Origin of the sequence: Pedobacter frigidisoli (assembly GCF_032678525.1) — a bacterium.
Taxonomy (GTDB): Bacteria; Bacteroidota; Bacteroidia; order Sphingobacteriales; family Sphingobacteriaceae; genus Pedobacter; species Pedobacter frigidisoli_A.
This window is the reverse complement of sequence record NZ_JAVTSE010000008.1, coordinates 1-57,671: the sequence shown is the minus strand read 5'-3', so window position 1 is coordinate 57,671 and position 57,671 is coordinate 1. Positions and strand designations below refer to the sequence as shown.

Annotated in this window: 41 protein-coding genes (1 of these 41 running past the window's edge); 8 read left to right on the top strand and 33 right to left on the bottom strand. The window is 40.2% G+C overall.

The window, feature by feature from the left end; all coding sequences use genetic code 11:
- The 16 genes from R2Q80_RS19010 to R2Q80_RS18935 form a co-directional block, all read right to left on the bottom strand.
- Positions 1-994 carry the 5' portion of a 2Fe-2S iron-sulfur cluster-binding protein gene (locus R2Q80_RS19010; RefSeq protein ID WP_316801122.1) on the bottom strand. Its footprint begins 17 nt before the window's first position, so only the first 994 of its 1,011 coding nucleotides appear in the window; the start codon lies at positions 992-994; its stop codon lies beyond the left edge, outside the window.
- 13 nt (positions 995-1,007) lie between these two features.
- Positions 1,008-2,375, bottom strand: coding sequence for an NADH-quinone oxidoreductase subunit NuoF (gene nuoF / locus R2Q80_RS19005; RefSeq protein WP_316801121.1), 1,368 nt, complete (start codon positions 2,373-2,375; stop codon positions 1,008-1,010).
- Positions 2,375-2,890 (bottom strand): NAD(P)H-dependent oxidoreductase subunit E, encoded by a 516-nt coding sequence (locus R2Q80_RS19000; RefSeq protein WP_316801120.1) that lies wholly within the window; start codon positions 2,888-2,890, stop codon positions 2,375-2,377. Before R2Q80_RS19000 ends, nuoF begins: the two co-directional genes overlap by 1 nt.
- Positions 2,883-4,097 (bottom strand): NADH-quinone oxidoreductase subunit D, encoded by a 1,215-nt coding sequence (locus tag R2Q80_RS18995; protein ID WP_316801119.1) that lies wholly within the window; start codon positions 4,095-4,097, stop codon positions 2,883-2,885. The genes R2Q80_RS19000 and R2Q80_RS18995 overlap by 8 nt, the downstream gene beginning before the upstream one ends.
- A 5-nt stretch (positions 4,098-4,102) precedes the next feature.
- The gene (locus tag R2Q80_RS18990; protein ID WP_316801118.1) at positions 4,103-4,603 is read right to left on the bottom strand and encodes an NADH-quinone oxidoreductase subunit C; all 501 of its coding nucleotides are present in this window, start codon (positions 4,601-4,603) and stop codon (positions 4,103-4,105) included.
- Complete coding sequence (locus R2Q80_RS18985) at positions 4,603-5,145, bottom strand: NADH-quinone oxidoreductase subunit B (protein WP_047800906.1); 543 nt, start codon at positions 5,143-5,145, stop codon at positions 4,603-4,605. The genes R2Q80_RS18990 and R2Q80_RS18985 overlap by 1 nt, the downstream gene beginning before the upstream one ends.
- A 218-nt stretch (positions 5,146-5,363) precedes the next feature.
- A complete protein-coding gene (locus R2Q80_RS18980) occupies positions 5,364-5,735 on the bottom strand; it encodes an NADH-quinone oxidoreductase subunit A (protein ID WP_316801117.1) in 372 nt (123 codons plus the stop codon).
- Between the two features lie 83 nt (positions 5,736-5,818).
- On the bottom strand, positions 5,819-7,540 hold the full coding sequence (locus R2Q80_RS18975) for a tetratricopeptide repeat protein (RefSeq protein WP_316801116.1): 1,722 nt from the start codon (positions 7,538-7,540) through the stop codon (positions 5,819-5,821).
- Between the two features lie 77 nt (positions 7,541-7,617).
- The gene (locus R2Q80_RS18970; RefSeq protein WP_316801115.1) at positions 7,618-8,514 is read right to left on the bottom strand and encodes a substrate-binding domain-containing protein; all 897 of its coding nucleotides are present in this window, start codon (positions 8,512-8,514) and stop codon (positions 7,618-7,620) included.
- A 240-nt stretch (positions 8,515-8,754) separates the two neighbouring features.
- Positions 8,755-9,573, bottom strand: a complete 819-nt coding sequence (locus R2Q80_RS18965) for a TonB family protein (RefSeq protein WP_316801114.1) — start codon at positions 9,571-9,573, stop codon at positions 8,755-8,757.
- Positions 9,574-9,591: 18 nt separating this feature from the next.
- A complete protein-coding gene (locus R2Q80_RS18960; protein WP_316801113.1) occupies positions 9,592-10,098 on the bottom strand; it encodes a biopolymer transporter ExbD in 507 nt (168 codons plus the stop codon).
- 3 nt (positions 10,099-10,101) lie between these two features.
- A complete protein-coding gene (locus tag R2Q80_RS18955) occupies positions 10,102-10,716 on the bottom strand; it encodes a biopolymer transporter ExbD (protein ID WP_316801112.1) in 615 nt (204 codons plus the stop codon).
- 78 nt (positions 10,717-10,794) lie between these two features.
- Positions 10,795-11,628 carry a MotA/TolQ/ExbB proton channel family protein gene (locus tag R2Q80_RS18950; RefSeq protein ID WP_316801111.1) on the bottom strand — a complete coding sequence of 278 codons (834 nt, stop codon included), beginning with the start codon at positions 11,626-11,628 and terminating at the stop codon, positions 10,795-10,797.
- 299 nt (positions 11,629-11,927) lie between these two features.
- Entirely contained in the window at positions 11,928-13,523 is a 1,596-nt protein-coding gene (gene pckA, locus R2Q80_RS18945; protein ID WP_316801110.1) for a phosphoenolpyruvate carboxykinase (ATP), read from the bottom strand.
- Positions 13,524-13,698: 175 nt separating this feature from the next.
- Positions 13,699-14,049 carry a translation initiation factor gene (locus R2Q80_RS18940; protein ID WP_316801109.1) on the bottom strand — a complete coding sequence of 117 codons (351 nt, stop codon included), beginning with the start codon at positions 14,047-14,049 and terminating at the stop codon, positions 13,699-13,701.
- Between the two features lie 16 nt (positions 14,050-14,065).
- Positions 14,066-14,947 carry a diacylglycerol kinase family lipid kinase gene (locus R2Q80_RS18935; protein ID WP_316801108.1) on the bottom strand — a complete coding sequence of 294 codons (882 nt, stop codon included), beginning with the start codon at positions 14,945-14,947 and terminating at the stop codon, positions 14,066-14,068.
- Between the two features lie 226 nt (positions 14,948-15,173).
- On the opposite strand from R2Q80_RS18935, the gene metK reads away from it, so the two are divergent.
- Positions 15,174-16,424: a methionine adenosyltransferase gene (gene metK / locus R2Q80_RS18930; RefSeq protein ID WP_316801107.1), complete on the top strand. Its 1,251-nt coding sequence runs from the start codon at positions 15,174-15,176 to the stop codon at positions 16,422-16,424.
- A gap of 511 nt (positions 16,425-16,935) precedes the next feature.
- Here metK and R2Q80_RS18925 read toward each other — a convergent pair.
- Complete coding sequence (locus tag R2Q80_RS18925) at positions 16,936-17,457, bottom strand: biopolymer transporter ExbD (protein WP_316801106.1); 522 nt, start codon at positions 17,455-17,457, stop codon at positions 16,936-16,938.
- A 98-nt stretch (positions 17,458-17,555) separates the two neighbouring features.
- A complete protein-coding gene (locus R2Q80_RS18920) occupies positions 17,556-18,086 on the bottom strand; it encodes a superoxide dismutase family protein (protein WP_316801105.1) in 531 nt (176 codons plus the stop codon).
- A gap of 117 nt (positions 18,087-18,203) precedes the next feature.
- Here R2Q80_RS18920 and R2Q80_RS18915 point away from each other — a divergent pair, with 117 nt between their 5' ends.
- The gene (locus R2Q80_RS18915) at positions 18,204-18,551 is read left to right on the top strand and encodes a hypothetical protein (protein WP_316801104.1); all 348 of its coding nucleotides are present in this window, start codon (positions 18,204-18,206) and stop codon (positions 18,549-18,551) included.
- A 101-nt stretch (positions 18,552-18,652) separates the two neighbouring features.
- The gene (locus tag R2Q80_RS18910) at positions 18,653-19,504 is read left to right on the top strand and encodes an EamA family transporter (RefSeq protein ID WP_316801103.1); all 852 of its coding nucleotides are present in this window, start codon (positions 18,653-18,655) and stop codon (positions 19,502-19,504) included.
- A 26-nt stretch (positions 19,505-19,530) separates the two neighbouring features.
- On the opposite strand, the gene R2Q80_RS18905 is transcribed toward R2Q80_RS18910, so the two are convergent.
- The 15 genes from R2Q80_RS18905 to R2Q80_RS18835 all read right to left on the bottom strand — a co-directional run bounded on the left by R2Q80_RS18905 (position 19,531) and on the right by R2Q80_RS18835 (position 50,684).
- A complete protein-coding gene (locus R2Q80_RS18905) occupies positions 19,531-20,385 on the bottom strand; it encodes a glycoside hydrolase family 16 protein (protein WP_316801102.1) in 855 nt (284 codons plus the stop codon).
- Complete coding sequence (locus R2Q80_RS18900; protein WP_316801101.1) at positions 20,375-23,521, bottom strand: glycoside hydrolase family 2 TIM barrel-domain containing protein; 3,147 nt, start codon at positions 23,519-23,521, stop codon at positions 20,375-20,377. Before R2Q80_RS18900 ends, R2Q80_RS18905 begins: the two co-directional genes overlap by 11 nt.
- A 54-nt stretch (positions 23,522-23,575) precedes the next feature.
- Complete coding sequence (locus R2Q80_RS18895) at positions 23,576-25,570, bottom strand: RagB/SusD family nutrient uptake outer membrane protein (RefSeq protein ID WP_316801100.1); 1,995 nt, start codon at positions 25,568-25,570, stop codon at positions 23,576-23,578.
- A gap of 9 nt (positions 25,571-25,579) precedes the next feature.
- On the bottom strand, positions 25,580-28,783 hold the full coding sequence (locus R2Q80_RS18890) for a TonB-dependent receptor (protein WP_316801099.1): 3,204 nt from the start codon (positions 28,781-28,783) through the stop codon (positions 25,580-25,582).
- 663 nt (positions 28,784-29,446) lie between these two features.
- Positions 29,447-30,361 (bottom strand): BT_3044 domain-containing protein, encoded by a 915-nt coding sequence (locus R2Q80_RS18885; protein WP_316801098.1) that lies wholly within the window; start codon positions 30,359-30,361, stop codon positions 29,447-29,449.
- Positions 30,362-30,412: 51 nt separating this feature from the next.
- Complete coding sequence (locus R2Q80_RS18880) at positions 30,413-32,398, bottom strand: RagB/SusD family nutrient uptake outer membrane protein (protein WP_316801097.1); 1,986 nt, start codon at positions 32,396-32,398, stop codon at positions 30,413-30,415.
- Between the two features lie 13 nt (positions 32,399-32,411).
- Positions 32,412-35,519: a TonB-dependent receptor gene (locus tag R2Q80_RS18875; protein WP_316801096.1), complete on the bottom strand. Its 3,108-nt coding sequence runs from the start codon at positions 35,517-35,519 to the stop codon at positions 32,412-32,414.
- Between the two features lie 55 nt (positions 35,520-35,574).
- Positions 35,575-36,900 carry an IPT/TIG domain-containing protein gene (locus R2Q80_RS18870; protein ID WP_316801095.1) on the bottom strand — a complete coding sequence of 442 codons (1,326 nt, stop codon included), beginning with the start codon at positions 36,898-36,900 and terminating at the stop codon, positions 35,575-35,577.
- A gap of 613 nt (positions 36,901-37,513) precedes the next feature.
- A complete protein-coding gene (locus R2Q80_RS18865; RefSeq protein WP_316801094.1) occupies positions 37,514-39,343 on the bottom strand; it encodes a glycoside hydrolase family 35 protein in 1,830 nt (609 codons plus the stop codon).
- A 108-nt stretch (positions 39,344-39,451) separates the two neighbouring features.
- Complete coding sequence (locus tag R2Q80_RS18860) at positions 39,452-40,582, bottom strand: glycoside hydrolase family 43 protein (RefSeq protein ID WP_316801093.1); 1,131 nt, start codon at positions 40,580-40,582, stop codon at positions 39,452-39,454.
- Positions 40,583-40,645: 63 nt separating this feature from the next.
- Complete coding sequence (locus tag R2Q80_RS18855) at positions 40,646-41,899, bottom strand: DUF2264 domain-containing protein (protein WP_316801092.1); 1,254 nt, start codon at positions 41,897-41,899, stop codon at positions 40,646-40,648.
- Complete coding sequence (locus R2Q80_RS18850) at positions 41,899-43,038, bottom strand: glycoside hydrolase family 88 protein (protein ID WP_316801091.1); 1,140 nt, start codon at positions 43,036-43,038, stop codon at positions 41,899-41,901. The genes R2Q80_RS18855 and R2Q80_RS18850 overlap by 1 nt, the downstream gene beginning before the upstream one ends.
- 4 nt (positions 43,039-43,042) lie before the next feature.
- The gene (locus R2Q80_RS18845; RefSeq protein ID WP_316801090.1) at positions 43,043-45,199 is read right to left on the bottom strand and encodes a family 43 glycosylhydrolase; all 2,157 of its coding nucleotides are present in this window, start codon (positions 45,197-45,199) and stop codon (positions 43,043-43,045) included.
- Between the two features lie 5 nt (positions 45,200-45,204).
- Positions 45,205-46,527 (bottom strand): BNR repeat-containing protein, encoded by a 1,323-nt coding sequence (locus R2Q80_RS18840; protein WP_316801089.1) that lies wholly within the window; start codon positions 46,525-46,527, stop codon positions 45,205-45,207.
- Positions 46,528-46,652: 125 nt separating this feature from the next.
- Positions 46,653-50,684, bottom strand: a complete 4,032-nt coding sequence (locus tag R2Q80_RS18835) for a two-component regulator propeller domain-containing protein (protein ID WP_316801088.1) — start codon at positions 50,682-50,684, stop codon at positions 46,653-46,655.
- A 251-nt stretch (positions 50,685-50,935) separates the two neighbouring features.
- Here R2Q80_RS18835 and R2Q80_RS18830 point away from each other — a divergent pair, with 251 nt between their 5' ends.
- The 5 genes from R2Q80_RS18830 to R2Q80_RS18810 all read left to right on the top strand — a co-directional run bounded on the left by R2Q80_RS18830 (position 50,936) and on the right by R2Q80_RS18810 (position 57,423).
- Positions 50,936-51,310 (top strand): hypothetical protein, encoded by a 375-nt coding sequence (locus R2Q80_RS18830; protein ID WP_316801087.1) that lies wholly within the window; start codon positions 50,936-50,938, stop codon positions 51,308-51,310.
- Positions 51,311-51,394: 84 nt separating this feature from the next.
- Positions 51,395-52,090 carry an ATP-binding cassette domain-containing protein gene (locus R2Q80_RS18825; protein ID WP_316801086.1) on the top strand — a complete coding sequence of 232 codons (696 nt, stop codon included), beginning with the start codon at positions 51,395-51,397 and terminating at the stop codon, positions 52,088-52,090.
- 11 nt (positions 52,091-52,101) lie between these two features.
- Positions 52,102-54,609 carry a TonB-dependent siderophore receptor gene (locus tag R2Q80_RS18820; RefSeq protein ID WP_316801085.1) on the top strand — a complete coding sequence of 836 codons (2,508 nt, stop codon included), beginning with the start codon at positions 52,102-52,104 and terminating at the stop codon, positions 54,607-54,609.
- Positions 54,609-56,054 (top strand): ABC transporter permease, encoded by a 1,446-nt coding sequence (locus tag R2Q80_RS18815; RefSeq protein ID WP_316801084.1) that lies wholly within the window; start codon positions 54,609-54,611, stop codon positions 56,052-56,054. Before R2Q80_RS18820 ends, R2Q80_RS18815 begins: the two co-directional genes overlap by 1 nt.
- Before the next feature lie 4 nt (positions 56,055-56,058).
- Positions 56,059-57,423 (top strand): DUF3526 domain-containing protein, encoded by a 1,365-nt coding sequence (locus R2Q80_RS18810; RefSeq protein ID WP_316801083.1) that lies wholly within the window; start codon positions 56,059-56,061, stop codon positions 57,421-57,423.
- The last annotated feature ends 248 nt before the right edge of the window (positions 57,424-57,671 follow it).

Sequence of the window (57,671 nt, the reverse complement as noted above, 5' to 3'; positions counted from 1 at the left end):
TATGAAATTCAACTTCATTCGCAGCCTGCAATGCAGCATTTGGGTTAATTACAGGAAGCGGTTTTAATGTTTCGTAGTGGTTAGATGCAATAACAGAAGTATCATCTATATGTGTTGGATGTTCAATGGTCCAGTCAGCTGTTGCTTTTTTATCAAAACGGCAAGTATTGCAAATGAATTCTTCAACTTCGCCAAACTGATCTTTACGTGCAGTAACACGAATCACATCTGCTCCCTTATACCAAAGCGTTACCTTACCATTGCATTTCTCATGATCACAATTGCGGTGTGCGTCAACTGGCTTTGTAAACCATACACGGTTTTTAAAGCGGAAAGTTTTATCCGTTAATGCACCTACCGGGCATACATCAATTACGTTTCCGGAAAAATCATTATCAACAGCAGTTTGTATATAAGTAGAAATCTCTGAGTGATCTCCACGGTTTAGAATACCGTGAACACGTTTATTCGTTATTTGGTCAGCTGTAAAAACACACCGGTAACACAAAATACAACGATTCATGTGTAACTGAATTTTATCGCCGATGTCGATACGGTCAAAAGTACGGCGCTCAAACTCATAACGGGTTTTCTGCAAACCATGCTCATAACCCAGATTTTGCAAATCGCACTCACCAGCCTGATCGCAAACGGGGCAATCCAATGGGTGGTTAATAAGTAAAATCTCTACAACACCTGCACGGGCTTCCAGCACTTCCGGTGAAGTGATATTCAGCACTTCCATACCATCCATTACTGTGGTACGGCATGATGCTACCAGCTTTGGCATAGGGCGGGGATCTTTTTCCGAACCTTTTGTTACCTTAACAATACAGGTACGGCATTTACCACCACTGCCTTCCAGTTTAGAATAATAGCACATCGCTGGCGGTACAATATCACCACCTATCTGCCTTGCAGCATTCAGGATGGTCGTACCGTTATCAACTTCTACTGTTATCCCGTCTATCGTAACCTTAACTTTTTCACTCATGGTTAATGATAATCTATTTTTCTTCCGTTACCGGAGCTTTCTCGATTGGAGTAGCATAGTTTGCTAAACCATAATTTTGTTGTTGACTCTTTACTGGCTCTTTAATGTGCCACTCAAATTCATCTCTGAAGTGACGAATGGCACTGGCTACTGGCCAGGCAGCTGCATCACCTAGCGGACAAATGGTATTACCTTCTATTTTACGTTGCACATCCCACAGCAAGTCAACGTCATCCATGGTACCATGACCGTGTTCAATCTTATGGAGGATTTTTTCCATCCAGCCAGTACCTTCACGGCATGGCGAACATTGTCCGCAACTTTCATGATGATAAAAACGGGCAAAATTCCACGTATTGCGAACAATACACTGATCTTCATCAAAGGCGATAAAACCACCCGACCCCATCATAGTTCCAGTTGCAAATCCACCTTCAGACAGCGATTCATAACTCATCAAACGAGGCTCGCCATTGGCATATTTTAAAGTTAAATTAGCTGGTAAAACCGGAACAGATGAACCACCGGCAACAGTTGCTTTTAATCGTTTACCATTTGCAATACCACCGCAGTATTCGTCAGAATAGATAAATTCTTCAACTGGTAAACCTAACTCGATTTCATAAACACCTGGTTTAACCAGATTACCAGAAGCTGATATTAATTTAGTACCGGTACTTCTACCAATACCGATTTTAGCATACTCATCACCGCCATCGTTGATAATCGGCACAACAGCAGCAATCGATTCAACATTGTTTACCACAGTTGGACAACCATATAATCCCGCAATAGCAGGAAATGGTGGTTTGATCCGGGGATTTCCCCGCTTACCTTCCAGAGATTCTAACAATGCAGTTTCTTCACCACAGATATATGCTCCACCACCTGGCTGTACATATAATTCAAGATCATATCCCGATCCTAAAATGTTTTTGCCTAACCATCCTGCAGCTTTTGCTTCAGCAATTGCACGTTCCAGTATACGGATTTGCGGCATCATCTCTCCACGAACGTAGATATATGAAACCTTTGCGCCTAAAGCAAAACTCGACACAATCATTCCCTCGATTAATGCATGGGGAATGTAGGTCATCAAATAACGGTCTTTAAAAGTCCCAGGCTCAGATTCATCAGCATTACATACCAGATAGCGTGCAACACCTTCGGGTTTAGCCAAAAAACTCCACTTCATTCCCGTAGGGAAACCTGCACCACCACGACCGCGTAAGCCAGATTTCTTAACCTCCTCAACAATCTCTTCAGGTGTTAAAGTTTTAAGTGCTTTCTCCACGGCACGGTACCCACCTTTCTGGCGATAGACCTCAAGTGTATTGATGCCTGGTACGTTTATATGCTCAAGTAATAATTTGCGACTCATTATTTTTTAGATGTGAGATCTTCAATCAATTTATCCACACTTTCAGTGGTTAAGTTTTCGTAGAAAGTATACTCCGGACTGATTTGCAAAACCGGCCCAAACCCGCATGCAGCTAAACATTCAACTCCTCTAAAGCTGAATAAACCGTCTGGAGTAACTTCACCTTCCTTAACGCCTAACTTACTTTCCAGGTGGCTCAATATTTTTTCAGCACCAACCAGGCAGCAAGGCCCTGTACGGCAAACCTCCAAAGCATATTTACCTTGTGGTTTCAAAAAGTACATGGTATAAAACGTCGCTACTTCATAAACTTCGATCGGCTGAATATCTAAATAGGCAGCAACCTGGTCCATAGCTGATGTTGGAACCCATAAAAACTCTGCCTGTACCAAATGTAGTAAGGGCAGCAAAGCTGATTTTTGTTTCCCCTCAGGGTAACGGCTTTTGATATCATCAAATTTGGCCAGCAATTCCGATGAAAACGTTACAGGGGTTTGTTCTTCTACTTTAAGCATCTAATTCTCCTGCAATAATATTCATACTACTCATGTTGATAATGGCGTCAGACAATAACATACCTTCGCTCATTGGTGCGAACATCTGGTAGTTCACAAAACTTGGTCTGCGAAAGTGTAAACGGTAAGGGGTACGTCCACCATCATTAATCAGGTAAAAACCCAATTCACCATTACCACCCTCTACAGCGTGATAAACTTCTGCCTTTGGTGCATCAATTTCTCCCATTACAATTTTAAAGTGATAAATCAAGGCTTCCATATTATTGTAAACTTCTTGTTTCGGAGGAAGATAAAATTCAGGAACATCAGCATGGAAAACGCCTTTTTCCTCAGTCTTCAATTTTACCATTGCCTGCTCAATAATCCGCACACTTTGCCACATCTCCTCATTACGCACAAGATAGCGATCATAAATATCCCCGCTAGTTCCTACAGGTACTTCAAAATCAAAGTCCTGATACGAAGAATACGGATCACTTACCCGAACATCGTAATCTACACCCGTAGCGCGCAATAAGGGGCCAGTCCAGCTATATTCCAGAGCCGTTTCCTTGGTAACCTCAGCTACACCAGCAGTTCTGTCGATGAAAATCCGGTTGCGTGTCAAAAGATTTTCAAATTCCTTTAAAGCGGCCGGAAACTCTTTTAAAAACTTATTGATTTTAGCAAAGGCTATATCATTGAAATCTCTTTCAAAACCGCCAATACGGCCAATGTTCGTGGTTAATCGAGCACCACATACCTCTTCGAAAATCTCGTAAATATGTTCCCGGAACTGGAACAGATAAAGGAAAGTAGTAGTTGCACCTGTATCCTGCCCAATGATCGTATTACAGATAATATGATCGGCGATACGGGAAAGCTCCATAATGATTACGCGGAGATAATCAACACGTTTAGGCATCTGAATGTTTAGCAACTTTTCAACCGTCATGTGCCAGCCCATATTATTAATAGGCGAAGAGCAATAGTTTAAACGGTCGGTTAAAGGGGTGATTTGATAGAATGGGCGATGTTCAGCAATCTTCTCGAAAGCACGATGAATATACCCTATTGTTGAAACACCACTAACAATACGCTCCCCATCTAATTGCAAGACGTTTTGAAAAACGCCATGTGTAGCCGGGTGCGTAGGACCTAAATTTAAGGTAACCAGTTCGCTTTGCGGGTCGTTATCTGTAAATACCGGATGGTTATGATTCATATAATTTACCTTCCAAAAAATTCGTCTTTTTTATCCACTCTGTTTGGGTCTTCCAATGGATATTGTTTTAACATCGGGTGAACACCTAAATCGTCCATATTTAAAATACGGCGCAAATCAGGATGCCCCTCAAACTTAACCCCAAATAGATCATAAGTCTCGCGCTCCATCCAGTTAGCACCTTTCCAAACGGTTGTGGCGGTTGGAATAGTTGGATTTTGTTCGGAAATAAAAACCTTTACCCTGATCCTTACCCGTTCAACCATATTATTCAAATGGTAAACAACAGCAATACCATGATCTTTACCAGGGTAATGAACTGCAGTAATATCAGTCAGGAAATTAAATTTTAATTCGTCTTTAAGATGTGAAAGCACATTTACGATAACATCTTTATACGTTACAAAAGTCAGTAAACCATAAGGCTCAGAAACAGCCGTAACTTTCTCGCCAAACTTTTCTGTAAGTTTAACATAGATGCCGTTATTTACCGTCGTTTCTTCCATTATTTAATGCCGTATTGACCTAAAAGATCTTTGTAATAATCAGAGTTTCTTCTTCTGCCAGATTCATTTTTAACCAAATCCTGAATGCGCTGAAAACCATCAAGAATAGCTTCGGGTCTTGGAGGGCAACCTGGAACATAAACATCAACAGGAATAACTTCATCAATTCCTTGCAATACAGAGTACGTATCAAAAATACCACCACTACTTGCACAGGCGCCAACAGCCATTACCCAGCGTGGCTCAGCCATCTGAATATAAACCTGTTTCAATACCGGCGCCATCTTCTTAGCAATAGTGCCCATTACCATTAACACATCGGCCTGACGGGGAGAAAAGCTTAAACGTTCAGCACCAAAACGACCTAAATCGTAGTGAGAACCCATTGTTGCCATAAATTCGATACCGCAACACGACGTTGCAAATGGCAGTGGCCATAACGAATTTGAACGTGCCAACCCGATCACCTTATCTAAAGAAGTGGCGAAATAGCCAGGTCCCTCGGTTCCTGGTGGCGCATCAACTATATTTATTTCACTCATGTTTATAAACGAAAAATGCTCATCCCTTTGAAGAATGAGCAACAAATTTACAATATTTAAAAGGCAATTAAAGTAGCTTAACTCGATTTAGAACCTTTCTAAATAATTAAATGACGTATAGCTAAGTGTAAAAATTACACAGCAAGATTATGTTACTTAATATGGAATTTTCTCGGCGAAGACTTTACTATTAAACTCCCAAATTCACGCACAAAAGACTAGTTCCAGTCCAGTACTTTTTTCTTGATTACATAGATAAAACCCAACAAAAGTGTACCCATAAAGATGAACATTTCTATCATACCATCCATTTTGAGGGCCCTGAAGTTAACAGCCCAGGGATACATGAATATCACCTCCACATCAAACAGAACAAATAGAATCGCCACTACGAAATACTTAATGGAGAATGGCTGACGGGCATTACCTACTGATTTGATCCCTGCCTCGAAGGTTTCTAATTTATCTGCAGTTTTACGTTTAGGTCCCAATAGGTGTGTCGCAACTAATGTTGTAACCACAAAGCCTAATGCAACCAATACCTGAAATATAATGGGTAAAAAATCTATCGATGAACTTGTCGCTTGCATAATATGTGTTTTCTGATGCAAAAGTAAAAGAAAAAGGCAGAGTAACCAAACTCTGCCTTTTCTAAATTATTTAAACTTTAAGATTATTTACCTTTTCCTTTTGCTGGTGTTGCAGGAGCAGAAAGTTCTTTCAACTTCGCAGCAGCAAATGTACCAGTTGGGTAAACAGCTACACTTTTATCGAAATACTCTTTCGCTTTTGCTTTATCAGTATTGAAATAAAAACCACCCAGGTTATCATATGCTTCTGATAGTTTTTTAGCATTAGGAGTTACAAGTTCTGGTTTTGCCGTTACTTTCGCAATAAATGCTTCAAAGTGTGGAACCATTAAACCTTTAGGTGCTTTTTCATCATCAAGCAAACTGTTAACACGTGCTCTGTATAGATATGCGTCTGTGGTTTCAGGAGCCAATTGAGCAACTTTTGCAATCGCAGTATCTGCTTTTACCAATAAATCTTTTGAAGGATTTTTCTTTGCAGAATACTGAGTTGCATACTCAAAATAATAAGCTAAGCCATCGTAAAAATAACTATATAAAACGCCTTTTCCATTAGGATTTGCTGCAATTACTTTATCATAAACCTCAGCAGACTTAGCATATTTCTTGGCATCAAAATAAGCTTTTGCAACTTCAGCTAACGCATCAGTATTAGCTGAATCTTTATCAACCGCTTTAGTTATGTTGATCAATGCCAGGCTATCTTGTCCTGATTTTAACTGCGCTTTACCTAAATAAAGGTAATCTAAACCAAGAATTTTATTTTGATCTTTCTCTTTAGCGAAAAACTCTTCTAAGCTCTTAAGTGCCAGTGGATAGTTTTTATTCTCATAAGCAGACCAACCTTTCAACCTCAACACAACAAGCCCTTTCGGATCATTAGCTGGAACCTGTAAACTTGTAGCTACCTGCTCTAAAGTCGGATAATCTTTTGCATAAAATAAGAACTGAGCGTAACGTAACTGAGACTCTAGTGATTTGTCAGTTAGGTCGAGATATTTTTTATAATTTTCAATCCCTTTTGCGGCTCTTTCTTTATTTACACCAAAGCTACTCCACAACAAGTATAACTCACCTAACTCACGATAAGCTGGACCATAATTGGCATCAGCAGCAATTACATCTTCCAACTCTTTTTTACCTTCTTCAAAAGCTTTAGACTCTTTGTACATCCGGCCAATCTGAGTTTTAGCTCTTCTGTTATTAGGATCAATATCGTTAACACGCATGTACGGACCTAGCGCCTCAGAGTTTTTCTTTTGTAACGCATAGGCATCACCTTGAGCTAAAAATACTTCAGCATCTTTATCTTTAGAATCCAGTTCGTCTGCCTTAGTGATGTTAGCCAAAGCTGAAGTGAAGTCAGGTTTAGATACATCATCGCTTGGCTTGTCCTGCGCTAAATAAGCCTTACCGATATATAAATAGGTTTTATAATCTTTCGGAGCAATCGCTACTGCTTTATCAAAATTTGTTTTAGCAGACGTTGGATCATTTGATAACATGTCTGCTTCACCTAAACCGATCAGGTTCAGGTTATTTTTCGGTTCAGCCGCTACCCCTTTGGTAAATATAGCTCTCGCTGAATCAATATAGCCAGTTTTTAGATAAACTAAACCAAGATTGTAATAGTTATCCCCATCACTCGCCTTTGAGCTTACCAATGATTTAAGCATTGATGAAGCTTTCTGGTACTGTTCAGCGTCAATGGCTTTTTTTGCTTCATTTAAATCCTGAGCAAAAACTGCAGTCCCCATCAACACCAAACCTACATTTAAGGTTATTGCTTTCTTTAAAATTTTCATCGGATATTCTGTTTGTTTAAAAAAAATGAAGCATCTCTTCAGATGACTTCGTGGTTCAATTATAATTATTTTAATTTTTACTTAGTGAGATTAATCTCTCTAGGCATCATCTTATGAGGCCCTAGTCCAGATTTAAGTACAATTAACTGACCTCTCTGACTTCTTAACCATGTTGCAAATCCTGTGCCTAAACCACCCCTGCCTTCGCAGTCGATAATATTGATATTCCTTAAGAAAGGATAAACGCCACTAATCAGGTTGTTTTGGGTTGGTTTATAGAATTGATCACCACCAACCAGGCCTTTTAAATTCTTAACCCCTAAAGTTTTGACCTTTGCCAGCGAGGCAGCCATTTTAGTATTCCGTTCCGACAACCAATTAACGCCTAAAATACCAATAAAATTTTTATCCTCAGCAATAAATTTTATCACTTCATTACTCGAATTTTTGGAATATACGCCACTTGCTGGAAACTGGCTGATGTGAGCCAAGTCTTTAAAATATTGAAAGGTACTGGAATAAGCGTTATCAAAAACCAATTTCTTATCTGATTTCTTACCTTGTAAAATATCTATAACCTCTTTAACGGTAATTGTGCTATCAATATTGTCCGCATTCGTAATTAAAGCAATTCCATCAATTGCAAATCGTGAACTATTGATTCTGATGTTTCTCCGATTATAATACTTCTCTTCCTCCTTATTCAAAAGCCTGGGCAGCACAATAACCCGAACGCTGTCATTTAAGAAAGCAGGAAGCAACATCTCTTCAGGCTTAACAGTTGTTTTAAAAGTCGCCTGTGGATAATCTAAGCTAAAAATATCAATTTGCTGTTGTACAATTGGCCCTACGCTCTCATCAACAAGAATTTTTAAAGTTCCGCTGGTGCGGGTCTCTTCAACAACTGTCGTCTTTTCTTTGCGTTTGCAGGATACCAATGCCAATATGCAGCATATAAAAAGAATGTTTCTCATTAATGATTAATCTCGCCTCCCGAGGCTCAAAAGTCTAATAAAAGCGTAAATGATCAAAAATATGCCTATGACAATCCTACCCCAATTTGGAATTGCGGGCAGTCGGAGCGCAATAGGTTCATAAAACATAAATGCGAGACCTAATGCAATGTAAAAAACAAACATGACTAGGCCTAAAATGAGCAAAAACCGCTGTTTAGGCGATTTTTGCTTAAAAATATCAAAATTTAACATTTACGATTAGTTCAATGTAAAGTTAACGTTGATGTTATATTTTACCCTTACCGGCTTACCATTCTGGATACCTGGGTTCCAGCGTGGACTCGCTTTAAGTACGCGGATGGCTTCCTCATCTGTACCACTACCCAAACCACGGGTTACTGTGATGTCAGTTAATTTACCGTCCTTCTCCACAACGAACGATAAGAACACCTTACCTTGAACGTTGTTTTCCTGCGCCATTGGTGGATATTTGATAGCACCACTCAGATACTTGTAAAATTTAGGTAAACCTCCGGGAAATTCTGGTTGCTTCTCGATACTAACAAAGTCATAAACCTGGTTATCATCAACTGCAACCGCAGCTTCCCTTTTTGGTCCTTCACCTACCGGCTCGTTAATTACGATATCCGCAGTAGGATCACCTTTAATATCACGTTGACCTGGATCCGCTTCCTTAAGTTTCTCAACTGTAGGTGGTTCATCACGAACCTCGATATCCGGTTTTACAATCGGAGGTGGCATTTTTACCTGATCCACTTTTGGTGGCGGTGGCTCTACCGGTGGCGGTGGAGGTGTTTCCGGATTTACCGGCGGTGGTGGCGCTAAAATTACTTCCTGTGCTTTCTCCTGAACCTCTTCCTGATCTAATGAACCTTTGATAAGGCCATAAATCTTTGGAGAGAAAAATATCACTAGAAATATTAAAGAGCCAAAAATTAATGCTTTAGTGGTATTTGAAGCATTGGTTTTACGCAACTGGTAAGCACCATAGCTTTTGTTTTTACCGTCAAAAACCACTTCAAGCCATTCTTTTCTTAATATATCTAACTTCGACATAATGATTGGTTTTATTGATTATAAAATTCCCTGGTCTCTCATGGCTTGTTTCTCATTGTCAAGGATATTATCATCGTCAATCTGACGAACCTTAACTTTAAGAATTTCCAACTCATCCATAATATCTACGAAGTTCTGGAAAGTTGATCCCGATGTTGGTTTTACCAACACTACGAAATCTCCGGCAACTCCTGATGCATCGGCAGTTTTTCTATTTTTCACAATAGATTCACCTACCTGTGATGTTGATTCGATATTCGGTGCACTTTCGCCAGCTACTCCCATGTACCATGCTACCTTATTATTTTTACCTAATAAGATGGTCATGGTTTTACTCGCTTTCAGTTCTAATCTGTTCTCAGGTAACTTCTCATTTTTATCTGGCTTTGCAATGTCCATCGCCTGTGGCGTAGAAATTACTGTAGTCAGGATAAAGAACGTTACCAAAAGAAACATTAAATCCACCATCGGGGTCATATCAACCCTTGGCGTGGCTTTCTTCCCGCCCGTGTTTAATTCTGCCATTTCTTATTTTGGTTTTGATTCAGAGTTAGTTACTAACAAGAATTTATTAACACTTTGTTTCTGAAGAATATCAATGATTTTCTTCACAACCGGATACTCTTCTTTTGCATCACCTTTGATGCTGATACGCATATCCTCGTTGTTGATTTCCTTAGTAGCTTTACGTGCATTCAATACCCAATCATTTAATTGATTGTCAGTCGAATCTGCAGGAATACCTGGTTGTACACCCGGCTTCATACGGTCTCCTCCGTTCATATCGATCAGCTGACCTAAGCTTTGTACCGGAACACCAAAACTTCCAATACCTGTAAACCTTTGGACTTGAACCGGACTGAACTTCAATTTGTATTGTTCGCTCATCAGTTCTAATGTTCTCGCTCTTACTTTCGTACCTGCTACTTCAAAGAAAACTTTCCCCTGCCCAATAGTTAACGTCGCATTGTTCTCTACAGGTACCTTAAACTCATACGTAGATGAAGGTGTAGAAACGGCTAATGGTTCTGGTTGCCTCGCTGTAGCAGTTAAGATGAAGAACGTAAGTAACAGTGAAGCCACGTCGCACATGGCGGTCATGTCAGTTACTGTACTTGTTCTTTTAACTTTAATTCTAGGCATAATATTTTTTACTAGTTTTTAATAATGATGATCTTTTTTCCGGTTTTCCATAAAGCCGGTAAAAATTTATTCAAAATATTATTTATGCGAACTAGCGTATGTTTGAACGATGCTGAAACCAGCCTCATCAATTGCGTAAGTTAACTTGTCAATTTTAGAAGTTAACACGTTGTACATGATAATTGAAACGGTAGAAACCAAGATACCAGTCATGGTGTTGATTAATGCCTCAGAGATACCAACCGCTAATGCTGATTGATCCGGAGCACCAGAGTTCGCCAAACCAGCGAAAGCCGTGATCATACCTTTTACTGTACCTAATAAACCGATTAGTGTACCAATTGATACTAATGTAGCAATGATTGTTAAGTTTTGCTCTAACATTGGCATCTCTAAAGCAGTAGCTTCTTCAACTTCTTTTTGGATCGCTACGATTGATTGCTCAACATCCATATTGGCATCAGCTTCAACCTCGCTGTATTTTTTTAAACCTGATTTAATTACCGCAGCAACTGAACCTTGTTGTTTATCACACTCAGCTTTTGCAGCTTCGATGTTTCCAGAGTTTAATAATCCTTTTACTTTAACAATAAAGGTATCCAGACTTGCTTTTCCACTCGCTTTTCCAATTACGATGAAACGCTCAATTGAGAATACAATTACTACTAATAACAATCCAACTAAGATCGCTACAACAAATCCTCCTTTGTAAGCAGTTCCTAAATAGTTTCCTGGTAAAGGTAATTTATCTCTATCTCCATCGATGAAGTTTGTTCCGGCTCCAAATACGAAATACCATACGGCAAATCCAATTAAGATACAGATAGGAATAACCAATGTTGCGAAAACATTTGAAGCACTAGAAGACGAGCTCTCTTTTTTAACAGTTGTTGGTTTTGGTGCGTTTGCCATTTTTTTTTAATTTTTAGTTTTAGTTCTTGTTTTTAATTTTTAGCTGTTTTGTTCTTTTGTACTACACACAACGTTTCTTATCTGATATTGTTGCGAAAAACAAATTTATAAATTGATTTTAAATTACAAATTAATAAATCGATAAACAATCAAATCGTTACTTAAGATTTAGTTTACGGTAATGAACTAGTGTATATAACAAAAAAATTGCCTCAGCCGGAGGCAATTCTTTCACAATAAAAACTAAAAAAAATTCCATTTGCAAATTTTTAGCACAAAAAATGCATTTTAAAGTCCTTTTAACACAATTTTAACGCTTCATCGTATCTTTTTGATACTTTGGCATTCTCAAATTGAGTAAAATTCTCCTCAAAGGCCCGGTGCAACTCATAAGCTTTTAAGAAGTATTCTTCCTCACTATTCCAGGTTTTTGAAGGGTCTAATATTTCTTTCGGCACGTTAGGACAATGTAAAGGAATCATTAAATTAAAAACATGGTGCTTTTTATACTGCAGATGATCAAGTTCGCCATTCAACGCAGCGGCAATCATTGCCCGTGTATAGTCTAGTTTTATACGGGAACCCACTCCATAACCACCGCCGCTCCATCCGGTATTTACCAACCACACATTCACATCATGTTTTTTCATTTTTTCTCCAAATAATTCCGCATACTTCGAAGGGTGAAGTGGCAAAAAGGCCTTACCGAAGCATGCTGAAAAAGTAACCTGGGGCTGCGTAATGCCTGCCTCAGTGCCGGCTACTTTTGCCGTGTAGCCACTCATAAAATGAAACATAGCCTGATCAACATTCAACCTGGAAATAGGCGGCAGTACGCCAAACGCATCAGCGGTAAGAAAGAAAATATTTCTCGGAACTGCTGCTGCAGAGGGTAAAATGGCATTGTCAATAAAATCCAATGGATAGGCCACACGGGTATTCTCCGTTTTCTCCACATTACTGTAATCAACATCTTTTGTTGCAGGAAAAAAATTAATGTTTTCCAGCAATGCCCCAAATTTGATGGCTTTAAATATCTGAGGTTCCTTTTCTGCCGTTAAATCAACACATTTGGCATAGCAGCCACCTTCAAAATTGAAAATCGAATCATCTGCCCACCCATGTTCGTCGTCGCCCACAAGCATTCTGTCCAGGTCAGCTGAAAGGGTGGTTTTACCGGTTCCCGATAAGCCAAAAAATATCGCTGTATCTCCAGCTTTGCCTACATTCGCTGAGCAATGCATCGAAAGCGTATTTTGATACATCGGTAGGATAAAGTTTAATACCGTGAATATTCCTTTCTTAATCTCACCTGTATAACCGCTTCCCCCAATCAGTATCATCTTCTTTGTGAAGTTGATAACCGAAAAATTCTTCTGGCGCGTACCGTCAACTGCAGGGACGGCCTCAAAGGCAGGAGCAGCAATAATGGTCCATTCCGGAACAAAACCAAGGGATTCCTTTTCAGGGCGGATAAAAAGGTTATTTGCAAAAAGATTCTGATAAGCGGTTTCAGTAATTACCCTTACCGAAAGTGAATAATCCGGATGTGCACAGGCAAAACAATCTCTCACGTAAATCTTCTTGTCCTTAAGATAACCGGTTATACTGTCGAACAAGCCATCAAAATGTGCCGGACTAATTTTGAAATTGATGTCGCCCCACCAAACCGAATCTGCAGTAACCGCATCTTCAACAATAAATTTATCTTTAGGAGAACGACCTGTGAACTTACCGGTATCTACCGCCAAAGCTCCGGAAGAAGCCAATGTTCCTTCCTTGTTCAACAAAGCTTCATCAATTAACTCCATAGGTGATAATTGGTACTTTACAGCAATATGTCCACCAAGATTCAGGTAAGCTAAATCCGGCGCTTGCAGTTTCTTTTTGCTCATAACAATAAGTTAGTTAGTGAGGCAAATGTAGTACCTTAAAGCATTATAAAACAAACAAAAATCAACAATAATTTACATATTGTAGCAATTACACTAACATCAAAACAACTGAATATCAGCTACATAAATTGATTTATTAAGAGATTAAAAATCGATAAAAATACACTAAGTAATATTATCCACCCGCCTTTTTAACTTTATAACCGTCTTTGTGAAGAATCCCCATCACCTTATCCCGAACATCACCCTGAATCATGATTTCTCCATCCTTCACCGATCCGCCAACTCCGCATTTCGTTTTAAGTGTTTTCCCCAGCACATCCAGATCTTCTGAACGCCCGCGGAAACCCGTAATAAGTGTCACGGCCTTACCTCCTCTGTTCTTCTTATCCAGCATTACCCTCAAATCCTGTTGATTGTTGGCTAACGTAGTGGTATCATCCACTTCCTCCTGGTATTCAAAATCCGGATTGGTAGAAAACATAATTCCCCCCAAATCACTTAAACTGTTTTTTTTCTGTTTCATAAAGTTAAATGAATGCCTATGGAACTATAATATTTAATGAAAGTGGCTTAATTTGCGCCTCTATAATTTCTCCCATCTCCAATGGTTCTCCATCAACATGCACAGCTCCGGCTTTCTCTCTTTTTATATTAACCTTCTTACCTTTAATAATTTCGATCATATCTGATGTTTCAGCCTTACCACTCAACATTACATAACCTAAAACAGGTAGTTTTATTATCGGAAAAGGCTTGATAATGCATATATCCAGCAAACCATCTTTAATTGAGGCATTAGGTGCTACATAAACATTGTTACCATACTGAGATGAATTGGCAACACTAACGGCAAATGCTTCACGTTTAAATATTACACCATCAATGTGGAGTATATAATTTTCGGCCTTGTAATTAAACACTTCCTGAAACCCAAGTTTTACATAGCCCGATAAGCCTCTTTTTTTATCTTTTGAGAACACAGCACTGAGGTGTGCATCGAAGCCAATACCGGCAAGATTAAAAAAACATTTACCGTTAAATTCGCCTGAATCAATCTGATCAACATGGAAGTTGTTAATAATATTCAGGGCATAACGGATATTGTTCGGAATTTTCAAAAAACGAGCCAATCCATTTCCTGAACCTAATGGCAAAATGCCAAGCGTTTTTTTGTGCTTTAAAACCTGAGTGGCCACCTCATTAATGGTACCGTCACCTCCTGCAGCAACAATAACGTCAAAGTTTTTAGCCGAAGCTTCATCGGCCAGCTCGCCTGCATGCCCGGGGTATTCTGTAAAAACAAAATTCGGACTAAATTTTTCCTTGTCGAGGTATTTGTCAATGAAATCAGGAATAGCCTGCTTTCCCCTTCCACCCGAGATGGGGTTAATGATAAATAGGATATTGATCTTTGTATGCAAAGTGTAAGAATGAACGCACAAAATAATCTATAATTTTTGAAATAAAGAAAATATGCTAATTTTGCACACGTTAAAAGTGGATTGATTTGCTATCCCGAATCATCGGGACCGGATTGCAACCACTTAAAAAAATTGCTAATACCTCCTTTCAACCCGTATACTACCTGTTTAAACAAGGGGTTTGGCAATTACAATAATTTTATTAATCACTAATAATATATAATAAATGTCGTATTTATTTACATCAGAATCTGTTTCTGAGGGGCACCCAGATAAAATAGCCGATCAAATTTCGGATGCGTTAATTGATAACTTTTTAGCATTCGACCCTGAATCAAAGGTAGCATGCGAAACCTTGGTTACTACTGGTCAGGTGATCTTAGCAGGTGAAGTGAAATCTAAAACTTATCTGGACGTTCAGCAAATTGCACGTGATGTAATCAAAAAAATTGGCTACACCAAAAGCGAGTATATGTTTGAGGCAAATTCATGCGGCATTTTATCGGCAATTCACGAGCAGTCGCAAGATATCAATCAGGGGGTAGACAGAAGCAGCAAAGAAGAGCAAGGTGCAGGCGACCAGGGAATGATGTTTGGTTATGCCACCAACGAAACCGAAGACTATATGCCATTGGCGTTAGACCTTTCACATAAACTATTACAGGAACTTGCTGTTTTAAGACGCGAGAATGATGAGATTAAATACTTACGTCCTGATGCAAAGAGCCAGGTAACTTTAGAATACGATAACGATAACAAACCTGTTCGCATCGATGCAATCGTAATTTCTACACAGCATGATGATTTTGATGAGGAAGCAACAATGCTTGCAAAAATCAAATCAGATTTAGTGAATATCTTAATTCCGAGAATTATTAAAAACAATCCGCAGTATGCGCATCTGTTTAACGATAAGATCCAGTATCACATCAACCCTACCGGAAAATTTGTAATTGGTGGCCCACACGGCGATACCGGTTTAACAGGTAGAAAAATTATTGTTGATACTTACGGCGGAAAAGGTGCACACGGTGGCGGTGCTTTCTCAGGTAAGGATCCTAGTAAAGTAGACAGAAGTGCAGCTTATGCTACTCGTCACATTGCCAAAAACCTGGTTGCTGCCGGTGTTGCTGAAGAAATTCTTGTTCAGGTATCTTACGCAATTGGTGTTGCTAAGCCAATGGGTATTTATATCAATACCTACGGAACAGGAAAAGTTGGTAAAACTGATGGTGAAATTGCAAAGATTGTAGAATCTGTTTTTGATATGCGCCCGTATTTTATCGAGCAACGCTTAAAACTCAGAAACCCGATTTATAGCGAAACTGCTGCTTATGGTCACATGGGCCGTACACCTGAAACCGTTAACAAAACCTTCAGAACTCCTAATGGTGAAGAAAAAACGGTAACCGTAGAACTCTTTACCTGGGAGAAATTAGATTATGTAGATCAGGTTAAAACCGCTTTCAGCATTTAATCTTTTAACTTATAATAATTAAGGCCCTTTCGTTAATACCGGAAGGGCCTTTTCATTTGATTGAGGTTTGTTAATTAGCACAAATTATATTTCAACTCCTGATGCCTACCCTGTTCGATCACCGTCCCCTTTTCAATCACAATAATTTTATCAGCATGACTCATTTCCGTAGTGTTCATTTTTTGAACGTTAAGGTTTTTTAAACCTAAACTTTTCAAAATAGGAATTTGGTAATTTTTTAGGTTCTTACTCTGTTGATGGGCTTTTCAAGTTTGTCCCACGCTTGGCCAGCCATTGAAACGAATGTAACCATATCCGTGATAGATTTGTAGTATTAAACCTATCCATATGCTTCAATTGAATTAGAAAAGAAAATAAAAACAGCTTAAAATAACTGCCGGGGCGTATTTTCTCGAAATTAACAAGTCCGGGAACTTGTATTCAAGTTATTCATTGAAATTTCAGCGTTGGTTATTCTTTTTATTCGCATCAAAAAACCATTCAACACCTGTTACAGCGCTTTTTCCTTTAGAAATGCTTCCTCCTGCGGCTGAAGATTTTTATCATCAATCGTATAAGATTTAATGTTGTTAATCTTCATCTCATCAACTAAGTCCACAAAATTTTTAAATACTGAATGTTTAGTCGGCTTGATGATCACAATCAGATGTTTCGAGGCCTGGATACTGGCAACAAGAGTTTTATACTTCCTAATTTCCTGGTCAATTTCCCCTACCCCGCTAATTTTCATATTAGCAGTAGCTGGCAAACCGATGTAAGATACCGCACGGTTATTTTTACCAAGCAAAATAGTCATGGTCCTTGATTCGGGATAAGGTTCATTACAGTCAACGCAATTCACAGGTTTAGCTACGTCAGCAGCATTTAACTGCCCTAATGTAGTAGTGAGCATAAAAAAAGCAGTAAGAAGAAACATCAGATCAACCATTGCCGTCAGGTCTACACGTGGAGATGTTTTTTTTGTTCTTCCTTTAACGGCCTTGCCGCTTTGAGATTCATTTAAAGTTGCCATAATGTTCAGGTTTTTAAAGATGATGACAACACTGAGGAAATTGCATAAAAAAGGGGCAACTAAAAATTTTAATTGCCCCTTTTTATGATTTGTTTAATCTATTTTACGGATTCAATTACTCCACAACCGACACGTGGGCCTGAATTTCCCGTTGGCTGTGTAACATAATCATCTGTTCCACCATGAACAATGATCCCACGGCCAATAATATTTTTGATATCGCCTTCCTTAATGCTCCACCGGTCTGTGGTAACAGAAATTTTTCCTTCACCTTTATTGTCGAGCATAATGTTTCCGATGTCGCCACTATGATAGGCTGCTGAGCCCCATTTACCATGATTCTCTTTTGTTGGATTCCAGTGCCCGTGGGTATTCTCTCCCATATCACCACAATCTCCATGCTCATGAAAGTGAACAGCAACATTGCTGTCTGCCCTGGCCGCAAACTTAAGTTCCAGATCCATTTTTATTTTTCCATCGCTAAGTTCATAAAACTTAACACTACCGATCGGTTTAGACGGATCAGCAGTTTCCGCCAGGCTTGCTGTGGCAACCTCTTTGTCGGTTTTAGTACATGCCCCAAGAAATATAATGCCCGCAGCAGCTAAAATTAGAAGATATTTGTTCATACGATTATAATTAGTTTAATATCAAACACATTGATGTTCATTTGGTTTGATATTTAATCACCCACATTAAAACCATTTAAGAAACCATCTGTTTACTTAGTATAAAATCATATAACTATGGAACAGCCAATTGCAATGAACACTTTGAGCCAGATTTTGGAGAAATTGAGGCTGAAAGGAAATGATAATGAATTAAAATTAACCGATCACGGTAAGATGCAAAGCAAAACGCTCAGCAAGATTTATAAGCCTGAAGATTTAACGATTGTAAAAACCTATCGTTTCGAAGGCGATTCGGACCCTGCCGACAACTCAGTACTGTATCTTGTAGAGGATCAGGATAAAAATATAGGATATATTCTGGATGCCTATGGCATTTACTCTGATAACCTCGGTTCAGGATTTGACGACTTTTTAAAGAAAATTCCAACCGAAAATAGAGACGAACAGGAATTGTTCTGCTAAAATTTTAAAACAGTTTTGAAGCGTGATGGGTGCCCCATTGCGCTTTTTTGTGCGATCTAGGTTTAGATTGTGTAAGTTTGCCGCTCATTTAACGAGCCCAAATGAAAACCAGATTTAATATCTCTCCAATTCCGGCAGTTTTGCTGTCGATTTTGAGTGTACAATGCGGTGCAGCCATTGCCAAAGGCCTGTTTCCAGGCATCGGACCAATTGCTACGGCATCCTTACGAATTGGTTTGTCTGCCATAATTTTATTGATCGCTTTCAGGCCAAACATATCAAAACTGAGCCGAAAACAGTGGAAATATGTAAGCCTTTATGGTCTTTGCCTTGGCGCGATGAACATGGTTTTTTACATGGCAATTGCCCGTATCCCCATCGGGCTGGGCGTTACCCTCGAATTTGTAGGCCCATTGGTAGTCGCAATTTTCGGATCAAAAAAATTAGTTGATTTCTTATGGGTTGCACTCGCTGCAACAGGAATAGTATTAATAACCCCTATAACCAATAATGGACTCGATCCTATCGGTATCCTACTCGCTTTACTAGCGGCGGCATTCTGGGCAGCATATATCGTGCTTGGAGGAAGAATTTCAAAAATCATGAGCGGAGGCCAGGCCGTGTCCATCGGGATGGTATTTGCATCATTGCTTATTATCCCATTTGTATTTTTAGACGGTGGACTGGCGCGCTTAAATGCACATTTACTTACCTTGGGCCTGGCGCTTGCTTTACTATCCAGCGCCATTCCGTTCACTTTAGAAATCAGGGCATTAAAACAACTTCCGGCCCGGACTTTTAGTATTTTAATGAGCCTGGAGCCTGCAGTTGCCTCTATCACAGCCTTCGTATTTTTGCAGGAACGGCTATCACTGAAAGAATGTTTATCCGTTGCATTCGTAGTTATTGCTTCTGCTGGTTCATCCCTAACTGCAAGAAGAGCGAAGCTGTAGCTAGGCTCATGAAAACCACAAATTCCCTATTTTTGATAAACCCTTACATAATCTACTTCAAAACGATTGGGAAAAACTGTTTTTGATGGGTCGCCCCCATTATCACCACCGATGGCCAGATCAAGTAAAATGTAATGCTTCTGTTTAAAGGGATGTAATCCAATCCGGTCGTCATTATCCAGATCACTTTGCAAAACTTTGCTCAATAGCATATCGTCAACAAATAAATTAATCGACTCCTCATCCCAGTCCATTCGCCAGACATGAAATTGTTTTGCCCACCTTTCGCCACCTAACTCCGCTACAGGTTTGGTTTTACTGAACCACTTCTGTTTGCCATCTTTGGCTGTACTTACCATATTAGCCAGGATTTTACCTTTGTAATATTCCATAATGTCAATCTCACCATTGGCTGGCCAGTTCCCCTTCTCTCCCAGCGTCCAGAAAGCAGGCCAAAGGCCATCGCTGATATTGACACGTGCACGCATTTCAAACCGCCCATATTGGAAATGCTGAAGTCCACGGGTAATCAGACAGGCTGATGTGTAATTGATATCCTTTCTGGATTTGCGCCAGTCACGGCTCTCCGCAACAAAGTCCGGATTAGCCTTCTGTTCCTTTCTGGCCTCAATTACAAGAAAACCACCTTTACAAAAAGCATTTTCCGGCTGGTACCATTGATATTCATGGTTTCGCACAAAACCTTTCTCGTAAGTCCAGTTGGCGGGGTTTGGAACTCCATCTTTCTCAAATTCATCAGCCCAAACCAGTTGGTATCCGTCAGCAACAGAACTTACAAGCTGCGCCCTTTTAATGGCGCAGGATTGTAATGCTAAAACTAAACTAATAAAGATGAAATGAAAGCGCGTATTATTTTGCATCAGCCTGTGCATTGCCAAATAATGAAATAGTATAACTGTATGAATATTTTTTATCCGTTAACCGATATTGTGCATGTGGATAGGCTCCCCAGCTGTCATCACCTCCTACTCCTCTTTGTTTCAAATCAATGTTCAAAAACACATTATTTCTTACAGGTAAATCTGTCGGATGTTGTTGTTTTTTCGTTAAACCTGGATCCAAATCTTCAGTAGAGTGATTAATAGCCGTAAACGAAAGCGGTTGAGTACCCTCAATTTTTATCCCATTCCCTTTATCGTCTGATAAGCTTAACCAGCGTACATCCGTTTTATTTCCACTTTCCTGCGGACGGATATATCCTTTATAATACTGATTCTCTACCTTATCCTCATAAACGCCTATAAACGAAGCAAAATTACGGTCACTGTAATTTTCATAAGGGCCTCTTCCATAGTATTTCAAGTGATCATAAACTTTGGGAAGCTCTGTACGCATGCCGAAACGAGGCAGCTCCGGCAAATCTCTTCCTGCCATATCCATCGTAGCAGTTATCTTTACCGATCCGTCATTATTGATCAGGTAAATAACTACGTAAGGAACTGCAACGCTATTCAGCACATAATTTACTTTAATTACCAATCCGCTATCGGATTGTTTTGCCACATCAACTGACACCAGCTTACGGCTTTCATGAGCCGAACGCCAGATCCCTAATCTTTCAGGCATATTATTACCGAAATCATTATCGGTTGGCGCTCTCCAGAAATATGGCTCGGGAAAACGGTTGAAATCCCTCCCTTTATTCATATTGTAATGAACAAATCGTCCGGATTTGGTATCAAACTCACCACTTATACCGCCGGCTGTAAAAGAAAGTTTGTTGCCTTCCGTTTTTACCTTTAAATCTGCAGGAGATCTGGTTTCTTTAGCAAAGAAATTACCGGCGTAGCCGAACTGCTCTTTTGCCATTTCAAATCCGGCAGGCAACATCGCTGTTTCTTTTTTGCTATAGGCAAATACATTCAGAAAGTATTCAGTGCCGGCAACAGATTTAAACATTGGCAGGTTCAGTTGAACATCCTTTTTTGCATGCGGACTTAAACTTACTGCAAAAGTTCCTTCTTTAACTACTTTCCCATTGCTCAGCAGTTCCCACTTGAAACTATACTGGTCTAGATTAGTGAAGTCAAATAAATTTTCTACCGTAATATTCCCCTTTGAGGCATTGGTTGAAGTAAACAGAATATTCTGATAGATTTTCTTGATTTCATAAGCGCCAGGATCGGGAGTTCGGTCGGAGCTGATCATCCCATCGGCAACGCCATTCTCATCGTTCTGCCAGTAAAACCCTCCTAAATCACCACCATAGGCCCAAAAAGTTTTTTCATTGGCATCTTTAGTTTTAATACCCTGATCTACCCAATCCCAGATGAAGCCACCCTGCATGTGTTTACTGCTTCTGATGATATCAAAATATTCCTTAAAATTACCATTGCTGTTTCCCATGGCATGGGCATACTCACACATAATATATGGACGGGTTTTGCTAGCATCGTTGGCATATTTCTTCATGGAACCGATACTTGGATACATCGGGCATACGATATCGGTGTTCCAGTCTTCACCAGCCTGCTCAAATTGTACCGGCCTGCTATTATCACGTTGTTTAATCCATTTGTAGTTATCGTGAAAAACCGGTCCATTACCACACTCATTACCTAAAGACCAGATAATGATGGATGCATGGTTTTTATCACGCTCCACCATGCGAACCGTACGATCCACATGTGCCGCAGCCCATTCAGGCATATATGCCGGATGCTTGGATTTATCGAACCAGCTTTGCCATTCAGCCCCCATTCCGTGTGTTTCAATATTCGCTTCATCCACCAGATATAAACCATATTCATCGCATAATTTATACCATAGCGGATCGTTAGGATAGTGAGATAAGCGCACAGCATTGATGTTGAGCTCCTTCATTAAACGGATATCTTTCAACATCAGTTCTTTAGTAGTGGTGTGTCCTGTTACATCATCGTGTTCATGGCGGTTAACGCCATGTACATAAGTAGCCACGCCATTAATCAAAAGCTGAGCATTTTTAATTTCAACTTTTCTGAAGCCGACTTTTGCACCGGTTATACTTACCTGCTTTCCTTTTGCATCATCTAAAGTGATGATACAATCATATAGGTTTGGCTGCTCAGCATTCCATTTTAAAGGATTTTTGATCGTGCCGCCAACTCTTACGGTTTGGATAGAATCTGTATTACTATTAAATGTTTGCGTTCTGGTGAAAACGGTTTTTCCGGTTTTATCCAGTAAACTAACCGTAATAGCCCCTGTTGAAGGCGCATTTTTGGCGAATTTGCGAATATCAACATCCGCACTGAAGAAGCCATCTGTATAAGTTTTATCTAAGTCGCCCTTTAAAAAGAAATCCCAGATGGTCTGTTTCGGCATTGCATACAGATATACATTACGCTCAATACCACTTAACCGCCAGAAATCCTGATCCTCAAGGTAACTCCCATCCGACCAGCGGAAGACCTGAACAGCCAGCACGTTATTGCCCGGTTTTAAGAAGTTGGTAATATCGAACTCTGCCGGTGTTTTAGAAGCCTTGGTCATGCCTACCTTTTTACCATTTACGTAGATAAAGGCGCAACCCGAAATTGATCCGAAATGAATTATCGTTTCTTTACCCGACCAGTTTTCGGGCACCGTAAATGTTTTCCTGTAAGTTCCAACCGGATTGTTTTCGCCAATAAAGGGTGGATTCTTTGGGTGTGGATAAGTAATATTTGTATAGATTGGAATACCAAAACCATTCAGCTCCCAGTTCGATGGAACAATTAAATTTGCCCAGCCACTATCGTCCAGTTCAGGCTTATAAAAGTCTAATCTTCTATCGGCATATTTATCTACATAAAGGAACTTCCAGTCGCCGTTTAAAGATTTAAAGTACGGTGATTTTGTATAGTCATCGTCAAGTACATCTTTTTGCTTATCAAAAAGCATAAAGGCAACATGCGGTTTTTCCTTTCCCTGGTCAACTAAAGCAGGATTTTCCCAGTCGTTCTTCTGCGCCATGAGAGGCTGCATAAACAAAATGGAGAGTAGTGATAGTGAAATAAAATTTTTAAGATTCATTTGTTTGTCTTGAGTTTTGGTTACAGGTATAGGAGTACCTGTAACCAAATAATATTAAAGTCCTGTAGGTATTGAGCCACCTGCGGTAGACCAGCCTGGGTTTTGATAAATCGGTGAGGTCGCAAAATTGCCTCCTGTTGAGGTAATATTAAAGTGCTGCGTGGCAATAGGACTAAGGTAATGAGCCATCGTCCATCTTGCCCCTTTATACGAGTCAGCATTTGAACGAATTTCCTGTGGCCTCAAATACAGACTCAATGCCGGATCCGAAACAATTGCTTTGGTATCGGTCGCGCCATAAATGATCTGAGCAGCGGTATACCATGATCTCATCGGGCCCCACAATTTGAAACCTTCAAAATGATAAGGAGTAGTGATCATTTGATCCATAGCTCTCCAGCGTTTTAAATCCATGAAACGAAGTCCTTCAGCCATTAACTCACTCCTTCTTTCCCGGCGAATGTTATAGAGCGTTGGAGATACCAGTGCATTAGCTGAATAAGCACCCCAATCCTGGGTTTCTCTCGACATCACAGTTGCAGATATCGTTTGCTGGAAATCAATGTTCACCTTTGCTCTCGCCCTTAACTGCTGCCAGTATCTGGTTGCATCAGCATCAATCAATCCATTTTTTTCGTAACTCGCTTCAATATAATTCAGGTAAGCTTCTGAGGCCCTAAAGGTGATGCTGCCAGTATACCCCTGTCCATTATTCGCCTGAGCAGCATCGTAACTTAAGCCTTTTCTAATGGTATAACCTGTGGTATACTTCTGCTCATAACCAGGTTCATAAATCCTTGGGGTAGGTTCAATTGCCGTTGCATGTGTACCTTGACCGGCATTTAATAATACGTTCTTTTGACCAGGTTCCTTTAAAAATAAAGTTAACCTTCCATCTCTGTTTTTTCTTACATCCGCAATGTAATCGTCACCCTGGTAATTACTTCCTGTAGCATAAATGGGTAGGCCATTATCCATCAGAAAACTCTCCACCATACTTCGTGATAATCCAACGGCATAATTACCCGCTTGTGCATACACTGGTACATTGTGCGTAACTAACCCCGCAGCATATTGCCTCCATAATAAAACCTCACTATAACCTGACATGTTAGTAGCACTGAACATGTTGAAATAAGGGTTCTCATTATTTGGCGATTCAATGGTACCAGTATTTGACACCAGTGCTATAGCGTCCGCAACAACCTTCGCAGATGCCATGGCCTGAGTTAAAAAGTAGTCGATTTCTGATTCAATAGTTCCCGATGGAAATTGATAATTAGAATTATAATCCTTGGCTTTACCAGGCCAGTTCTGTCCATTAGGCACGAAAGCTGTTCCTTTGAAATATTTTAGCCATGTACCTTCAAACAGGGCAACACGCGACTTCAATAGTTGAGCACACTCCTTTGAGATTCTGTTTTTTGATGATACCGGAGAAGCTTTTAAAAGCAAAGCTGCAGAATCAAGATCGGAAATGATAAATCTTGCAACTTCATTGCAGGGTTGCCTTTTACTAATTTGCGTTAGAATTTCCTTTTCGTCAGGATAAACTCCTCTCACTATGGGGAAATCTCCAAGGGTTTGCAGCTTCTTAAAATATTCATATGCCCTCAAAAAATAAATTTCGCCAATGTATTGTTTAATGTTATCGGCATTTCCAACAATTTGACCTGCTTTCCAGCGAGGAAGCACTGTATTAAGGAAATAATTCGTTTGGTAAATATTTGTGAAACTCCAGTCTCCCCCAGTTGCTTCTACACGCCATAAACCTGGAATAAACTTATTATCTAATGCAGGAATCACCATATTGTCGGTGTTTCCATCAGTACCAAAGGTCCCAAATGACCAGTTTCCATGAGAAGGAAGAATATCAGGATACCGGGCGATAGCATACGCAGCAAGCTGGCCTTCTTCCTGAAGATATTTCTCAGGGGTAATGTTTGACAAAGGTTCTTTATCTAATGCCTTTTTACAAGCCCCAAAGAAAAGAATTGTAGCAACTAAAGCTGCTAAACGAATATGTATTCTAGTTTTATAAAAATTCATGTTTTTCGATTAAAAGGTTAAACTTAAACCAAATGAAAGCACTTTAGATAGCGGATATACGCTTCCGTTAGCTCCTCCATCAATCGTTTCCGGATCAAACATTTCAGCTAGATTTGTCCAGGTAACTAAATTTTCCCCGGAAGCAAAAATCCTGAATTTCTGAGCGCCGATTTTTTTGATCAGCTTATTGGGCAAAGAATAGCCCAACTGAATATTTTTCAATCTGATGTAAGATGCATCCTGTAGATATCCTGTTTGGGTTTGCTGGTTTTTACCTGAACCGAATGTTGGTCTTGGATAATAAGAATCTAAGTTTAAACCAAGCGGACTATTCGGATCGTTCCTGAAATAATCCTCATGTTGAACTAAACCTGTCGACCACCATTTATCAGATGTTGCTCCCCAGAAAAAGTAGCTGCTTTGCCAGTAATCCCGCTTTAAAACACCCTGGAAAAATGCCCTGAAGTCGAAGCCTTTGTAATCCAGATTGATATCTAAACCTACACGGTAACGTGGGGTATTATTACCAATCAGATGTGCATCTCCGGAATCACCCTGTGTCCAACTTCCCCAATCTAGTTTTCCATCCTTGTTAAAATCAGCATACATGATATCACCTGCAGCCCATTGTGAGCCAAATACAGACTGACCATTACTTAATGTTGCCAGATGGGCATTCATTTCTGCCTGAGTTTTCGCAATTCCGATTGTACTATATCCCCATATCTCACCAAGCTTCTGACCGGTTCTGTAAGTATTGAGCGACATGGTAGCGTTTGGATAACGTGTAACGGTTGTTTGGTAATCAGATAATAGGAATTTCACATTATAGCCCAGTCCATTTTTTAAACGGTCATTCCATCCGATTTCAAATTCGAACCCCAATGATTTAAGATCTGTGTTATTGGTCTGCGGAACAGGTGTTCCAAGAATTACAGGAAGCTCTGGAGCCGGGCCAACCATGTTTAGCGTTTTACGATTGTACCAGTCAAATGAGCCCGTCAATCTGTTTTTCAAAAACCCGAAATCTAAACCAATGTTATAACTTTTAATGGTTTCCCATGTTAAAGTAGAACTTACTATGCCAGGTGCACTAGCTGTATTTGGCCTTCCACCATCAATTAACCAGGCACCGTTAGCAGTACCAACTGGCATGGTTAAATAGGTAGGGTACCAATTGTTCGTATTTTGATTACCTAAGTTACCATAAGAAGCCCGTATTTTGAAAGTATTGGCAAACTCAAACCGGTCTTTCCAGAAATTCTCCCTGGCAATATTCCACCCTGCGGATACTGAAGGAAACCATCCCCAACGCTTATCGGAGCGAAAACGCGATGACCCATCATAGCGAAGGTTTGCCTCTAATAAATAAATTCCGTCATAGTCGTAATTTAAACGGCTGAATAAGCCTGCTGTAGCCCAATTCTGGTATTGACCATTAACCACAGGCGCAATTACCTTACCATCAGCATCAAGACCGGAAGTGGTATTTAAGGTGGCGATATCAGAAACAATGATGCCATTTCGCTGGGCACTAAAATCTCGATATCTGGTATCCTCATACTGGAAACCAGCCATAATCTTGAAGTTATGCTTAGCTAAGCTTTTTGAATACTCAGAGTAAATGTTGGTATTAAAGTAGTTTTCTTTAAATCCGTATTCGTAGACATTTGAGGTTCTCTTATATAAATAGGGTACACCACTAACATCATGATTATAGGTTTGTTGCGAATCCCAATGGCGGAACTGTGTTTGTGTACGGTAGTTGGCTTCTGCAAAAGTCTTCCAGCCTTTAACAGGTTCAAATACCAATTGAATTTGCTGATACATCCAATCTTTTGCCTGATTATCCTCTCCCCCTTCTGCCATCTCTAATGCTGGAGATGGTGAACTATATAGATATCCATTAGGATCGTATAATGGTAAAGTTGGCCATCCCTGCCTTCCTATTGCTTCGTAAAAGCCATCTGTTAGTGCCGAGGGACGATGATAGGTTTCCCGTAAAAAACGATTACTATAGTTTGCCGTTAAATGATCAGCTATTTTAGTATTTACTTTAACAGTAGCGCCATAACGATTGTAAGCATCCTGATTAAATTTCATCATTCCAGTTTGATCCAGATAGTTTCCAGAAAGAAAGTAAGAAGTCGCTTCAGTTCCTCCGGTTAAGCTGATGTTGTGCTCCTGGGAGAAGCTATTGTCGCGGTACATCACTTTATACCAATCATTATTATCATTACCGAAGTCATAACCATCAGCCCAGCGTGAAGCATTGTTTGGACTCGGAATGATTGTTGAAGTGATTTTCCCATCCTGAAAATCTTTAATCCGCTTTAATTTAGCGGCATCAAAATGTGGTGCATTACCACCATTCACACTAGCATCATTGAAATAAAGTGCAAAGGTGTAGGAGTCCATCATTTCAGGTAACAAAACTGGACTCGTAATCCTAAAGCTGTTATTATAATTTACCTGAACCTTCCCAGCTTTACCTCTTTTTGTCGTTACAAGTATTACCCCAAAAGCAGCTCTTGAACCATAAATAGATGAAGCAGATGCATCCTTCAACACGGATATACTTTCAACATCTTGTGGGTTCAATGCATTCAAAGATCCCTCCATTCCATCAATCAAAATTAAAGGGCTTGAAGATGAACTTCCGATAGTGCCCGTTCCACGAATATTGATACTTGCTGTGCTTTCAAGAGACCCATTATTCTGCCCGATATTTAATCCCGGTATTAAGCCCTGAAGTGCCTGAGTTACGTTTTGAACCGGACGGCTTTCCAAAGCCTTGGCATCAACCGTACCCACCGCACCGGTTAGATTAACCTTTTTTTGTTTACCGAAACCTACTACCACTATGTCATCTAAACTCTTAGCCTCGTCATCCGATAAAGTGATGTTAATCTGGGTTTGGTCTGCAACAGTTATGCTTTTGGTTTGGTAACCAATGAAAGCAAACTCCAGCACCGCCCCTTTGGAAACGGAGATTTTGTAAACGCCATTATTATCACTCATAGTAACATTAGCTGTTCCCTTTTCTTTTACTGTTGCACCAGGGATCGTGTTGGATTGACTGTCTGCAATACGCCCCGTGATTGTAACTTTGCTGCTTTGCGCATTTGCTTTTTGTGCCCCTATACCATAAAGAAATATGGTAATGAGAAACACTAAAAAGCACCTTTGCATCTGTAATGGATTTCGACTCATTTTTAAGAATTTATTAGTTGATTAGTTTTCTTATAGAAGCACTACTTGAGCAGTGAAGTAAACGTTTTATGGTAAACATGACAGTCATTGACATCATAAATCTATCTGTCTTCGGCTACCTACCGCACCGCTCATTATCCAGTCCTTATACTTGATTAATACAAAGTAACTACTAAACTACCCATCTTAACAGGGGGTAATATGGTATTATAAAGGGGCTAAACTGTTAAATTATGTAACAAAAGTGTTGATTCACCCCTCCTTTTCATTTTTAAAGCGTCAAACCAACGTTTAAATATGAAAAAGTAATTCATCATCAAAACGGACTTGTTTTTGCTATTTATAAGCACCCTCCTAACCCTGATCAATACTGTAAAATTACCGGAATCGCATTGTAGAGAATAAACCTATTTTAACAGATACAACCCCCATCTTAATCAAAAAATAAGTTCATAAAAAAGGGCATATAAAGTTTCCAACTTTATATGCCCTTTACAAATATTCAGCCGATGGTTATTAACTAAAATCTTAAAAGCTGAACGGCAAAATCATCTTATAATTATAGTTTATAACGAATGTTTTGGTTATGGTACGTATTGAGCACCTCAGGAACCGAACAGGTTTAATGATTACCATTGACTAGATTTTTCCATGATGACGGTATTAAACTGCCGGCGGTACTGTAGCCGTAAATGTTCCTTTAAACTGATAGGTAACCCCGCTGACCACATAATTATACCAGGCATTAAATGTTTTTGTATCCGGGTTATATGTTCCGCCTCCGGCGGTAACATTCAGCGTTCCCCATGCACTAATGATCAATGTATTATCAATGGCAACCTGCATTTTAACGCCAAAAGGCGCTATGTTGGCATATTCCTCTTTATTATCCAAATGATAAAAACGCACCGTATTGTAATTTGTCGCCTTTAATTGTCTGGCAGTAAGAGATACAGATGAAACACTTGTTGGCGTATTAAGGGGATAATAGGTACCTACCACTTTGTAAGTATAATCTGAGTAAGCATTAATAAGGTTTAGAGACACCATCAATACAGTATCCGTTTTTCTCATTGAAATGTAATCAGGTTCCGATACGGAGGCTATCTTTACTGAAAAGGCATATAATGAATCTGGTTGCAGACCTGCCGTTTTAACGTATACGGGAGTTGTACCATTTACTTCATTTGCTTTGATCAAGACATTTTTACTCGGAATTCTATAAAAAAGATCATTTAGTTTACGAATCTTGATATCCGTAGACCTGTATAAATACAAGCTATTGTATCTGGTGATCTGTGCGAGCCCCGCATCGGCAATAGTTGCAGTTACATCTCTGTCTATATTTAAGCTTCCGCCAGTAGCCACAGATAAATTGAAAGAAGCTTCAGCATCGGCCCCATTCAAATAATTCGCTTTTATTATTGTGCGTCCCTCGTTATTGGAACTATTTGCTCCCACAAGATAAACCTGTTTGATATACTGCTCTTTATCTAGTGGATTATCTTTCTTCTTACAACCACTAAACACTACAGTAAGGGTTATAAACGAGTATAATATAAATTTTAATTTCTTCATCAGTTTAAATTATTTATCATCTCAAATCAGTTATCTATTTAATTTCAATTACTACCAACTTGGATTTTGCACCAGCTTGGCATTTTTATTCATGGAATTTAGCGGAATTGGCCAGAAAAACATTTTAAAGCTCCAAACCCGCATAGTTAACGGCTCAACAAGTGTGGTACGTGTATAAAACAAGTCTTTCTGACCTGTTGTTGCCTTTACATTCATACCAACTACAGGTTTACTCATAGCATCGGGTGCATCTAACCAACGGCGTAAATCATGGTATCTGCGCCCTTCGCAGGCAAATTCTATTTTACGCTCCAACTTAATGGCTTCCCTTATTGTTTCCTGACTTGCCAGTTCCTGTGCAGATAAACCCGGCATACCTGCCCTAAACCTTACGCGGTTAAAAGCATTTTGTATTTCTGATAAATCTCTGGTTACCACGGTTCCTGTAGCTGCATCAGTATAAGAGCCATTCATTTCGTTTAACGCCTCAGCATAGTTCAACAACACTTCGGCATACCTGAAGATCGGAAAGGTCTTAGCCCTTATAGCTGATGAGGCTTGTATGTTATCGGTGTGGTGATTGTACTTAATGCAAGTGTAGCCGGTATGGTTGTAATCATTAGGACTATTGATTGTAGGGGTCGCATTTCCGTTGGAATAATAGGTAACTTCAAGATTGGTATAGGGACTGCTTCCAGTGTAAGAGGTTCCTTTCCAATACGAATGGTTAAATCCAATTGTTGCGTAGAAGCGGGGCTCACGATTGTTGTACATCCTAGCGGTATTAGCCGTTAACTGGACATCCGAATAGGTTTTAGCTGCCGGAATGGAAAGATAGGCTTCAGAATTACTAGGGTAAGGATAAGCAGTACTTGAACGGCTGATGCTATTTCCATCTTTCATTCTGTAAGAATCCACCAGATCTTGTGTTAAATTCAGACCATTCCAACCGCCCAAAAGTGCAATAGTAGATAAGTTTAAAGAGGAACCGCTACCTAATGGATTAACATTTGTACACCATATGACTTCACGATTGGCATTAGCCGGAATTTCTCCGATAAAACTATATTTATAGGAACGGTAAGGATCTATACCTCCTGCACCATTCGGATAATTTGCACTTGGAACATTTGGTGCCAAAGGATCTGTATCAGTACTTTTCGGATAGGTAAACAACTCGTATAAACCGGTTTGCATAATACGTTTAGCGGCAGCGGCAGCTTTTCCCCATTTGTCGTTATTGTAAGTTTGGGATATAAAAGGTGTGCCATCTTTTCGCAACCAATTGGCATAAGATCGGTTACCATTAAACATCGGGCTTGCCGCAGTGAGTAGCACGCGTGACATTGTGGCCATCGCTGCGCCTGAAGTTGGACGATAAATATCACTTAAAGCCTCCTGATTTGCCGACAGGTACCCTGTTGCCAACTCCATGTTTTTTACAATATAGGCCACGCAATCATCATAACTGCTACGTTCTTGTGAGAGTGACTCTCCATCATCATTCAAATCAGACAAGTCATCCGGAGGAATCACAGCAGGTCCGTATTGTTGGATAAGCAGGTACATGAAATATCCCTTAAAGAAATACATTTCACCTAAATATTGGCGTTTGGATGTGATGGACAGGCCTTTTGCTTCATCTATCCTTGCAATAACAGTATTTGCTTTACGGATGCCTTTGTACCAGGTAGCATAATTATTAAAATAGGTGTTGGCTGCAAAAGGCGTAATTTCATTTACCATCAGTTTTATACCTGCATGACTTCCATCATTCCATGAAGTGAAGTTTTCGTCGGTTGCCTGCTGAAAAGGAGCCCATGAATTGGTCCACAACCTTTCTTCATCAGGAAGGTAGGAGGCTATCCCATTAATGTAGGTCCGTAATTTATCCTGGTTAGCAAATACACTATCAATATTGGTCATATCGTAGAGATACTCATCCACATTAAGGTAGTCTTTTTTGCAGGAACTTAATCCTGTGCCTATCACACCGGATATAATAACTGCGAATAATATTTTAAGTTTCGTGTTCATCTGAATAATTAGTTTAAAACGTTACAAACATTTGCAGGGTGTACATTCTTTGAAGCGGATATACAGCTCCATTATTGGATGCCTGTTCAGGGTCCCAGAGTTTAACATTATCCCAAACTTTAAGGTTATCACCAACAATACTAAATGTAGTTGAAGATATACCATAACGTTTTAAGAATTTATTGTCGAGTTTATAAGATACTTCAACATTTTTTAAGCGCAGAAAAGATGCATCTGCCATCCAGAATGTGGAAGCCTGATTATTGTTGTTATTTGCACCATAGGTTAAACGGGGAAAACGTGCATTTGGATTCTCCGTAGCCGAAGTTCCTGAAACGGTGGCCGGAATCCAACGGTTGCCCGGGTCAGCTACAATACTCAGCACATTCCCGGTAGATTCTCCTGAAAACGGATAGTAACCTGCGCCACCAAGAAAATAGCCAACCTGATCCTGACCGGTAAAGAATACATTAAATGTCCATTTTTTATAGGTTAGCGCTGTTGCCAAACCATAAATTACACGTGGTACATTGGAATAGTTAAGGGGAACTACATCATCTGTATTAATGACACCATCACCGTTAATGTCTTTATATTTAATGTCGCCAGGCAAATAGTTGGCCATAAAAGTTTGTATAGGACTATTTGCGATATCGGCTTTGTCTTTAAACAATCCTAACGCAACCAGGCCTCTTTGCACACCATAAGGTACATCGCTGTACGATTGGTAAGGGAAGTTTAAACCACTTTGTTCCCAATGAGTAACTCTATTTCTGGAAAAGGTAAAATTACCTTTAACTGTTAGGGAAACATCCTTACTCAGATTTTGAAAATAAGTTAAATTACCGTCCATACCCCAGCTTTTCATCGAGCCCACATTGAGGTATGGCGCTTGAGCTGCACCTACCTCGTCTGGTATTGATACCCGTTGCTGATAGATATCATCTGCTTTTGTTAAGAAAGCATCCACGGTTAAATCAAATTTACTTTTCAGAAATTTTACGTCCAACCCTAAATCGTATTTAGTTGAGGTTTGCCATTTTAATCCACTTGTTCCAACCTTACTTTCAACAATGGTATTTCCCCAATCGTTACCTCCTGAGGTTAAGATAGTTTGATATGGAAAACGCACCAACCTGTTATCGGAGTTTAAAATTTTTGCGTTCCCGACTTTACCCCATGATCCACGGATTTTAAAATAATCTACAAACTTGATATTTTCTTTTACCCATTCATATTGGGTAGGGATCCATCCGGCAGATAGCGCGGGGAAAAAACCATATTGCTCACCTGGTTTAAAGTTTTCCGATCCGGAATAACCAGCATTACCTTCTAATAAATAGGTGTCTTTGTAAGAATAGGTTAAACGACCAGAAAGCGCTTGTGTTCTAAGCGGGATAACACTCATATAAGGATCGCTATAGGCAGTAAGACTAGAAGTGATATCTTCTTGTCTGTACACATGTAGGAGACCTGTAAAATTGTGTACGGAATTAAATGTGCGGTTATAATTCACTTGTCCCTCTATATACATTTGACGGGTAATTAAAGAGCCTTGTCCATAACCGGCATCAGAGGAAGCAATTGTTCTTGATGTTATTAATTTTCCATCGTTAGCCCTTCCCGAAACAGCTGAAGCCTGGAATGCTTCGGCTCCCATTTTAGGGTGGCTAGCGGTATTACTTCCATAATAAGTCCAGGAGAACAACCCTCTGGCACTTAAGCCAGGCGTCAAAGATTTTAAATCCTGGTCAAGACTCAATTTAGCATTTACAGTATTAGTATTGGTCTTTCTAAATCCAGTATAATTTAATAAGTAGTAGGGAGATGGCGTTGTGCCGCCAATGCCATAAGCAGCAAGCTGACCATTGGAATATCTCACCGGAATACTTACAGGTGTAACATTAGCTTGTGTGTCCCAAAGAAATTTATTATCAGTAGCATAAGCAGGCGAGTTTTGAAGCGCTATGGCATCATCAAGATTCAGGGCCAGTTTGGTCGTTTTTGTTAGGTCTACATCTATATTGGCTCTAAAATTATATTTATCGTAATTGGTATTTACGTCATATAGATTCACATTCTTGTCTTGCTTAAAAATACCCTCCTGATTCAGATAACCTAAACTCATATAATACCTGGCAGCAGTACCACCTCCGGAAATGTTTAAATTATATTGCGAGTAACGCGTATCGTCTTTTAGGATAACATCCCTCCAATTTGTATTCGGATAAAGATCAGGATCCAAATTAGTTCTAAATAACTCTAATTCTACAGGACTATAGATGGCAGCCTGCCCTCTCCCCAGCCTTGCTTCATTCGCCAGTGAAGCGTAATCATAAGCTTCTACATATTGCGGCATCCTTGCCGATTTGGTGAAGGTAGAATTGGCTTTAAAATTCAATTTTAAATTACCGGCCTTACCTCTCTTAGTGGTAACAACAACTACACCGTTGGCTCCACGTATACCATAAACGGCTGTCGCCGAGGCATCTTTTAAAACTGAGAAACTTTCTATATCGGAAGGATCTATATTATCCAGATTTCCTTCTACCCCATCAATCAAAATTAAGGCAGAAGCACTCGCACCGAAAGTACTGATTCCCCGAACCCAGAATTCGGAAAAATTACTTCCCGGCTCACCACTACGTTGTACAGCAACAATACCCGGCACTCTTCCACCAAGCATATTACTCAGAGAAGTTGCAGGAACTTGTAAATCCTTTACGTTAATAGTGCTGATAGACCCCGTTGTAGTTATCTTACGTTGTGTACCAAGACTTACCACCTGAACCTCTTCGAAATCGCTAACATTTTCTTTCAGTACTACCTTGATTTTATCTTTTGATTCATTTGCAGCGAGTTCAAAGGTCTCAAACCCTATAAAGGAGAAAACAATTGTACTCCCTTTAGGAACATTTGTCAAACGGAATCTTCCATCCGAATCTGACGAGGTACCAATCTTTGTGTTACCTTTTACAAAAATGGATACGCCAATAAGCTCCTTACCTTGCTCATCCATTAATTGTCCCGACATTGTTAGTTTACCACTATCCTGTGCATATAACGCAGCATTAAACATGGTAAAGACATACATCAAAACCAGATATGATATTTTTCTCATAAATTTTGTTGTGCTTAACTTGTTAATAAATTTAAATCAAATACAGATCTGAACATTACTCAATTGCGAGCTTACGGATTGTCACTCCCCAGCTTTCGCCAATAAATATTACATCGTTTTTATCGATAGTCAGACAGTAAGGATAATTAAAGGTTGATGCAAGAGGTAGTCCATTGGCTCCCCCAAAAACACCTGCAATTCCTGCTATGGTAGATACATAACCAGTAGTACGGTTGATCTTCCTTATCAAATTTGAGTTTGAATCTGCAACATATAGATTACCCTCACTATCCACGCACATTCCGGTTGGTGAAGTAAAGGAAGATTCGCCAAGCAGTTTTCCATCCGCTTTTCCCAATCCATTAAAACCAGCGTATTCCGTCACTGTTTTCCCGTCTTTACTAACTTTGTACACACCATTAGTGCTTTGAACAGTAAAATAGAAACAGCTCTCTATTTTATTATATACCATATAGCTGTATTCGGTAGATCCAACATTTCCGCAGGCAGCATTCAAAATCTGAACATTAGTTGGGTTCGAGATTTCTAAACGGCCGAATTTGCCGTCTTTATCCCTGAAATAGAGCCATTGCTCTGTATCGTCTAAGCAAGCAGAATATATAATACCTGTTGATCCGGGAATTTGTGCTGCAAGAATCTGCGGCTGCCAAAGACTACTTTTTTCATAGAAATATACCTTATGTGGCACGTTTCTTCCTATAGAGTATAATTTCGTACCCGCACTATTCAAAGCCGGTTGTGTACCATCAAATCCTGTCTGAAGCGTAGTAACTTTGTTGTCGTTGATAGAAATATATCTCACATTACCGACCATCGATTCGAAGGATATCAGTTCGTCGTTATTCAACGCGGCAATACCGAAGGTTCTTTGGATCCTGGCATCCGAAAGTGATCCATTTACGGAGCCCACTACAGTTGTTAGCCCCACAACATTTGATACACTCTGTGCAACTATGTATTTGAATTTTTTCGTAATTGCTCCACTCTTCGCCTCTACCATTACTTTTACAGCATTCAAGCCTGCATTTTCTTTAGGTACTAAACAATAAATGGTTTCATTGTTTAAGCCAATGATAGTAGCTGACCTGTCTTTTTCAGCATCTGTAAAGTAGACTTTCACTTTCGACTTATCAGAACCAAAATTTGAACCTTTAATTACAAGTTTGGTGCGGATACCGCCCGAATCGGGGGTAAAAGAATTAATGGTTATAGGCAGGCTTGGGTCATATTCGGTTGCGGCCGTGGAGTTTTGATTTTTCTTACACGCAACAGCGAATACAAGCAAAACAAAGGCAAGCAACGAATGCCGCATTGCCCAACCGGTTTTTCGGAAACCGGCGATCAAGTAGTTGTTCATCATGTTTATTTGGGTTAGTTTAATTGTTTTTCGGCAAAAGAAATTCTCAGGGCCCGCGAGCCGGATTATTCGATCTGCTTTTTGTTTAATCTGAAATCAAGGATTGGCTCATCATCACTTTTTAGCTGGATAATGCCGTCGCATTTACCATCATTTAAAAGTCCCGGTGATCCTTGTAAATAAGCCAGAAGTTAGTTACTCTTCCTTTGCTGTTGATAGTCTGGATTTTCTCATAATTAAGTTTCTAGTATTTGGTTGGTAACAAAGTAACTATTAAAAAAGCATTCCCTGGGAGGGGCAATACGGTATTTAATAGGGGTTAAAATGTTACTTTTCAACTAAAAACGCAGATTTTACCAGCATTTCATTTTTTAAACGTCGATGGGACACTTAAAAATTCGGGTACAAAAAAAATAATGTTGCCTATGGGATTTTGGAGATACATAATTAATAGCGTTCATAATGATTGGATTCTGTTTGTTATGCAGGTTATAATAACATTATAAATATACCTTAATCGACAGGCTTGTGATTGGCGTAAATTAACAAGCACAACCCTTATATTAACTCATTTACAGCTAATTAAAAGATGATGCCTGCCACATTCTAGATGCCGTTAATTTTTAACAACCTCATCCAAAATCGGTGAAGAAATTCCACCCAACTCATGTTGATCGGGTTTGATCAATTCTAAAACAGTGATTTCATTTGCTCCCTTTTTTAACCATTCTCGTGGAACATACAAAGTTTGCTGCGGACCGATCGACCAATACTTTCCAAGATTGTGCCCATTAATCCACACCACTCCTTTTCCCCACTTACGCATGTCAAGATAGGTATCTCCAACTTCCGTCAGTTGGAACTTTGCCCTTTGAAGTATAGGCAAGCTCTTATTTGGTGAATGCTGCGAATCAAACTTCAAATTACTCACATCATTAAACGGTAAGCCGTACATCGACCAGTTATAAAGTTCATTACCCCTAAATAAAACCTTTTCTGTAATTCCCTTTTTGTTTTCCAATAAATACTTTCCAAAATTTACCCTGCCCATGTTCTCTACAAATATGTCGAGCTGAACCTTACCTTCAGGTAATGTAATTTCCAGACTATCCTGGTTCAACCTTCTATCCAAAATACCTACCCTTTGCTGATTAATGAAAACAAGTGCATAATCCCGAAGGTTCTTTAACTTTAACACGCCCTTTTCACCCCCTGTAACTGAAGTTCTGTAAAGTACGTAACCATAATCCTGCTTTAAATCTTCAAAAGTTAATGGGGTCTTATTATTTACAGCACTCGGGAGATGATTAAATACTGAACTACTTAAAGTGAAATTTATCGGATCAATAGTGATGGTTTTTTTTTCTGCCGGGATTGAAGGAAGTTTTTGACCAGCGGGAAGGTTTTTCTCTATAACAGCCCTGAATTTTCTGAACTTTTCCGTTGCGTTCCCTGCCTCATTTAGTGGAGCATCATAGTCATAACTGCTGGTTTGCGGCTCATACGGTGAAGTATCCTTATAGTTTGCACCGTTCATAAAACCTCTGGTTGTACCACCATGAAACATATACATGTTAATGGAAATACCTGCTTTTAAAACCGAGTCCAGCTTGTTCGTATATTGTTCCAAAGGCACCGTATGATGAGCCTCACCCCACCAGTCGAACCATGCCGGGTACCATTCTGCAATAAAAAATGGACCCTTGCCCCCATGCAGTTCACTGATGATTTTTTTCACCTTCGCAGGGTTATCCTGACCATTGATAGCAGGAAGCAAACCTGGTAAATGTCCTTTAACAATATCAGCTTCCGGATCGCAAGTATATAAAAGTCCGTCAAAACCAGCCTCAATAAACATTTTTTGGTTTAAGGCAAGGTATTCTTTATCCGAACCGTACGAACCGTATTCATTTTCAATCTGAACCATTAAAACATTACCACCATGGTTAACCTGCGAAGAAGCCAGTTGCTTCCCAACAGCGTTGATGTATTTTCTGTATTCATCAAGATATTGCTTTTCCATCCCGCGCACTACCAGTCCTTTTTCGTTCTGCAACCAATAAGGATATCCGCCAAACTCCCATTCGGCACATACATAAGGGCTCGGTCTCAGAATCACCCATAGACCTTCCTCTGCCGCCATTTTCACAAACGCCGCGATATCGTTATTCCCCGAAAAATCAAATTTGCCCTTTTGCGGCTCGTGCAAATTCCAGAAAACATATGTTCCTATGGTATTTAGCCCCATTGCTTTAGCCATTTTCATTCGGTCGCGCCAGGCCTCCTTCGGAACTCTAGGGTAATGCATCTCACCCGAAATAATCTGGAAAGGTTTTCCATCTAACAAAAATTCACTGTCACCTAGCGCAAAAGTGTGCTTTGCTTTTTGGGCAAATGTGCTTATTGAAATCACCATCGCAACAAGGCAGAAAAAGTATTTATTCATTGATAATCAGCTTAATAAAAGAGCTATAACTATTAATATCAGGCATAAAAATCCCATTCTTCCCCTTTTAGGAAGTTCACTTTAGTATCCCATGAAACTTATTGTTGTTTATTTAAACGTACTCAGATCCCAGCTATCATACCACTTGATCTTCATTTTATCACCCTCAAAACTGATGGGCAACCACAAATAACGGCCATCAATTGCATTTTTCGGATTCCATTTATCGGCCATAAAAATAAACTGTCCTTTTTTTCCGGGTACAGGTAGTACATGGGTACTTTGGCCGCCAAAAGTTAGATTAGCACCAGCGCCTTCACATGGATTACCCATAAACTTCCATGGGCCCCAAATAGTATCCGCCTTGAACCAACGCGCCGGATTAGGTGCCCAACCGGTACACCCGGAACCCACCATGTAATAAACCCCGTCCTTTTTAAATAATGCCGGTGCTTCAGTTTGCTGCCCAACATAAATTCTAATGAATTTACCCGTATGGCCTAAATAATCAGGCGTTAATTCTGCAAGATGAAGCGTAAAGTTTTCTTCAGAAGAAAAGATATGGTAAGCCTTTCCATCATCATCCACAAAAACCGTCATGTCTCTGGCCATTTGTCCACCAGGAAAATCCCTGCAGAAAAAACCATCGCTTTTACTTTTCGGCTGATCGCAGTTCAGCTTCTCTGCCTCAGCAACATCTGTTGTGTAAAAAGGCATTTGTTTTGGATTCGGACGATAGCTTTTGATAAACTTATATGGACCTGTAACCTTGTCGGCAACGGCCACGCCTGATCTCGCAGCACCGTATCCCTGGCCTAAAAGTTCAAGGTGAAACCACATCACAAACTTTTTAGTACTTTTATTATATACTACTTTCGGACGTTCAATAATGCTTCCCCGGGCAATATCATTTTTCGGATCATCCGATACAGGCAAAGCAATTCCTTCATCCTTCCAGTTGTAAAGGTCTTTCGACGAATAACAATGCACCCCTACCTGGGCCGAATTACCCTTTTCGCCCTCTATTTTATGTTCCCCAAACCAATAGTATTTACCTTTGGATTCCACTATGCCACCGCCGTGTGCATTAATATGAACACCCTTATCATCTTTCCAGATTTTTCCGGGTGAAAATGATTGATATGGCTGGTTTGTTTCCTGAGCTGCTGATGTGCCTGCAATAGTGGCAACCAATAGCATGCCGATGAAGCCTGGCTTTAAAAATCTATATTTTAACATGCTGTGAAGGATAATTTATTTTGAAAGTTAATTACGTGCAATTTATCGATATTCTTTTGTTTATTATCTTAAGTCTACGCTATGATCGTTCGGGAAATCCGCGCCCGACCATATCTTTTGAGCACTCCATTTAGCGGCCGGATTTGCCCAGAACGGGTCGTTTTCAGGCAATCCCAACGGTAGAAAAATATTGCTGCTGATATACGGACTACCCTGATTATTGTAAAAATCACCCATATCCGGTTGTTCTCCATATAAACCAATGGTTAACCAGCCATTCTTATAAGTCGACGGACTTTCAAGCGTTTTTCTGATCACGGCAGTAAGTGCACACCGTACCTGCTCCGGACTTAATTGCTTCGGCAAAGCTTTTCTCCAGGCTACATCAGCTAAATGATGGAAGGCCGCCCCACGATATACAATCGACCTGCCCGTAGCCGGATAAGTACCATCTGCGTTAATCAAACGTTCCTGGATAATCGCATATCGGTCATTTCGTTTTTTAATCTTCTCAAACATGCTGTTATAAGCATTCGTTTTTTTGCCTATTACCGATGAAATGGCAGCCAGGTACGGATGAATCACGTAGCTGTTGTAATAATCGTAAGCAAAGCTGGTTCCGTCGGTATACATTCCGTCGCCAACATACCATTGTTCCAGCTGCTGTAAAGCGTAATCAACCCGCATAGGATCCCATTCGTAGCCATATTTGGCAAAAAAAGCTTCATTCATGGCAGAAAATAAAAGCCAGTTAGAAAACACAGGCTTAAATCTTCGGGTAGTCTGAATAGATTTTACCATTAAAGCCTGATGTTTTTTTCCAAGGTTTTCCCACAACCATGGCGATCGCACAAAAGCATAGGCCACATATGAAGCGTCAACCAGTTGTTGCCCGCCAATATCATAATTCATGAAGTCTTTTGCATTTGAATCCAGCGAATTCTTTAAGCCCTGAATAGCCCATTCCCGGTACTGAGCTCTTAGTGCTACCTCCTCTTTTGAGCCGCCCTCGAGCTCCAGCCATGGTGCTATGCCACTTAGTACACGACCTAAAACTTCAACATACTGAACTTTTATTCTGTGGTCTTTATTATCAATGTGAATGGAGGTTACTTTGGGCATCACAATTTTCAGACTGTCTTTCGCCAGGTTGTACAATACCGGCCGAACCATTTTATCCATCTGTTGCAACCAGAATTGTCGGTCGCTTAAAACCGTAGCCTTCTTCACTGTTTTTTTCTGCGCAAAAGTTCCGCCTGTGCCTATTGTTAGCAGGAACACGAAAGCAACTAATATCCTATGGAGTATCCTTTTCATTATTTTTTGAATTCAGTTTTTTCTAAAAATCTATACATTTCACAATTTGCCAGTAGAAAAGCCCCAACACCAAAATTTGCAGTTGAGCTCGCATCTACTACTTGCCCGGGAATGGCCTTTTCACCGATTGGTTGCACATATCCCACCTTACCATCTTCCTGTAAAGCAGTTTTTGTCAGGTAATTCCAGCCCTTCAATGCGATGGGTAAATAAGTTTTGCGGTTCAAAATGCCGTTGTTGATACCCCATAAAAACCCATAGGTAAAGAAAGCCGTTCCACTGGTTTCCGGTCCCGGGGCATGTGCAGCATCAAGCATACTGCGTGTCCAGTACCCCTCTTTTTGCTGTGATTTAGCTATTGCTTTTGCCATACTTTTGTATTTAGCTAAATACTCATTGCGATGCGGATCATCCACGGGAAGGTCTTTCAGTACTTTTGCCAATCCCGCGAAGACCCAGCCATCACCTCTCGCCCAGAAATCCTTTTTCCCATTGGCACTTTTGTGTTTCGGATAAACATACTTCGCGTCGCGGTAGTAAAGCCTGGCCTCCCGATCATACATAATGCTGTTGGCATACATAAAGTACTCATATAATTTATCAAGATATTGTTGATTGCCGGTTGTTTTATACAGTTTGGTCATCACAGGCATTACCATGTATAAGCCATCAGCCCACCACCAGTAGTCGTTTGCAGGCGTACTCATTTCGTACTCCATCACCTCTTTTGCCCGGGCTATTTTATGCTCTTCTTTACTGATGTGATACAAATCAATGTAGGTTTGAAAGCAAATCTGCCAGTCTCCAAACAATACATATTCATCTGTTTCACCATACTTATATTTCCATTTGCTTTTATCAGCCGATTTAGCCCCCATCCATTTATTGTACTCGGCCCAGGCTTCAGAATATTTTAGAAACACCCGCTTTCCGGTGATCTGAAAAGCCTCCATATTTCCTGTGTGGTAGGCTGCATGATCCCAGAAAGACCTCACCTCGGGTTTATTGTTTTTTTGCCAATAACTATTGGCTTTGTTGATGATATTTAATACTTCTCCCTTTGACGGATAATCCTGCGCAAAAGTCTGCATGCAGATGAAGGTCAAAAGGACAAACGATATTGTTTTCAAAGTGCTCATACTATTATTTTATACCTGTTATCGTTGGAATTACCGGCTTTATGGCTCCGTCCGCATTAAAAAATAGTTTATCAATGCAAACTTCCCGGTTGTAACCTGCGGCACTGCCCATAGTAATTCCTTTAGGTCTGGTAAAACGATGGTAAACAATATACCACTCGTCTTTGCCAGGCACCTGTATTACACTATTGTGCCCTGTTCCATATATTCCTTTTGCCGGATCTTTCGCCAGAATTAAATTGTTTTCCGGAATAATGATCTTTCCTGTAGGTGAGTCCGAGTATCCATATCTCACCCTATAATTTTCACTTCTGGTATCATCCTCCGACCACAGAAAGTAGTATTTTCCGTTCCTGTAGAATACTTCCGTACCCTCTCTAAAACTTTTATCTGGTGTAATTACTTTTATGCTGTTGGTATCAATAGAAACCATGTCAGAATTTAATTCGGCCACAGCCATGTGCCCGTTACCCCAATAAAGATAACTCTTCCCTGATTTTGGGTCAGTAAACACATCCGGATCGATTTCCTGCCCGCCCCGCGTACCTTTAGGTCTCACAGAAATCAACGCCTTTCCAGAATCTTTAAACGGACCTGCCGGATCGTCAGCTACCGCTACGCCAATTTTCTGGGCAGCAGTGAAATAGTAATAATACTGATAGCCTCCGTTCTCCTTTTTTTCAGTGATGGTAGGTGCCCAGGCATTCTTTTTTGCCCAGGAAACATCTTTGTTTAAATCCAGGATTACGCCTTCATCCTTCCAGTCAACTAAATTAGCCGAAGAGAAAGTCTTGAAATAGGTTCCGCCCCACCCCGTAAAGCCATCGCTGGTAGGATAGATATAATATTTCTTTGTTTTATTGGAATATAGAACCTCCGGATCAGCATAATAGCCAACCAATGCAGGGTTATCGCTCACCTCAGCACTAAGCCAGAATGTTTCGGCTGGCTTACCATCTACACTTATCTGTAGTTTTACTTTTCCTTTTGAAAGATCGTAAGGAGCTTTTGGAGAAACTTTCAGTCCGGGTAAATCAACAAACAACGGATCAAACGACTTTAAATTAGTTCCGTTAACCACCGGATAGTAAACTTCATGCTTTACGCTATCGATGATGATATTATGCTGTTTTATCGCTTTCGCCTTTGGAGTGGACAACACAGATACCGGATTATACCACTTACGCATTAATCTCCCTGCTTCTTCAGCAGTTATAGGCAGTACGGTACCATGACGGGGATGAAAATCCATGCTTACTTCATTGTCAATCACACTGAAGTTCTCGAGGTCTTTGGTTTTAGTAAACTGATATTTCCCTTTGGTATAAAGATCATACATCAGAATGTACCCTTCACCATTATTTAACTTAAATACCCCTGCACCCTCAACCGGATCTTTAGTTTGCTGCACATACTTGTCCTGAAGCACATATCCCGAGGTTAACTGATCAGAAACCGCAATCTTAATACCCGCTCCATTCCCTTCTGTTTTGAAAAACAGATGATATTTACCTTGATCTAAAACAATGTCGCCATCTATTGCAGCACCGTTCGTCGGACTAAAAAATAACTGCTTTGGTTCAGTCTCGAGGTCGGTAAATTCAGGGTTTGCGTAGGCGTAGTAAATTTTATCAGGATCTTCACCATGTTTCATCGACCAGTATATCATGTATTTTTTTGCCTGCTGATCATAAATGGTCTGAGGAGCCCAAACACGAAGCAGGTTCTCATTACCGGTGTTTTTAGTCTGAAGATTAACTATAGCTGAAGTCCAGTTAATCAGGTCAGTCGACTTTAATAAAACCATTGCCCGGTTAGAATTCCACCCTTTTGCTGATACCATATCCGTCACCACCATATAAAAAGTCTTGCCATCTGCACCACGTAAAATATGCGGATCCCTTACTCCACCGGTTGAACTGATGGCAGCTGAACTAATCACCGGTTGATTATCATTTAGCGCATAGAAATGGTATCCATCCTTGCTGATTGCAAAACGAATGGATTCTTCAGTTTCTGTATTACCCGTAAAATAGGTAAATAAATAGGCTGAAGGTTTTGTTGACTGTTGGGCAAAACCGTATATTGAGAAAACTACTGTAATTAATGTCAGCAATACCTTCCTCTTCAATTTGGCGTTTATTTGTTTACTCGTAATCATCGGTGTTAATTTTTTGCTTTCCACTCCAGTACCTGTACTGCAGTAGGTTCAGTATTTGCCTTGCCCTCACCATCCACCTGAACAACCTTCTGCACATATAAATTCAGTACATTCTTTTTATTCCAGAGTTCAGTATCATAACTGGGCTCCCAGTCTCCAACACTAAAATCCGTTAAATCTGAAATTCGCCAGTCCGTAGCCTTTATATCCTTGCTGATGGCAATAGATACCCGATTGTCCCTTTCCGCATCACGAAAAATCATTGCTGCCGCCTGATGCCCTCCGGCTTTCCAGCTTACAATCTGTGGTCGTGAAATGGGAATCTGTTTCGTTCCGCCTCCACTGAGCGAAAAAGGACGCTTGCGAAACTCCAGATTGTTTACAATCCATTCACCAGCACTTTTATAAATAATGTGGTATTGGGGAACAGAATCATGCTGTTCGCGCCAATATGATGCAATGAATATTTCTCCTGTAGATTGTGCGATCATTGACGTTTGATTGATCAGCTCGCTCTTCTGCGGAACTTTAACAGCATACTCCGCATTTCCGGCATTGATAGGAAGCTGATAAACCTCCCCGTTAGATTTTGTCCACGTTTCACCGCCATCCGCAGATTTCGCATAACAGATATCATGGTTGCTGGCCACATCAGGACTTTCACGCCACACCCACGAAAGGTGTAGCCCTCCCTTCTCATCAACTGTGGTTTGCCAGTAAGCATTCCTTTTACCTTGCCCATCAATTAAGCCATCCTGCACCCTTAGCCAACGCTTCGATTGCAGCTCGTACCGGTTAATCATCAGGTTCCCATTTCCAGACCCCCCATCTCTGTAAAAAAACAGCAGGTCACCATTCGCCATTTTATAAAACTCCGGATAACTCACTTTATCTTCTTTCAGTGAAAGCATGGGTTGTTTGTCGCCCATTTCCAGTGCACCAGCATTCAAACTGATGGAATAATTCAACCCGTTGTTATGCTGGCCCCAGGTCAGGTGTAAAAAGCCATTGCCATCAACGGCAATGCTGATGGATTTATGTGCATCAGTGGCATCTCCTTTAAACTGACTTCTCTTAACTACCCAGTTTGCCTCGCCCACTTTACGCTTCGCCAAAACAACAAACTGCTCATCATCATAGTAGGCAGCATATTGGGTGTTTTTGAAAGTAACCAGAGAATTCTTACGGAAGATCACCGCATTAACCGAATTATTTGCCCAGCCATTTGCTGCTATCGTATATATTTTAGGTACTTGTGCAAAGCTTAACACCGCAATGGCACACAGCGCAAAAAACATAAGGAAAGAAAATAGCTGTTTTACTTTCATGTTGGTTAGCTAAATAATTGTGTTATTTGGTTTCCTAAGTACACCATTTTAACCATTATAAACAGGGGGCTAAATCATATATAACAGGGGGCGTTTTCATAAAACGATTACCAAAACGCCGGAATTTAATGATTTGTATTCACACTGAAGTTTTTATGAAAAGTTTTCCTGTGCTTTTTCACGAATTCCGATGGCGTAAGCTTAAACTGTTTCTGAAATTGCTCCCTGAAATATTTTATATCATTTATTCCAACCCTAAACGCCGCCTCGTTAATATTTAAATTGGTGTTGATTAGTAGCTCGGCAGCCTTTCTTAACCTGATAAAACGAATAAAGCTGTTGATCGATAGTCCCGATGTTGCCTTCACTTTTTTGTAAAGATTGGAATGGCTCATCCCCAGATCAGAAGCCAGCGACTTTACATTAAACTCACCTTCCATCAGGTTATCTTCAATGATGGATATACATTTCTGTAGAAAGCCTTTATCCTCTTGCGAAACTTTATGAGTATCCGACTTGAGGGTAATTTCATTATAGAAATAGGATTGTAAATCCTTCCTGTTTTTAATAATTCCGTTAATTTTTGCTGTGAATAATTCTTTATCAAAAGGCTTACTGATGAAATCGTATGCACCAACCTCAATCCCTTGCAGTTTCATCTCCGGACTTGGATCAGCAGTTAACAGAATTACCGGAATATGGCTCAACGATGGGTCATCCTTAATCGCTTTACAAAGCTCAATACCGTTCAACCCTTCCATGTTTACATCAGAAATAATAATATCAGGTAAAAACTCTTTACTGAACTGTAGCCCCTCTATGCCATTCGTGGCTTTATAAATCTTAAACTTCTGTTGAAAAATCTGATTGATATATTCAATAATCTGCTCATTGTCGTCAACAACCAGAATAGAATGCAGATCAGAAATCAACAATTCCAGATTGCCTGTTGGCTCCTGCTCATTGCGTTCTTCGTCTTCCTGTGCAATGAGTTCATTCACATAAACCAGTTCATTCCCGAAAGTATCTGTAGTCAATTGCTCTTTTTCCTCTCCTCTGGGTAATTCTATAAAAAAAGTAGTTCCTTGTCCCTGGACAGTAGAGTAAGATATTTTTCCTTTATGTAGCTCAACGAAGTTTTTCACCAGATACAGGCCTATCCCAAAACCGATTTTCGGCGAAACGCTATTCATGGCCTTGTAGAATTTATCGAACAATTTATCTCCAACATCCTCCGGAATCCCCATTCCACTGTCCGTTATCCGCATATTAACACGATCGTTAATGCGCATGATTTCCAGATGCACGCTACCGCCTTTCGGGGTAAACTTTAAAGCATTCGAAAGCAGGTTAAACAAAATAATCTCCAGTTTATCACGATCAGCATAAATACTTAAATCTTCCTCTTCACATCTGAAAACATAGTCAATGCTGTTGTTCTTCGCCAGATAACTGAAGCATAAAAATATCTCTTTTGCAAATTTACTCAGATTGATTTTTACCACCTTCAGCGATTCAGTTTCACTTTCTGTTCTGCGGAATAACAGCAGTTGATCCACCAAACTCAGCAAACGTCGGGAGTTACGATAAACAACATTCAGATCGTTTTTCTCAGCACCCGCTTCCTTGGTTCGTAAAATATCTTTAATAGGGTTAACAATTAAGGTCAGTGGTGTACGCAGTTCGTGAGAAATATTAGTAAAGAAATTAAGTTTCTTTTCATTCAAATCCTTCTCCCGTTCTATTTTTAAATTGGCCAGTTCTACCTCATGCTTTAATCGGTTTTGCCTTTGCCTGTATAACCAGAAAAGATAATATGCTCCTCCAATAAACAGGATATAAATAGCATAAGCCCACCAGCTCCGGTACCATGGAGGAAGCACTTTGATAACGATGATCTTCTCATTATTACTCCATACCCCTTCTGTATCGGTACTCTTAATATGGAGTTTGTAAGTTCCTTCGTTTAAACGGGAATAATAAGCGGTATTAAGCTTATCTACATGGATCCAGTTCCTATCCCAGCCCTCCAAATAATAAGCATATTTGATCTGATCCTGAAAAGAAAACTCAATTGCGGCAAAGTTTACTGAAATAACAGCAGCACTATATGGAATAGCTATTTCTTTGAGATTCACCACAGATTGTCCCAAATAGTTCGGATCCTGATCTATCGGAACATTATTGATTCTGAAGTCTGTGAGCACCAGCCTGGGAATCCGTTTGTTTGCCCTGATACTGTCAGGAAAAAATTTATTAAAACCATTAATTCCACCGAAAAGAAATTCACCTGTTGAAAGTTTGAAAGCCGCGTTATAGTTAAACTGATTACTTTGCAGTCCATCAGTAGCAAAATAGTTCTTAAACTGATTTTTTTTCGGTGTAAACTTCGATAAACCATTGTAGGTACTGCACCACAAATCCCCCGTACTGTCTTCCAGAATATTGAGAATAGAATTGCTTGGAAGTCCGTTAGCTTCGATATATCTGATGAATTGTTTAGTCCTTTTATCGTAGCTGAGCAGTCCGCCACCTTCCGTACCAACCCACAAATGGTTTGCTTTATCCTGGTGTAGCGCCCGGATTGCAAAATCAACGGGTATAAACTGATGCTTCTTGTGAAGCAGATCTATCTTAATCAGATGGGTATATGTTCCACCCCATAAAGCCCCCCCACGATCCTGATAAATGACATGGATGTCTTTTAAAACCGGATCAAAAAGTTCGAACTGATTGGTAGTACGGTTAAGTTTGTAAAGCGCTCCGCCTTTCGTTGTTCCTGCCCAGAGGTTATGTTGCCTGTCTTCGTAAAGCTTCCACAAATTTACATCAAACATTTTCTTGTACGGATTGTAGCAGGCATAGTGTTTAAAACGACCAGTGGCTTTGTCAAAACGATCAATGCCTCCACTAAAACTTGCCACCCAAATGATATTCTGGTGATCTTTTAGAATACTGGTAACGAAATTACTGGTAAGCGAAGTCGGATCAGCCGGATTGCTAACATAGTTTCTGTAAATATTTGAGGCAGGGTTCCACACGCTTAACCCACCTCCGTCAGTTCCAATCCATATATTACCGTCTGCATCTTCAGAAAACGAAAGCACAAAATTGTTCACCAGTGTATTATGTTGAAAAGGGTCATTTTCGATTGTCTTAAACTGATTATCCTTTTGATCGATAATATCAACACCACCCCGCAATGTAGCAACCCATTTTCTTAACTCCTTATCTTCATAAATAACTGCAACAGAATTACTGCTCAGCAAACCTTTTTCCTTACCCGCCCGCAGATAGTTGACCTTCCTCGTCCTTGTATCAAAAATAGTAATCCCCCCTCCATCTGTCGATATCCATAGTTTCTGCTCCTGATCAATGCTTAAACCCATTATATTTTCGCTACTGAGCTTAAAGGAAACCCTTTGCAATGAATGTGACTTTTTATCCATTACAAATAAACCATTCTCCGTTCCGATCCATAGATGCGTTAACGAGCCATTCAAAATGGAGGTTACGGAGTTGATACTGGAATTTACGACTGTGATTTGATTCGTCTCGGGTTTATAAATGCAAATACCGACCTCCTTGACGAATAACCAGAGATCATTTCCTTCCATACCCATTGATTTAACGGTGAAGTTTTTTCTGCTACCAAGGGATATATGGGATGCAGTAAGCTGTTTTTCTTTTACAACGAATAAACCTGCTTCATCTGTTGCGAGATATACCGTACCCTGTTTATCAGTGGCAATTGCATTAACAGGTGATTGTAGTTTGAGCTTTTTGCTCCCCACCTGATAAATAACAGGGTGAATTTTATTATCGCTATAGTCAAATACGGACACCCCTTTCTGCGTCCCAATCCAGATTCGGTCAGTATTGTCGCCATTCAGGGCAGTAATGTGATTATTGATCAGTGAGTGGTTATCATTCCACTTATTGCGAAAGATTTTAAAATCATATCCATCATATCGGTTCAGTCCATCATAAGTTCCCATCCACATGAAACCAAAACGATCATGAAACAAAGAATTAACAACGTTATTAGAAAGTCCATCCTCAACATCCAGGTACTTAACAGCCGAGGGGTTTAATTGTGCCTGTGTAGCAATAAACGTAAATATCAGAAATGTAATTAAACGTATAGCTTTAGGCATATGTTCCGTAGACAAGGATAATTTGTAATTTGGTTATGAAGCTAAATTACACATTTAATCCAGATTAGGCCGTGGTTTCAGCCATGGAAAATGTTAATGCTATTATATGGTTATAATTAGCAAAATTTTGAAAACATATGGTACATGTCCGTTCACAGTTAAGTATCAGCCCCCTCAATAAGAATGGCCAGCAAGCAACGGTATATTTTTTTAAAAAAAACTACGCGAAAATTTTATTAAATGTACCTTTGTTGCAATTGGAAGCAAAAAACAGTAAATATAACAGGCAACTATTTTCCCAGATATGGGCTTTTCTGTTATTAATCCTGTTTTCAGGCGCTTTACTCATCGAAACGCTCCATCATCATGAACAGGATAAATTAAGTCATAGTCAAACAAAGTATGATCAAATTCATCAGTCCTTACATGTCGATGCAACTAAGGTAAATTGTAAACTTTGTGAAATTATTAAGCACCAGTTTCACTTTTACACCTTGCTCCATCCGGTTGTGGCCGTGCTTGCTGTGCCATCACCGATGGCAGCCAATTTCCATTATCAGTTCGGGCATTCTACTGCCTATAGGCGCTCGGCAGCCAACAAAGGGCCTCCAAGCAAGGTAGCCTAAGCGGCATTACGCTATAATTTCACGTCACTTCATTCTAATGCATCGCCATCAGGCCTTGCCATCACTTTATTTATTTAATTTTTTATGCTACAAGCAATTTCGCTCTCCAAAACCTACGGAGATCATTGTGCCCTCGATGGGTTAAATTTAACCGTTAACGCCGGAGAGGTATACTGTCTGTTGGGACAAAATGGTGCAGGTAAAACCACTACCATCAACTTATTTCTGGGATTTATTGAACCCACAAGTGGTGAAATTTTGATTGATAGTCAAGCGCTTTCTCCACAAGACCCTCATCGGCGCGGGCACCTGGCCTACATACCGGAAGTGGTCATGTTATATGGTAACCTCACCGCAATCGAAAACCTTGATTACTTTTCGAAGCTGGCTGGCTTTCAATATAATAAAACCGAACTCATTACGCTCCTCACAAATTGTGGCTTGCAAACATCCGCGCACAACAAGCAACTGGGTGGTTTCAGCAAGGGAATGAGGCAAAAGGTTGGAATCGCCATAGCGGTGGCCAAAGAAGCTAAAATCATTCTGATGGATGAACCAACGAGTGGATTAGATCCAAAAGCAACAACAGAGTTTAGCGAACTGGTCAAAAAACTGGCAAAAGAAGGAAGATCAATCCTAATGGCTACCCACGATATCTTTAATGCAGTTGGTATTGCTACCCACATTGGCATTATGAAGCAAGGTAAGCTCATCCATACACTCAAAGCAGCAGAAATATCTGCCACAGATCTGCAAACGCTGTATTTACAAACCATTTAATTTAAGCAAAGATGCTTCAACATCATCAATCCCGGTTAACTATCCGGGCTATTAGTTTATTAGTATTCATAATTGGAATTTCGACATCAGCACTTGCGCAGATTAGCGTTAGCGGGCAGGTTTTCGATCTACAATCGGTCGGTATTCATAAAGCAACCATTCACATCAAAGAGGGGAAAAAAGAGTGGTCATTGAGCAGCGATTCATTGGGTAATTTTTCCATCACACTACCCGGAAGCGGAAATTATAAATTCACAGCCTCCGCAATCGGATATAAAACGTTCAGCAGCAATTATTTTATAGAACAAACCAAGGCAGTCAAGCTTCAGCCCTTTAGGCTGGAAACAGCAAATGAGGAATTACAAACCGTCGAAGTAATGGGTACCAACGGAAAAAAATATTACGGCAACTACTCTTTCTCCGCAACCAAAACAGCCACTTTAAACAAGGATGTTCCTCAGTCCATATCTTCAATATCTAAAGAACTGATCGCCGACCGTCAGGCAGCCGTCCTGGCTGATGCAGTAAAAAATGTGACCAGCGTTTCGCAAAGTAGTTTCTACAACCAGTTTTCCATTAGAGGAATCAATCAGAATGAAGAAGGTGCGATCATCAATGGCATGCGCACCAGGCAGTATTACTTTAATCAGCCTTTAACCAACAACCTGGAGCGTATAGAAGTAATAAAAGGGCCCGCAAGCGCAACTTTCTCCAGTGTCGATCCCGGAGGAAGCATTAATCTGGTAACTAAAAAACCATTAAGTCAGGAACGAAAGGAAATCAGCATTTCTGGGGGAAGTTTCAGTACAGTTCGTGGTGCTTTAGACTTTACCGGACCCCTAAATGACAACCAAACCCTTCTCTACAGGCTCAATTTGGGATACGAAAACAGTAAAAGCTTTCGGGATTTACAGTTCAGAAAGGGCTATCTGATTGCCCCGTCTTTCTCCTATATTCCCGACGATAAAACAAGTTTCAATGTAGAACTGGTTTTAAACAACAGCGACTCCCGGTTAGACCGTGGCCAGGCCATTTTTGGTGCAACTGCCGGAGTAACCGATTTAAACAGCACTCCAATAAGCTTTAACATGGGTGCTTCCAATGATAAATTCAATACCCAGGACCTCATGTTAATGGCTAATTTTTCACATAGCATCAGCAAAGCTATTTCGTTCAACGTAGCTTACATGAAACAAAACTGGAATGAAGACCTCCTGGAGCACAGAACAAACAATGCCTTTGCCGTGGATGAAAACAACCAGCCAGTTAAAACGCTGGCAGGAATGATCGCCGTTCAACGCCAGCAGAAATTCACAACCGATAACTTGAGCCCCTATTTCACAGTCAACACCAATACGTTCGGATTAAATCATAAACTTGTGCTTGGATACGATCGCATCAGTACACAAAAGCTAAGAGGAGGAGGAACGAATACGGCGCAGGGATATCGCCTAAAGGACGGTACAGTAACCGCAAGGTATGACGCAACTAAAAAAGATCTTTATCAGTTTAGTCAGGTAAACGGCTTAAACGCCCCGGTTCCAAATGTAGCTCATTTCAATCTGGCAAATCCTTCCTACACGCTTAAAAACCTCAGCGATTACATCTTCACAAAAGTAGAAATTCCACCGGCTTATTATCTGATAAATGCCGTTTACCTCCAGGATCAGGTGAAATACCATAACCTCACATTAACCATTGGCATCAGAAAAGAGTGGTATGAGGACTTTAGCAACTACAAATTGTCTGCAGAGAAGAAAATAAGCCAGCACAAAATTCTTCCAAGGTTTGGCTTAACCTATTCGATAAATCAGCATATCAATGTTTATGGTACATATTTGCAAGGCTACCAGCCACAGGGAAACACCTCTTCATTAGTCATTGTTCCTCCACCCAGTGGAAGTAACTTTAAGCCCCTAGAAAGTGATTTAAGGGAAATCGGTGCCAAGTCTGAATGGCTCAACGGAAATCTTATGGTTAACCTTTCTTTATTTGAAATCAACCAGAAAAATTTGCTGATCAATGCGAACGATCCCTTAGATGTAAACCGGTTAATTGAACGTGGCGCACAGAGAAGTAGAGGTTTAGAAATTGAAGCCTCAGGATTTATCAGGCCTAACTGGCAGTTCAATGCGGGTTACAGCTACGTTGATGCTATAGTAACAGATGATTTCATTACTGCAAACATTGGCGAACGGGTGCAGAACACTCCAAAAAATAGTGCAAGCTTATGGATGCGCTACGACCTGAATAACCGAAAACTGAGTGGAATTGGATTTGGTGCAGGTGTGCAGTACAGCGGAAACAAGCTTCCCCTTTACATCAGGGATTTTGTTCTTCCCGGTTATACTGTTGCCGACGCAGCCATTTATTACCGCCCAGCTGAGTCCAAAGTCCAGCTATCCACGAATGTCAATAATATCTTCAATAAAACCTACTGGGTCGGTGCACAAAACTATCTCCGCCTTTTTCCGGGCACCCCAAGAAATGTAATGTTCAATGTAACCTATAGAATATAATGCAAAATATAACACTTACAATTGCCCGGCAAACTTATCTGTCTGCATTCGCAAACCGTGCCACACTGATATTCACTTTGCTCCTGGGTTTTGCGCTTTGTTTGGCCACCTATGTTGGATGGCAAAACTTCCGGACTCAAAATCAGCAACGGGTTCACTATAAAAAGGTCGTACGGGCGCAATGGTTAGCCAAACCCGACAAGCACCCGCATAGAATGGCGCATTATGGTTACCTGGCATTCAGGGAGAAACATGAACTGAGCTTTTTTGATTTCGGCATTGAAAGTTTTGCCGGCGTATCGATCTTCCTGGAGGCCCACAAACAAAATACGGTAAATTTCAGCGAAGCCGGTTTTTCCAACGGCATGCTACGCTTTGGAGAAATTAGCGTGGCCATGGTGCTGCAGTTACTGGTTCCGCTGCTCATTGTCTTTCTGGGCTACAGCAGCATCTCCGCAGAGCGCGAATCTGGTACACTTAAAATCATTCTTTGCCAGAAAGTCAACTGGGGAAAACTTTTGTGGGGTAAATCCATAGGTATCATCTCTGTCTGCCTTTCTGTTTTTATACCGCTTATATTCCTTACCATTCTGCTGTGGGCATCTCTTAGCAATTGGCAGGTCAGTGTAGATTCAGCCCTACGGCTGATCATACTAATCCTGAGTTATTGCGTTTATTTTTTCATTGTAACAGCAGTCACGGTGCTGGTTTCGGCATTTCAGCATAGCTCGAAAGCATCACTCACCATGTTGCTAGCTTGCTGGATCTTATTCATCGTCATCATTCCAAGAATTACACAATCGATCGGCGCAAAGGTTTATCCGTCACCTTCAAAAATTGAATTCGCAGATGCGGTGGCTCATGATATTCACAAACAAGGCGATAGCCATGATCCCAACGACAAACATTATGCGTCAATCAAAGACTCGCTCCTTCATGCATATCATGTAGATGATGTAAAGAAGCTGCCTTTTAACTACGGCGGTTATATTATGGCAGAAGGGGAGAAAATTACCGCTACCATCTACAATGCCCATCAGCATAAGTTAAATGAAACCTTTGCCAAACAAAACCGCATTACTGCGCTGGCAGGCCTGTTAGATCCTTTTCTATCACTTAAGCAAATTTCAATGGCCTTAACAGCTTCAGATTTTGAGACGTTCATTGATTTTCAGCGTCAGGCAGAAGACTATCGCTATCAGTTGGCTCAGCAGATGAATAAGCTCCAGATTGAGAAAATAAGTAATGTTACACCAGGCGAGCATGATAAACCACTTTCCATTAGCAAATCAAACTGGGCACAACAACCCGATTTCAACTACATGTTTAGCACAGTTGGTGATGTAATCACCAGGGAAGCGCTCGCACTGATATCCCTGATAATGTGGCTGGCCTGCACCCTGCTGCTACTTCAATATGCTCCCCGGTGGATCAAAACAATATAATACCATGAGAAAAAACACATATAACTTAGAATTCAAACTTTTCCTCTCCGGAAGCACCGCGTGGATCGGTATTGCCATATTGTTAATCACAGGCTTCGCCGGTTTATACTTCGGAAAAAGCTTTATTGATAACCAGCACAGCGTAATTAAAAAAGCCAGCATATTGCAAACGGAACACACGCTTAAGAATGTTGAACACTTCGGAAAAGATATCGGACTTGTATTTTTCCATAATAAATTTTCCATGGCAAATCTACCCGGAAACTGGGCCGGTTTTACAATCGGACAACGCGATGTGAACCCTTATTTAATTTCTGCAACGATGCTCGCCCTCGAAGGTCAGATTTATGATACAGACATTACCAACCCGGTCACCCTGCTGTCAGGAAATATGGATATAAGCTTTGTCTTTTTATACCTCTTTCCACTGGTCATCATCGCCTTTACCTATAACCTGATATCCGAACTTAAAGAGTCTGGAATATGGTCTGTTTTAAGAGCACAAACAAATCACATCATTGCAGTGATATGGCAAAAGCTGCTGGTCAGGTTAGTTTCAATACTGTTTACCGCATTAATCTTGCTCACTACCGCTGTGTTATACCTAAACATTAAGCTTGATACAACGTTATTCACAGTTACGATACTGTTGCTTTTATACCTTGGCTTTTGGTTTGCTTTGTCATTTTGCATAATTTCCCTTGGAAAATCATCAAATTACAATGCCTCTGCCCTTATTGCCATCTGGGTACTGATTTGCATAGTGATACCAGCCGCTCTAAACCTGGTTCTCATCAGGCAATACCCAATTCCGGAAGCATTGCAGAATGTGATTAATCAACGGGAGGGTTATCATGAAAAGTGGGACATGCCAAAGGAAGTAACAATGAAACCTTTTTTTGCACACTATCCACAGCTCAGAAAATTACCTTTTCCATCGGATAAAAGCTTCAGTTGGTTCTGGTACTATGGCATGCAGCAAATGGGCGATGACCAGGCAATAAAAAGCAAAAAAGCGATGGAAAACAAATTGGATGCCCGTCAGCATTTTACGAAAGTGGCAGCACTCTTCTTTCCTACCATACAAACACAATTAATGCTTAACGAAATGGCAGGTACAGATTTAAGTGCACATCTGCAGTTTCAGGAATCATACCGAAAATACCATGAGCAAGTCAGGCTACACTTTTATCCGGCAATATTCCTTGAACAGGATATTCATCGAACCAACCTTAAAGATATTGGCCTAAAACAGTTTATACCACAAAAAAAATCTAATCTGAACGGGTTACTTTCGATAGCAGTCATCACGTTATTATTGATAGCAATGAGTCTGTTTAATTTTAGAAAGGCCCGCCTGATCCGTTAAATCCAAACCGGATGCACGCATAAAGTAAAAAGCCTGTGAACTCATCTCACAGGCTTTTTTCGATTATGATTCCTTCGTTCATTCGTAGATATTAATTATATACAATTATTTCCCATGTGCTATTGCTGTTATGAGTTAGTAACAAACCTCTCGGGTATAAACATCTTTGTGGTAAACAAACCCCAGGGATATAAACGAAGAAACCCTCACAGTTGTTACTGCAAGGGTTCTTGTTAATCTGCTTTTGA

Excerpts from the sequence above, each read along its gene's own strand:
- nuoF (WP_316801121.1), bottom strand. The coding sequence starts at position 2,375 with ATGAGTCGCAAATTATTACTTGAGCATATAAACGTACCAGGCATCAAT.
- R2Q80_RS19000 (WP_316801120.1), bottom strand. The coding sequence starts at position 2,890 with ATGCTTAAAGTAGAAGAACAAACCCCTGTAACGTTTTCATCGGAATTG.
- R2Q80_RS18995 (WP_316801119.1), bottom strand. The coding sequence starts at position 4,097 with ATGAATCATAACCATCCGGTATTTACAGATAACGACCCGCAAAGCGAA.
- R2Q80_RS18990 (WP_316801118.1), bottom strand. The coding sequence starts at position 4,603 with ATGGAAGAAACGACGGTAAATAACGGCATCTATGTTAAACTTACAGAA.
- R2Q80_RS18985 (WP_047800906.1), bottom strand. The coding sequence starts at position 5,145 with ATGAGTGAAATAAATATAGTTGATGCGCCACCAGGAACCGAGGGACCT.
- R2Q80_RS18980 (WP_316801117.1), bottom strand. The coding sequence starts at position 5,735 with ATGCAAGCGACAAGTTCATCGATAGATTTTTTACCCATTATATTTCAG.
- R2Q80_RS18975 (WP_316801116.1), bottom strand. The coding sequence starts at position 7,540 with ATGAAAATTTTAAAGAAAGCAATAACCTTAAATGTAGGTTTGGTGTTG.
- R2Q80_RS18970 (WP_316801115.1), bottom strand. The coding sequence starts at position 8,514 with ATGAGAAACATTCTTTTTATATGCTGCATATTGGCATTGGTATCCTGC.
- R2Q80_RS18965 (WP_316801114.1), bottom strand. The coding sequence starts at position 9,573 with ATGTCGAAGTTAGATATATTAAGAAAAGAATGGCTTGAAGTGGTTTTT.
- R2Q80_RS18960 (WP_316801113.1), bottom strand. The coding sequence starts at position 10,098 with ATGGCAGAATTAAACACGGGCGGGAAGAAAGCCACGCCAAGGGTTGAT.
- R2Q80_RS18955 (WP_316801112.1), bottom strand. The coding sequence starts at position 10,716 with ATGCCTAGAATTAAAGTTAAAAGAACAAGTACAGTAACTGACATGACC.
- R2Q80_RS18950 (WP_316801111.1), bottom strand. The coding sequence starts at position 11,628 with ATGGCAAACGCACCAAAACCAACAACTGTTAAAAAAGAGAGCTCGTCT.
- pckA (WP_316801110.1), bottom strand. The coding sequence starts at position 13,523 with ATGAGCAAAAAGAAACTGCAAGCGCCGGATTTAGCTTACCTGAATCTT.
- R2Q80_RS18940 (WP_316801109.1), bottom strand. The coding sequence starts at position 14,049 with ATGAAACAGAAAAAAAACAGTTTAAGTGATTTGGGGGGAATTATGTTT.
- metK (WP_316801107.1), top strand. The coding sequence starts at position 15,174 with ATGTCGTATTTATTTACATCAGAATCTGTTTCTGAGGGGCACCCAGAT.
- R2Q80_RS18925 (WP_316801106.1), bottom strand. The coding sequence starts at position 17,457 with ATGGCAACTTTAAATGAATCTCAAAGCGGCAAGGCCGTTAAAGGAAGA.
- R2Q80_RS18920 (WP_316801105.1), bottom strand. The coding sequence starts at position 18,086 with ATGAACAAATATCTTCTAATTTTAGCTGCTGCGGGCATTATATTTCTT.
- R2Q80_RS18915 (WP_316801104.1), top strand. The coding sequence starts at position 18,204 with ATGGAACAGCCAATTGCAATGAACACTTTGAGCCAGATTTTGGAGAAA.
- R2Q80_RS18910 (WP_316801103.1), top strand. The coding sequence starts at position 18,653 with ATGAAAACCAGATTTAATATCTCTCCAATTCCGGCAGTTTTGCTGTCG.
- R2Q80_RS18905 (WP_316801102.1), bottom strand. The coding sequence starts at position 20,385 with ATGCAAAATAATACGCGCTTTCATTTCATCTTTATTAGTTTAGTTTTA.
- R2Q80_RS18900 (WP_316801101.1), bottom strand. The coding sequence starts at position 23,521 with ATGAATCTTAAAAATTTTATTTCACTATCACTACTCTCCATTTTGTTT.
- R2Q80_RS18895 (WP_316801100.1), bottom strand. The coding sequence starts at position 25,570 with ATGAATTTTTATAAAACTAGAATACATATTCGTTTAGCAGCTTTAGTT.
- R2Q80_RS18890 (WP_316801099.1), bottom strand. The coding sequence starts at position 28,783 with ATGAGTCGAAATCCATTACAGATGCAAAGGTGCTTTTTAGTGTTTCTC.
- R2Q80_RS18885 (WP_316801098.1), bottom strand. The coding sequence starts at position 30,361 with ATGAAGAAATTAAAATTTATATTATACTCGTTTATAACCCTTACTGTA.
- R2Q80_RS18880 (WP_316801097.1), bottom strand. The coding sequence starts at position 32,398 with ATGAACACGAAACTTAAAATATTATTCGCAGTTATTATATCCGGTGTG.
- R2Q80_RS18875 (WP_316801096.1), bottom strand. The coding sequence starts at position 35,519 with ATGAGAAAAATATCATATCTGGTTTTGATGTATGTCTTTACCATGTTT.
- R2Q80_RS18870 (WP_316801095.1), bottom strand. The coding sequence starts at position 36,900 with ATGATGAACAACTACTTGATCGCCGGTTTCCGAAAAACCGGTTGGGCA.
- R2Q80_RS18865 (WP_316801094.1), bottom strand. The coding sequence starts at position 39,343 with ATGAATAAATACTTTTTCTGCCTTGTTGCGATGGTGATTTCAATAAGC.
- R2Q80_RS18860 (WP_316801093.1), bottom strand. The coding sequence starts at position 40,582 with ATGTTAAAATATAGATTTTTAAAGCCAGGCTTCATCGGCATGCTATTG.
- R2Q80_RS18855 (WP_316801092.1), bottom strand. The coding sequence starts at position 41,899 with ATGAAAAGGATACTCCATAGGATATTAGTTGCTTTCGTGTTCCTGCTA.
- R2Q80_RS18850 (WP_316801091.1), bottom strand. The coding sequence starts at position 43,038 with ATGAGCACTTTGAAAACAATATCGTTTGTCCTTTTGACCTTCATCTGC.
- R2Q80_RS18845 (WP_316801090.1), bottom strand. The coding sequence starts at position 45,199 with ATGATTACGAGTAAACAAATAAACGCCAAATTGAAGAGGAAGGTATTG.
- R2Q80_RS18840 (WP_316801089.1), bottom strand. The coding sequence starts at position 46,527 with ATGAAAGTAAAACAGCTATTTTCTTTCCTTATGTTTTTTGCGCTGTGT.
- R2Q80_RS18835 (WP_316801088.1), bottom strand. The coding sequence starts at position 50,684 with ATGCCTAAAGCTATACGTTTAATTACATTTCTGATATTTACGTTTATT.
- R2Q80_RS18825 (WP_316801086.1), top strand. The coding sequence starts at position 51,395 with ATGCTACAAGCAATTTCGCTCTCCAAAACCTACGGAGATCATTGTGCC.
- R2Q80_RS18820 (WP_316801085.1), top strand. The coding sequence starts at position 52,102 with ATGCTTCAACATCATCAATCCCGGTTAACTATCCGGGCTATTAGTTTA.
- R2Q80_RS18815 (WP_316801084.1), top strand. The coding sequence starts at position 54,609 with ATGCAAAATATAACACTTACAATTGCCCGGCAAACTTATCTGTCTGCA.
- R2Q80_RS18810 (WP_316801083.1), top strand. The coding sequence starts at position 56,059 with ATGAGAAAAAACACATATAACTTAGAATTCAAACTTTTCCTCTCCGGA.